Source organism: Variovorax sp. 22077, from assembly GCF_052044195.1.
Taxonomy (GTDB): Bacteria; Pseudomonadota; Gammaproteobacteria; order Burkholderiales; family Burkholderiaceae_C; genus Variovorax; species Variovorax atrisoli.
This window is the reverse complement of the sequence record NZ_JBQEQC010000012.1, coordinates 164,880-219,484: the sequence shown is the minus strand read 5'-3', so window position 1 is coordinate 219,484 and position 54,605 is coordinate 164,880. Positions and strand designations below refer to the sequence as shown.

Sequence of the window (54,605 nt, the reverse complement as noted above, 5' to 3'; positions counted from 1 at the left end):
CCGCGCCCGCCATCCAGAAACTGCTGGACGCGGTCAGGGCCGACCACGACCGCTCGGTCGAAGACCTGAAGATGCTCACCGAGATCGAAGCCCCGCCGTTCAAGGAGCAGAAGCGCGCCGAAGCCTTCCTCGCGCGCATGAAGGCGCTGGGCCTCTCCGACGCGAAGATCGACGCCGAAGGCAACGTGGTCGGTTTGCGCAAGGGCACGGGCAACGGACCCAAGCTGCTGATCTCGGCCCACCTCGACACCGTGTTCCCCGCCGGCACCGACGTGAAGGTCAAGGAGCGCGACGGCAAGCTCTACGCGCCCGGCATCTCCGACGACACGCGCGGCCTCGCGGTGCTGCTGTCGTGGCTCAAGGTGCTCAACGACAACAAGATCCAGACGGTGGGCGACCTGCTCTTCGTGGGCAACGTGGGCGAGGAAGAGCTCGGCAACCTGCGCGGCATCAAGGCGATCTTCCGCGACCACCTCGACATCGACGGCATGGTCGGCCTGGAGCCCGCACCCGACGGCACGGTGCTGATGCTGGGCACCGGCAGCCATCGCTACGAGGTGAGCTTCAAGGGCCCGGGCGGCCACAGCTACGGCGCCTTCGGCCAGGTGCCCAGCGCGATCCACGGCATGGGCCGCGCCATCGCGAAGATCGCCGACATCCGCACGCCGAGCTTTCCGAAGACGACTTTCACGGTGGGCACAGTCGGCGGCGGCACCTCGGTGAACACCATCGCGCCGGATGCGCGCATGGCGGTCGACATCCGCTCGGACGACATGGCGCCGCTGCTCGAGACCGAGAAGAAGATCCTCGCGGCCATCGACGAAGCCGTGACCGAGGAGAACAAGCGCTGGAACGTCAACACGCTGAGCGTGAGCACCAAGCTCATCGGCGACCGTCCGGGCGGCCGCACGCAGTCGGACACGGTGATCGTCGAGGCCGCCACGCGCTCGAACGCCGCCTTCGGCCACAAGACGCTGCTGACCGGCGCAAGCACCGACGCCAACGTGCCGATGTCGCTGGGCATCCCGGCCATCATCATCGGCGGCGGCGGCAAGACCGGCGGCTTCCACGCGCTGTCGGAGTGGATCGACGTGACCGACGGCTGGAAGGGCGCGCAGAACTCGCTGGTGACGGTGCTCGGTCTGGTCGGCGTACAGGGCACCAGCGCGCCGCTGCTCGAAAAGCGCCCGCCCCGCAAGAACTAGGCTCGCCCCCAGGCTTCGGCACTCCCTGTCGCTGCGCCACCCCCTGCCCGGGGGCAACACCTGCAGCCGGGCAAAGCCGGTTCTGCGGTGTTTCACGAAGGGGACAGGTGCGAGCGCCTCCAGGGCTGCCCCCATGGACTCTCCGTTATGCTGGTGCCCGCTTTCCACCACGCGTACCGACAGGAGGACGACATGCATGCCCGTTCAACCCTCATCGCCCTGGCGCTGCTCGCCGCAGGCGCCTCGGCGCAGGCCAACAACCTGCTCGACCAATTGAAGGAAAAGGCCGGCGAAGCCGCCAGCGCCAACGCGCAGGGCGGCACCGGCAGCGCGGGTGGATCTGCGCTCGGCAACCTGGGCAGCAGCCTCGGCTTCAAGATGCCCGCCGTCGGCTCCAGCACCATCGGCAACGCGGCCGGCGTGCTGCAGTACTGCGTGAAGAACAACTACCTGGGCGGCGACGCGGCCTCGGTGAAGGACAAGCTGCTCGCCAAGATCACCGGCCAGAAGAAGCAGGAGACCGGCTTCGCCAGCGGCGCCAAGGGCCTGCTGCAGGGCGGCGACGGCAAGTCGCTGAACCTCAAGGGCCTGTCGTCGAAGGTCAAGGAAAAGGCCTGCGACTACGTGCTCAAGAACGCGACATCGTTGATCTAGGCTCTTCTTCCCCCATGCTTCGCGCACTGCGTGTCGCTTCGCACGCCCCTTCGCCGGCGGCAATGCCGGCGGCCCGGCGAGGCCGGTTCCACGGCCCTGCCCGAGCGGCGGCGTAAGCTCTCTGCGCCCGCGGAAAATTCCAGCGTCGTTGCGGGCGCCATCCGTCATCCATGAATCCGGCTACCACCTCTACTTCCTTGCGCCAGCGCCTGTCCCGCTGGGTTCCGTGCCTCGCCTGGCCCCGCCCTTCCGCCGCGCTGCTGCGCAACGAGGCGATGGCCGGCATCACCGTGGCGCTGATGGTGATTCCGCAGGGCGTGGCCTATGCGGCGCTGGCGGGCATGCCGCTGGTCACCGGCGTGTATGCGGCGCTGTTCCCGGCGCTGATCGCGGTGATGTTCAGTTCCTCGCAGCGGCTGTCGGTGGGGCCGACGGCACTCACCAGCCTGCTGGTCGGCGCATCGCTCGCGCCGCTGGCGGTGGCGGGCAGTGCAGAGTGGGTGGCGATGGCGGTGTGGCTCACGCTGATGTCGGGCACGATCCAGATCGTGCTGGGCGCGGGGCGCTTCGGCTGGCTGCTGCGGCTGGTGAACTCGCCGGTGCTCATCGGCTTCACGCAGGGCGCGGCGGTGCTGATCGCCATCTCGCAGCTGCCGGCGCTGCTGGGCTTCACCGGGCGAACGATTCCGCAGGTGCTCCAGGGCGGGCCGCTGCCCGACCTCGTGGCCATCGCTTTCGGGCTGGGCAGCATCGCGGTGCTGTGGCTGGGCAAGCGGCTACTGCCGCGTTTTCCGACCACGATGGCACTGGTGGCCGGCGCGGCCGCCATCAGCTGGCTGGCCGACTACGCGCTGCGCGGCGGCGCGGTGGTGGGCACGCTGCCCTCGGGCCTGCCTTCGTTCTACTGGCCGGGGCTGCTGCCGCTGAGCACCTTCAGCGCACTGGTGCTGCCGGCGCTGATGATCACGCTGGTGAGCTTTCTCGAAACAGCTTCGAGTGCCAAGGTCGACAACGCACGCGCCGGCACGCTCTGGAACGAAAACCAGGACCTGATCGGCCAGGGACTGGCCAAGCTGGCTTCGGGCTTCACGGGCGCGTTCCCTACCAGCTCGTCGTTCTCGCGCTCGGCCATCACGCTGTATGCAGGCGCGCAGACCGGCTGGGCGACGCTCTTCAGCGTGGTCGTGGTGGCCGGCGCGCTGCTGTGGCTGATGCCGCTGCTCTATCACGTGCCGCAGGCGGTGCTGGCGGCGGTGGTTGTCACGGCCATCCTCGGGCTTGTGAAGCCGGCGAGCTTCACCGCGCTGTGGCGCATCTCGCGCATCGAGGCGGGCATCGCCTTCGGTACCTTCGTGCTGACTATCGCGACCGCGCCGAGCATCTACTGGGGCGTGCTCGGCGGCCTGCTGGCCGCGCTGGCGCACTACATGTACCGGCACCTGCATCCGCGCATCATCGAGGTGGGCCTGCATCCCGACGGCAGCCTGCGCGACCGCAACCTCTGGAAGCTGCCGCCGCTGGCGCCGAACCTCTACGCGCTGCGCATGGACGCCGAGCTCGACTTCGCATCCGCCTCCACGCTCGAACGTGCGCTCACAGTGGCACTGGCCGAGCGCCCCCACCTCACCGACGTGTGCCTGTTCGCGCAGCCGATCAACCGCATCGACATCACCGGCGCCGAGGTGTTCGGCTCGATCCGCCGGATGATGGAATCGAAGGGCATCCGCCTGCATCTGAGCGGCATGAAGCTGCCCGCGATGCAGGTGCTCGAAAGCGCCGGCCTGCTGGCACCGGGGCCGATGCTCTTCAGCTACCGCACCGACGGTGAGGCGCTGGCGGCACTGATGCCGCGCGTCGAAGTGCCTGCGCAGCAGGAAGCCACCGCCTGAGGAGGCGCCAGCGCCCATGAAGACCACCATCGAAGAACTCGTCGCGTTCCGCACGGTGGTGGACACGGGCTCGATCACCGCAGCGTCTGAACAGCTCTCCCAGACCGTCTCGGGCATCAGCCGCGCGCTGAGCCGGCTCGAGCAGAAGCTCGACACCACGCTGCTTCGCCGCACCACGCGCAGACTCGAACTCACGGAGGAAGGCGCTGCCTTCCTGCAGCGCACGCGCGCGATCCTCGATGCCATCGACGACGCCGAGGAACACATGGCCGCGCGCCGCGAGCAGCCCGCCGGCCGCCTGCGCGTGAATGCGGCCTCGCCGTTCATGCTGCACGCCATCGTGCCGCTGGTACCGGAGTTCCGCCGGCTCTATCCGCAGATCAGCCTGGAGCTCGACACCGACGACCTGCCCATCGACCTGCTGGAGCGCCGCACCGACGTGGCGATCCGCATCGGCCCGCTGCGCGACTCCACCCTGCATGCGCGACCGCTCGGCACGCACCGGCTGCGCGTGCTCGCGAGCCCCGCGTACCTCGAGGCGCACGGCAAGCCGCGCAAGGTCGCCGACCTGGCCGATCACACGCTGCTGGGCTTCACCCAGCCAGAGTCGCTGAACCGCTGGCCGCTGCGCGGCGTGCACGGCGACGAATGGAACATCGCGCCCTCGCTGGTGGCGTCCAGCGGCGAAACGCTGCGCCAGCTCGCGCTGGCGGGCGTGGGCATCGTCTGCCTGTCGGACTTCATGACGGGCACCGACCGCGCCAATGGCGCGCTGGTGCAGGTGCTGACGAAGGAGACGGCCGACGTGCGCCAGCCGGTGAACGCCGTGTACTACCGCAACACGCAGCTTTCGGCGCGCATCACCTCGTTCCTGGATTTCCTGTCGCAGCGAATGGGCAGCTGAGCGTGGCCGCTCATCGCGGCTGCTTCGGCACGAAGCGCTCGACCGCGGCCGACTTGATCTCGTAGCCGCTCACGCCCATGTCCGCCGACGAATAGCGCGCGGCCTTCACCGTGCCGCTGACGTACACGGTGTCCATCGCATGCAGCCCCTTCACGACCGAGGCCGCGACCACGTGCACGATCTGGTTGGCCGGCGGCGGCGGCGTGTGGATGCAGGCGCCGAAGTACGGCACCAGCAGGAACTCGCGGATGCCCTCCTGTGTGTTGTCCAGCGGCACGACGAAGCCGGCGAGCTTGCCCGGCTTGCCGTCGAGGTCCACGTTGACGGGCGCGTTGTCCCAGACGGCGCGCATCTCGTCGAGCATCTGGATGGCGCGGGGATCGTTGTCGCGCAGGGCTTCGAGGCTGATGTTGCGGTAGCGCTTGGTCGGGTCCCAGCTCTTGGGGATCAGTTCTTCCCACTTGAGTTCGGGGGCTGCGGCGGTGCCGGCGTCCGGTTGCGCTGCCGCTCCCGGGCCGCATCCGCCCAGCAGCGCCGCGGCCGGAGCCAGCAGGAACGCGGCCAGCACGGCGCGCGATAAGGGCCTTCTCATGAGTGCGATTGTGATCGGCATGCGTTTCAAGCCGTAGAGCAGGGCCTTTGCACTCGATTCGTCCCAGATTGCACAAATTTGTTGCAAAGCGCCAGAATGCCGCACCACGACACGAGGAGGTCCGCATGGCACCGACAGGATGGCTGGGACTGACGTCCCTGGGCACCGTTCACACCGCGATCAGCCTGATCGCCGTCGTCGCAGGGCTGCTGGCCCTGTTCCGCTACAAGGAGATCACCATGCGCGCCGGCCTCGGCCGGCTCTTCGTGTGGACCACTGTGCTGACCTGCCTCACGGGCTTCGGCATCTTCCAGCACGGCGGCTTCGGCAAGCCGCATGCGCTGGGCATCATCACGCTCGCCGCCCTGGCGGTGGGGGCGCTCGCGGGCCGGGGTGTGCTGTTCGGCAAATGGGCACGCTACGTCGAGGCGATCGCCTTCTCGGCGAGCTTCCTGTTCCACTGGATCCCAGCCTTCACCGAAACGCTCACGCGCCTGCCGCTGGGCGCACCGCTGCTGCCGAATGCCGATGCGCCGCAACTCAAGGCGATCACCGGCGTGCTGCTCCTGCTGTACCTGGTCGGCGTCGGCCTGCAGATCCGCCGGCTGCGCGGCAGCGGGGGAACGCTCAGTCCCGAACCGGCCCGCGCAGGCTCTTGATCTGCGAGCGCTGGCTCTTGCCTTCGAGCCGGCGCTGCTTCGAACCGTAGGTGGGCTTGGTCGCCCGCCGCACGCGCGGCGCGACGGCCACGCCGTCGACCACCGCCTGCAGCCGCGCGAGCGCGTCGGCACGGTTCATCTCCTGCGTACGGTGCTGCTGCGCCTTGAGCACGAAAACGCCCTCCTGCGTGATGCGGCTGTCGCGCAGCGCGAGCAGCCGCTCCTTCACGTCGGCGGGCAGCGAGCTCGCATGGATGTCGTAGCGCAGGTGCACCGCGCTCGACACCTTGTTGACGTTCTGCCCGCCCGCGCCCTGCGCCCTGATGGCGCTGAAGTCGACCTCGTCGGGGTCGATCAGGACGGCCGGGCGCAGCATTCCGCTCAGACCCGCTCGAAGACGGCCGCGATGCCCTGCCCGCCGCCGATGCACATCGTGACCAGCGCATAGCGCCCCTGCACGCGCTGCAGCTCGGCGATCGCCTTCGTCGTGATGATCGCGCCCGTCGCGCCCACCGGGTGGCCCAGCGAGATGCCCGAACCGTTCGGATTCACCTTGGCCGGGTCGAAGCCCAGCTCCTTGATGACCGCGCAGGCCTGCGCCGCGAAGGCTTCGTTCGACTCGATCACATCGAGGTCGCCCACCTTCAGGCCGGTGCGCTCCAGCACCTTGCGCGTGGCAGGCACCGGGCCGATGCCCATGTACGCGGGCTCGACGCCGGCGTGCGCATAGCCCACGAGGCGCGCCAGCGGCTTCAGGCCCAGCGCCTTCACGCGGCCGCCCTCGGCCAGCACCACGGCAGCCGCGCCGTCGTTGATGCCCGAGGCATTGCCGGCGGTGACGAGACCGTCCTTCTTGAACGCAGGCTTCATCTTGGAAAGCGTCTCGCCCGTGGTGTCGGCGCGCACATGCTCGTCGGTGTCGAACAGCACCACGCCCTTGCGCGTCTTCACCTCGACAGGAACGATCTGCTCCTTGAAGCGGCCCGCCGCGATGGCGGCCGCCGCGCGCTGCTGGCTGCTCACCGCCAGCTCGTCCATCTGATCGCGCGAGATACCGTAGCGCGCGGCCACGTTCTCCGCGGTGATGCCCATGTGGATCTTCTCCCACGGGTCGTGGAGGATGCCGAGCATGTAGTCGACCAGCACCGCATCGCCCATGCGCGCGCCGTAGCGTGCCGAGGTGTCGAAATACGGGCCGCGGCTCATCGACTCCGAGCCGCCGCCGATGGCGATGTCGCAGTCGCCCAGCGCGATGGCCTGCGCGGCCGACACGATGGCCTGCAGGCCCGAGCCGCAGAGGCGGTTGACGTTGAAGGCCGGCGTCTCGATGGGACAGCCCGCGTCGATGGCCGCCACGCGGCTCAGGTAGGCGTCCTTGACGTCGGTGGGGATCACGTTGCCCATGACCACGTGGCCGATCGCATCGGCCGCGACGCCGCTGCGCTCGATGGCGGCCTTGACGGCGGTGGTGGCAAGCTGGGTGTTGGGCACGTCCTTCAGCGAGCCGCCGAAGGTGCCGATGGCGGTGCGGGCGGTGCCGACCACGAAGATGTCGCGCGAAGTCATGGAATGTCTCTCCTGGATGAAAGCAGAAAGCCGCGGCTGGCGAGCCGCGGCTCCAGGAGGACGATTCTGACGGCGAACGGCGCGGGAGGCTGTCGCGCCGGGAATAGCCGGCGAGCAGCCGGTCAGCCGCGCGGCGAGACCGACTTGGGCGAAACGTCGGTCACGTCGCTGGCGCTGCCGCGGATGCGCACCGGGCGCTCCACCGATTCACCGCGGGCACGGGCGTTGGCCACATCTGCAGCCGAGGGGCCGGACTGCTGTGCCGCATTGCGAAATCTATCGAAGCCCGAGCGGGGATTGAAGCGCCCGCCCATGGAAGCCATCCAGGGCGTCACGGGCTTGCCCGTGAGGCGCCCCCAGGCGTAGCGAACGCCCCAGACGGCCGCCAGCAGCATGACCGCGACGGCCAGGCTGGCCGCGAAGACCAGCCCCAGGAGCAGAAGAATGACGCGTATTACGAAGTTCATCATCCGACTTTAGGCCGAAGCAGCCGCCGTTGGTTCCCCCGCCTTGCGGAAGGAGAACTGCCCCGGCGACAGGATCGGGTCGGTCGTGACCTCGATCGTGTCCTTCGGCCCGAAGCTGCCGTCCAGCAGCAGCTTCGACAGCGGGTTCTCGATGCGCTGCTGGATCGCGCGCTTCAGCGGCCGTGCGCCGAACACCGGATCGAAACCGACCTTGGCGATCTCCGCCAGCGCCGCCGGCGAAACCTCCAGGCCCAGGTCCATCTTCGCGAGACGCGCCTGCAGCACCTTCAGCTGGATCGCGGCGATCGACTCGATGTTCTTCGCGTCGAGCGCGTGGAACACGACCGTCTCGTCGATTCGGTTCAGGAACTCCGGGCGGAAGTAGTTCTTCAGCTCGTCCCACACCGCTTCCTTGATCTCTTCAGAGGGCTTGCCCACCATCGACTGGATGATGGGCGAGCCGATGTTGCTCGTCATCACGATCACGGTGTTCTTGAAGTCCACGGTGCGGCCCTGGCCGTCGGTGAGGCGGCCATCGTCGAGCACCTGCAGCAGCACGTTGAACACGTCGGGGTGGGCCTTCTCGACCTCGTCGAGCAGCACCACGCTGTAGGGCTTGCGGCGCACGGCTTCCGTGAGGTAGCCGCCCTCCTCGTAGCCCACGTAGCCCGGCGGCGCGCCGATCAGGCGGGCGACCGAGTGCTTCTCCATGAACTCGCTCATGTCGATGCGGATCAGGTGGTCTTCGCTGTCGAACAGGAAGCCCGCAAGCGCCTTGCACAGCTCGGTCTTGCCCACGCCCGTGGGGCCGAGGAACAGGAATGAGCCGGTCGGGCGGTTCGGATCGGACAGGCCCGAGCGCGAGCGGCGGATCGCATTCGCGACCGCGCCGATGGCCTCGTCCTGGCCCACCACGCGCTCGTGCAGCTTGTCTTCCATCAGCAGCAGCTTGTCGCGCTCGCCCTGCATCAGCTTGGCGACCGGAATGCCCGTGGCGCGCGCCACCACTTCGGCGATCTCTTCGGCGCCGACCTGGGTGCGCAGCAGCGTGGGCGCGCTGGACTTGCCCTTGTTCGCCTCGCTGGCCTCGGCCTCCTTCAGGCGCTTCTCGAGCGCAGGCAGCTGGCCGTACTGGAGCTCGGCGACCTTGTTGAAGTCGCCCTTGCGCTTCCATTCCTCGATCTGGAACTTGATCTTGTCCACGTCCTCGCGCACCTGCGCGCTGCCCTGGGCCTGGGCCTTCTCGGCCTGCCAGATCTCGTCGTAGTCGGCGATCTCCTTCTGCAGCTTCTCGATCTCGCCCTCGATCAGGCCCAGGCGCTTCTGCGAGGCCTCGTCCTTCTCGCGGCGCACGGCCTCGCGTTCGATCTGCAGCTGGATCAGGCGGCGGTCGAGCCGGTCCATGACCTCGGGCTTGGAGTCCATCTCGATCTTGATCTTGGCCGCGGCCTCGTCGATCAGGTCGATGGCCTTGTCGGGCAGGAAGCGGTCGGTGATGTAGCGGTCACTCAATTCGGCCGCGGCCACGATGGCCGGGTCGGTGATCTGCACGCCGTGGTGCACCTCGTACTTCTCCTGCAGGCCGCGCAGGATGGCGATGGTCGCCTCCACGCTGGGCTCGCCCACGATGATCTTCTGGAAGCGGCGCTCGAGCGCGGCGTCCTTCTCGATGTACTTGCGGTACTCGTCGAGCGTGGTGGCGCCCACGCAGTGCAGCTCGCCGCGCGCGAGCGCCGGCTTGAGCATGTTGCCCGCGTCCATGGCGCCCTCGGCCTTGCCGGCGCCGACCATGGTGTGGAGCTCGTCGATGAAGACGATGGTCTGGCCCTCGTCCTTGGCGAGCTCGTTCAGGACGCTCTTCAGGCGCTCCTCGAATTCGCCGCGGAACTTGGCGCCCGCCAGCAGCGCCGCCATGTCGAGCGACAGCACGCGCTTGCCCTTGAGCGAGTCGGGCACTTCGCCCGAGACGATGCGCTGCGCCAGGCCTTCGACGATGGCGGTCTTGCCCACGCCGGGTTCGCCGATGAGCACGGGGTTGTTCTTGGTGCGGCGCTGCAGCACCTGGATGGCGCGGCGGATTTCCTCGTCGCGGCCGATGACGGGGTCGAGCTTGCCCAGCCGGGCGCGCTCGGTGAGGTCGAGGGTGTATTTCTTGAGGGCTTCACGCTGGCCTTCGGCATCGGCGCTGTTCACGCCCTGCCCGCCGCGCACGGCGTCGATGGCCGCCTCGAGGGACTTGCGGCCCAGGCCGTTCTCCCTGGCGATCTTGCCGATGTCGGCCTTGCTGTCGGCCAGCGCCAGCAGGAAGAGTTCGCCGGCAATGAACTGGTCATTGCGCTTGATGGCTTCCTTCTCGGTGGCCTGCAGCAGCTTGCCGAGCTCGGGGCCGACTTGCACGATGTCGTGGCCCTGCACCTGAGGCAGCTTCTTGATGGCGGCCTCGGCCGCCTGCGTCAGGCCCGGGACGTTGACACCCGCCCGCTCCAGCAGGGCGCGCGGGCCGTCGTCCTGGCGCAGCATCGCGAGCAGCAGGTGGGCCGGCTCGATGTAGGCGTTGTCATTGCCCAGCGCCAGCGACTGTGCGTCGCCCAGCGCTTCCTGAAATTTGGTGGTGAGTTTGTCTTGTCGCATGGTGGTATTCCTGCATCCAAAATAGGGCTGTTCGGGCACGATTCAAGGTTGCCGATCCATCCAGTGCCCTGGGCACGGGTATTGCACAGGATCCGTCCTCTTCCGCCCGTAGGCATTTCTCTCTCTCGAATGGAGTCGATCATGGTTTTTTCAACGCGGCGCGTTCAACCGGTGCGCCGGGCGATCAGCGTGAGTCTCTTTATGGCCGCAGCGGGGCTTTGCAGCCTTGCGCAGGCGCAAAGCGGTACGCCCGTGCGCCTGCTCGTGGGCTTCCCCGCCGGCGCCGGCACCGACGCGATCGCACGCACGCTGGGTGAAAAGCTCAAGGACGTGCTGGGCGTGCCGGTGGTGGTCGAGAACCGCGCCGGCGCGGGCGGCCAGATCGCCGCGACGGTGCTGAAGTCCTCCCCGGCCGACGGCCACACGCTGTTCCTGTCGCACGACCACACCATCTCGATCCTGCCCCAGGTGGTGAAGAACCCGGGCTTCAACCCCGCCACCGACTTCGTGCCCGTGGCCGGCTTCGCGACCTTCGCCAACGTGCTGGCCGTCTCGGGCGGCACGCCGGCCAAGAGCCTCGACGAATACGTGAAATGGGTCCGCACCCAGAAGGGCGGCAAGGAAACCATCGGCATCCCGGCGCCAGCCTCGATCCCCGAGTTCCTGGTCAAGATGATTTCCGACAAGTACAAGATCGACGTGCAGCCCGCCCCCTACCGCGGCAGCGCGCCCATGACGGCAGACATGCTGGGCAACCAGATCACCGCGGGCATCGCCTCGGTGCCGGACTTCATCGAGAACCACAAGGCCGGCAAGCTGCGCATCGTGGCCTCCATTGGCTCCAAGCGGCAGGCGGTGATCCCGAACGTGCCGACGTTCAGCGAACTGGGCTTCTCGAACCTGGACGACCTGCCCTACTACGGCATCTTCGCGCCGGTGGGCACGCCGCAGCCGATCATCGACAAGTACGGCGATGCGCTGCAGAAGGTGCTGGCCATGCCCGACGTGAAGCAGAAGCTCACGACGATGGGCCTGACCGTGGGCTACGAGCCGCAGGGCCAGTTCGCGGGCCGCGTTCGCACGTACACGCAGGCCTGGGAAAAGATCATCCAGTCGAGCGGCTTCAAGCCGCTGTAAGGCTTCGCTCCCTCTCACTCGGGAGAGGGAACAAGAGGCGAATCAGGCGTTCGGGGCGCTGATACCCCAGCGCGCCAGCGCCGCGTCGTCGGACACGCGCGCATCGACCCAGCGGGCGCCTCCGGGCGTCTGCTCCTTCTTCCAGAAGGGAGCCTGGGTCTTGAGGTAGTCCATCAGGAACTCGCAGGCCTGGAAGCTCTGGCCGCGGTGGGCCGAGACCACCGCCACCATCATGATCTGGTCTTCGGGCTGCAGCAGACCGACGCGGTGGATCACGCGTGCCCCCAGGATGTCGAAGCGGCGGTGGGCCTCGTCGATCATGGCTTCGATGGCCTTCTCGGTCATGCCAGGATAGTGCTCCAGCTCCATCGACGTGATGGTGTTGCCGTCGTCTTTCGCCGCCGGGCCGCCCCGAGGCGAAAGAGCCCCCTCGGGGAGCAGCGAGGACACGCCAGTGCCGAGCGTGGGAGCACTGTTCCTGTCTCGAACGGTGCCGATGAAGCTACAGACGGCGCCCACGCGTTTGTCGCCGGCACGCAACGCGGCGACTTCCCGCGAGAGGTCGAAATCGTTCGTCTGGATCGAAACACGGGCAACGCTCATGTCCGAATTGTGGCATCGCGATAGACTGTGGCGATGCCCTGCCTTGCCACGCCCACGCTCTTCCCGGTGCCTTCGCACCCCGAAGGCCGCCGCGTGGGCCAATGCAGCAGCAACGACAAAGCCAAAAAACCAAAGCTCGTCTGACCGGAGCCGAGGTTCCGTCGTCGGATGAGCGACGGAATCCGCCAAAGGCTTTGGCCCCTACCGGGTTGCGCGCGCATCGGGCGATGGTTCTTTCCATCGGTCGATTCCTGAAAGGAAGCCCGCGTGCCTCAACAACAACCAAGCCCCACCACCCCTGACTTTTCCGGCTTCTGGGTGGCCCTCGTCACCCCGTTCCGCGACGGCGCGGTCGACCACACCGCCCTCGCCGCGCTGGTCCGGCGCCTCGCCGACGAAGGCGTGACGGGTTTCGTGCCCTGCGGCTCCACCGGCGAAGCGGCCGCGCTGGACGAAACCGAGCAGCTGGCCGTGCTCGACACCGTGCTGGCATCGGCCGGCGGCCTGCCGGTCGTCATGGGTATTTCGGGCTATCACCTCGGCAAGGCCACGGCCTGGGCGCGCAGGCTCTCGGAGCGCCCGATCGCAGGCCTGCTGGTGGCCGCGCCGCACTACGTCCGCCCCTCGCAGGCCGGCCTGCTCGAATGGTTCCGCGCCATCGCCGACGCCAGCTCGGTGCCCGTGCTGGTCTATGACATTCCCTACCGCACCGGCGTCACCATCACGCGCGAGACGCTGCTGGCGCTGGCCGCACACCCCCGCATCCGCGGCATCAAGGACTGCGGCGGCGACATGGCCAAGACGCGCGCGGTGATCGCCGACGGCCGGCTGCAGGTGCTGACGGGCGAGGACCACCAGATCTTCGGCACCATGGCCGAGGGCGGCGCCGGCGCCATCGCGGCCAGCGGCAACGTGCAGACCGCCCGTTTCGTGCGCCTGGTGCGCCTGCTCGCGGAAAACCGCCTGGCAGAGGCTCGCGCCGAGTGGCAGCCGCTGCAACCGCTGGTGGAAATGCTGTTCGCCGAACCCAACCCGGGCCCATTGAAGGCGCTGCTGGCGCACAAGGGCGAGATGGCCGACGAACTGCGCTCGCCGATGACCCGGGCCTCCGGCGGCCTGCGCGAACGCCTGGTCGAGCTGGACGCCCGCCTCAGCCGCCCGTGACGGGCGGGAAGAAGGCGACCTCGCAGCCTTCTCGAAGGGCGGCGGCTTCGTCGCTCATGACATGGTCGAGCGCCATGCGGACAGCCTTGCCGCGCGCCAGCGCGGTGGCGTAGGCGCCGCCCCTGCCGATGAGTTCGTCGCGCAGGGCGGAAAGCGTCTCGGCTCGGGTCTCGACGGCTTCGCCGCTGCTGGAAAGCGCCTCGCGCACCGAGGCGAAATAACGGACCTGGACTTTCATGCGGCTCAACCCAGCAGCGATTCGAAGGGAATGAAGTCGACGACGTCGCCCGACTTGATCGTTCTGCCGGCCGGGTTGTCGACCACGCCGTCGCCCCAGACCATCGAGGTGAGCACGCCCGAGCTCTGGTTGCCGAACAGGTCGAGGCCGCCGGCCGCGTTGCGCCGTGCGCGCAGGAACTCGCGGCGCTTGTCGGCGCGCGGCCAGTCGAAATCGGCGCGCATCTTCACCGACTCGGGCGCAACGCGGGTGGCGCCCTGCAGCGTCAGCAGGAAGGGTCGCACCAGCATCAGGAAGGTCAGGAAGCTCGACACCGGATTGCCCGGCAGCCCCGTCACGTGGCAGGCGCCCTGCCCGCTGCTGCGTGCGATGGAGCCGTAGGCGAAGGGCTTGCCCGGCTTCATCGACAGCGACCACAGCTGCAGTTCGCCCAGCGACTGCAGCGCGGCGCGGATGTGGTCTTCCTCGCCGACGGAGACGCCGCCGGTCGTGATGATCAGGTCGCTCGCCTCGGCCGCGTCGCGCAGCGCGACGACGGTGGCTTCGCGGTTGTCAGGCACGATGCCCAGGTCGTTCACCTCGCAGCCCAGCCGATGCAGCAGAGCCCGCATGAAGAAGCGGTTGGAGTTGTAGATGGCGCCTGGCTTCATCGCGTCGGGCGCGACCTCGCCGGGCATCACCAGTTCATCGCCGGTGGAGAGCATCGCCACGCGTGGCTTGCGCGCGACCTGCAGGCGGTCGAAGCCGACGCTCGCGGCAAGGCCGAGCGCCGCAGGCCCGAGGCGCTCGCCCTTCCTGAGCACCACGTCGCCGGAGGCCACGTCCTCGCCCGCGCGGCGGATCCACTGGCCGGCCGCAGGCACGATGGCGATGCGCACCGAGCCGAGGCTGCCTTCCTGCGGCGTGGCCGTCGTGTCTTCTTGCATCACGACGGCGTCGGCGCCCTCGGGAATCTGCGCGCCGGTGAAGATGCGCGCCGCGGTGCCGGGCACGAGCGGCGTGCCGACGGTGCCGGCGGGAATGCGCTGCGCCACCTTCAGCTCGGCGCCGGGCGCGGCGCAGTCGGCCACGCGCACGGCGTAGCCGTCCATCGCACTGTTGTCGCGCGGCGGCACGGTGAGGCCGGAGACGAGGTCCTGCGCCAGCACGCGGCCGTCGGCGTCGAAGGTACCGACGCTCTCGGAGGGCAGCACCGGCAACGCTCTCGCGAGTAGCGTCGCGATCGCCTCGTCGAGAGGCATCAGCGGCGGACGCGAAGACGAAGCGGCGAAGGGAACGGGTGAATCAGCCATGGTGATCGGGGTTGTATTCGAAGCGCTCACCGCTGTCGACCAGCCACTTCGCAATGGCCTCGGCGTCGTTGAGGTCGAAGAGCGGCCGCTCGGTGGGCGACGGCAGGCCGGCCGGGGCATCGGTGGCCACGGCGACGACGAAGGGGTCGTTGGGGTACAGCACGGGCCGCACCGCTTCACCCGCCGCAGGCTCGCGCCAGATCTCGATCTTCAGCACGTCGCTGTGCCGGAAGCCCTCGACCAGCACCCAGTCGGCCACCGGGTGCACCTCGGCCAGCAGCTGGTGCACGCTGAGCTCCACGGGCGCCTCGAACTCGCGCATCACGGCAAGCCGCCTGTCGGAGGCGACGACCACCTCGAAGGCGCCCGCCTCGCGGTGGCGGTAGGTGTCCTTGCCCGGATGGTCGATGTCGAACTTGTGGTGCGCGTGCTTGACCACCGAGACCCGCTGGCCGAGCCGCTTGAGCGCGGGAATGAGGCGCTCGAGCAGCGTGGTCTTGCCCGCGCCCGAGTAGCCGGCGAAACCGACGACCTTCATGCCCAGCCTCGCCCTTGGCTAATCACAGTGCTCGGCGATGTACGCCTTCACGGCTTCCGCGTCGGCCGGCAGCTTGACGACGCGCTTGGGCAGCGCCTCGATGCCCTCGAACTTCTTCGGACGCGCAGGCTCCTCGCCCAGCGCCTCGACCAGCGTGGCCGCGAACTTGATGGGCAGCGCGGTCTCGAGCACCACCATCGGCACGCCGGGGGTGAGCTGCTCGCGCGCGGCCTTGAGGCCGTCGGCGGTGTGCGGATCGACCAGCGTCGCGAAGCGCTTGTCGGTGTCGCGGATGGTGGCCAGGCGATCGGCGTGCGTGCTGCGGCCACTGCGGAAGCCGAAGCGCCCGGCGGCCTGCGCGAATGCAGGATCGGCGCTCAGGTCGAAGCTGCCGTTCAGGCCCAGGTCGTCCACGAAGAGCTTGCGCAGCCTGGCCGGATCGCGCCCGACCAGGTCGAACACGAAGCGCTCGAAGTTGCTGGCCTTGCTGATGTCCATCGACGGGCTGGAGGTCTCGTGCGTGTCGACCGCGCCGCGCACGCGGTACACGCCGGTGCGGAAGAACTCGTCGAGCACGTCGTTCTCGTTGGTGGCGACCACCAGCGTGTGGATCGGCAGGCCCATCATGCGCGCCACGTGGCCCGCGCAGACGTTGCCGAAGTTGCCCGAGGGCACGGTGAAGCTCACCGGCTTGTCGTTGCTTGCCGTGGCCTGGAAGTAGCCCGCGAAGTAGTAGACGACCTGCGCCAGCAGCCGCGCCCAGTTGATCGAGTTGACCGTGCCGATGCGGTACTTGCGCTTGAAGGCCAGGTCGTTCGACACGGCCTTGACGATGTCCTGGCAGTCGTCGAACACGCCGGTGATGGCGATGTTGTGAATGTTCGCGTCCTGCAGGCTGAACATCTGCGCCTGCTGGAACGGGCTCATGCGGCCGTCGGGCGAGGTCATGAAGACGCGCACGCCCTTCTTGCCGCGCATGGCGTACTCGGCCGCGCTACCGGTGTCGCCGCTGGTGGCGCCAAGGATGTTGAGCTCGGCGCCGCGGCGGGCCAGCTCGTACTCGAACAGGTTGCCCAGCAGCTGCATCGCCATGTCCTTGAAGGCCAGCGTGGGGCCGTTGGACAGGGCCTCGAGGTACACGCCGTCTTCCAGCTCGCGCAACGGCACGATCTCGTCGGTGCCGAACACTTCGGCCGTGTAGGTCTTCGCGCAGATCGCCTTCAGGTCGGCCGGCGGAACGTCGTCGATGTAGAGCGAGAGGATCTCGAAGGCCAGCTCGGCATACGGCAGCTTGCGCCACTTCGCGAGCGTGGCGGTGTCGATCTGCGGGTATTGCTCGGGCAGGTAGAGGCCGCCGTCGGGCGCGAGGCCTTCGAGCAGGATTTCGCAGAAGCGCTTGCGGTCGGGGTGGCCGCGGGTGCTCAGGTAGTTCACGGGATGTTCCTAGAGGCCAATTCCATAGTGGCGCAGATCAAGCCAGAAGCGCGAGCCGATCAGCGCCAGCATGCCGAAGAAAAGAATGAAGTAGTGCGGGACGCGGTATTCGACGTTGTCGGTCGCCTCGAGCGCCGAGAAATACGCCCATGCCGCGAGAAAGCTGCCCGCGCCGTTGAGCACGAGCTGCCGCCAGCCGAGGCTGGCGAACAAGGCCAGCACGACCAGCACCGCGAACCAGAACGCCAGGTGCCAGCGCGGCATTTCCACGTGCGCGAAGCGGAGCAACCCGACCAGCGCGAAGGTGGCAATCAGCGTGGGCACGGCGGCGTTCCATGGCGGCGATCAGATGCTCAGGACAGCTCTTCCTTGCGGATGCGCACGATCGGCTCCAGCACGGTCGGCAGCGCCTGCAGCTCGGCCAGCACGTCGTTGACGGTGCCTTCGCGCGCGTCGTGCGTGAGGATGATCAGGTCGGTCTGCGTGGAGCCCTCGCCGCCGACTTCGTCGGCTTCGCGCTGCAGCACGGCGTCGATGCTGATGCCGGCAGTGGCGAGCAGGCCCGTCACCTTGGCGAGCACGCCGGCCTGGTCGGCCACGCGCAGGCGCAGGTAGTAGCTGGTGACGACCTCCGACATCGGCAGCACCTGCAGGTCGCTCAGCGCGTCGGGGTGGAAGGCCAGGTGCGGCACACGGTGTGCGGCATCGGCCGTGTGCAGGCGGGTGATGTCGACCAGGTCGGCGATCACCGCGCTGGCGGTCGGCTCGCTGCCGGCGCCCTTGCCGTAGTAGAGAGTGGTGCCGACCGCGTCTCCATGCACCACCACCGCGTTCATCGCGCCTTCGACATTCGCCAGCAGGCGCTTCGACGGCACCAGCGAGGGGTGCACGCGCAGCTCGATGCCCTTGGCCGTGCGCTTGGTCACGCCCAGCAGCTTGATGCGGTAGCCGAGCTGCTCGGCGTACTTGATGTCCTGCGCGGCCAGCTTGGTGATGCCCTCGATGTGGGCCTTGTCGAACTGCACGGGGATGCCGAAGGCCAGCGCGCTCATCAGCGTGACCTTGTGGCCGGCGTCCACGCCTTCGATGTCGAAGGTCGGATCGGCTTCGGCGTAGCCCAGGCGCTGCGCTTCCTTGAGCACGGTCGCGAAGTCCAGGCCCTTGTCGCGCATTTCCGAGAGGATGAAGTTGGTGGTGCCGTTGATGATGCCGGCCAGCCATTGGATGCTGTTGGCCGTGAGACCTTCGCGCAGCGCCTTGATGATCGGGATGCCCCCGGCCACCGCGGCCTCGAAGGCCACCATCACGCCCCTGGCGTGCGCGGCGGCGAAGATCTCGGTGCCGTGCACGGCCAGCAGCGCCTTGTTGGCCGTGACCACGTGCTTGCCGGCCGCGATGGCCTCGAGCACGAGCTGCTTCGCGATGCCGTAGCCGCCGATGAGCTCGATGACGATGTCGATCTCGGGATTGGCGATGACTTCGCGCGCATCGCTGACCACCTTCACGCCCTCGCCTGCCACTTCGCGCGCGCGGGCGGTGTCGAGGTCGGCCACCATGGCGATCTCGATGCCGCGGCCGGCGCGGCGCTTGATTTCTTCCTGGTTGCGCTTGAGCACCTTGAAGGTGCCGCTGCCGACCGTGCCTGCGCCGAGCAGGCCTACTTGGATGGGTTTCATTGGGAGAGTCGCACTCATGGCGTTCAGGGTTTGGATGGGGTGGCGGACGGCTCGGAGAGTTTCACCTGCGAGACATAGCGCTGCAGGCTCCAGGCGCCGCCGGGGAAGCCGCGGCACATGCCGTCGTAGGTGTGGCCGGTGAGAACGAAGCCCTTGCCGTCGAAATGCCAGGTCTGGCTCGACCAGCAGTCGCCGATGCCGCGGCCCTTCATCGAGGAAGTGACGCTGGCGTTTTTCTCGTCGAAGTCGCCGTTGGCCTCGATGGCTACGGGTGCATAGGGCGGCTTGTCGTTCGCGATCCAGAGCACGCTGGTGTAGTTGTAGGCGCCCATGCCGCAGCCAAAGGACAGCAGCACCTTGCGCTCGGTCAGGCGCGAGACGGTCAGCGACTTGGCGTTGAACTCATCGTAGTTGTTGCAGTCGTCGGCAGACGGATCCGACTTCAGCGACGGGAAGATGCGCGCGGCCAGGGCGTCGTCGCCCGGGCGGGCCTTCGTCGGCAACACCGCGTTCACGACGGGTGCCTGCACCGGCGGCAGCACCGAGGATTCGGGCTTGTTGCCGCGGCGCACGAGCGCACCCGGCGTGCCGACGCGGCCCTGGACCTCGTCCATCTTCAGCAGCACGGCGTTGAGGCCGGCCAACGAGAGAACCCACTTGTGCCCGCCGTTGTCCGTGAGCGAGGCGTCGTCGCCCTTGAGCAGTTCGGGCAGCACGGTGCGGATCTGGGCCTCGTCGAGGCTGAAGGCGCTGTCCTTGAGGCCCGACAGGGTGGCCTTGCCGACCTTGAAGCGCACCGAGCCCTTGGGCTCCTCCTGCCCGCCGGTCTGCAGGTCGATCTCGAGGGGGGTGCCGGGACCCGCACGGCGGGTGATGAGCATCGACACCGGCTCCAATGCGCTCCCGCTCTCCACCTGGTAGCCGGCGGCGCGGCAGGTGCGGGTGTTGTCGCAGGCCAGTTCCCAGTCATTGTGCGAGAACGAGACGCCCTCCTTGGCGGCAGCTCCGGCAGCGGCCGCGGAAAGCGCGGCAAACGACAGCGCCGCGGCGGCAGCGATGCGGGCGGAGTTCATTGGCGCGACTTGCGGCGCAAGCGGTACTGCTCCAGGAACTTCGCGATGCGGTTGATGGCCTCGCGCAGGTCGTCCTCATGGGGCAGGAACACGATGCGGAAGTGGTCGGGCGTGGCCCAGTTGAAGCCGGTGCCCTGCACCAGCATCACGCGGGTTTCCTTCAGCAGCTCGAGGAAGAACTGGCGGTCGTCCTCGATCGGATAGACCTCCGGATCGAGCTTGGGGAACATGTACAGCGCAGCGGTCGGCTTGACGCAGCTCACGCCCGGGATGGCGGTGATCAGCTCGTAGGCCAGGTCGCGCTGGCGGCGCAGGCGGCCGCCCTCGCACACGAGGTCGTTGATGCTCTGGTAGCCGCCCAATGCCGTCTGGATGGCCCACTGGCCCGGCACGTTGGCGCACAGGCGCATGTTCGAAAGCATGTTCAGGCCCTCGATGTAGTCCTGCGCGCTGCGCTTGTCGCCCGATACCACGAGCCAGCCTGCGCGGTAGCCGCACGAGCGGTAGCTCTTGGAGAGCGAATTGAAAGTGAGCGTGAGCACGTCGGTCGACAGGCTGGCGATGGCCGTGTGCTTCGCGCCGTCGTAGAGCACCTTGTCGTAGACCTCGTCGGCGAAGATCACGAGGCCGTGCTCGCGCGCGATGTCGACGATGCTCTTCAGCAGCTCGTCGGAGTACAGCGCGCCGGTCGGGTTGTTGGGGTTGATGACCACGATGCCCTTGGTGCGGGGCGTGATCTTGGCGCGGATGTCGTCGAGGTCGGGCATCCAGCCGTTGGCCTCGTCGCACAGGTAGTGCACCGGCGTGCCGCCCGAGAGGCTGGTGGACGCGGTCCACAGCGGGTAGTCGGGCGCCGGCAGCAGCAGTTCGTCACCGTCGTTGAGCAGCGCGTTGGTGGACATGGCGATCAGCTCGCTGGCGCCGTTGCCGAGGTAGATGTCGTCGAGGGTAACGCCGGCGATGCCCTGCTTCTGGGTCTCGTGCATCACCGCCTTGCGTGCCGCGAAGACGCCCTTGCTGTCCGAATAGCCCGCCGAGGTCGGCAGGTTGCGGATCATGTCCTGCTGGATTTCCTCGGGAGCATCGAAACCGAACACGGCCAGATTGCCGATGTTGAGCTTGATGATCTTCTGGCCGTCCTCTTCCATCTGCTTGGCGGCGTCCATGATGGGGCCGCGGATGTCGTAGAGGACGTTGGCCAGCTTGGCCGATTTCTTGAGCTGCTTCAAAGGGCCCTCCCGGGCGCGGGGTTGGAATGCTTACGCGGAATCAAAGGCCCTTGCGGGCCCCTTGGCACTAGGGAAAACCTATAATTTGACCACAGTTCCCAGTGCCCAGATGAAGCTCCAGCCCGACAAATCCGACGCTCAGTCTCTCACCGCACACGGTCCCGGCTGGGTGGCGATCAACAACGAAAAAGTCGAGGGCAGCGTGGTGGTCGGCTCGCGCGGCGAGCGCTTCGAATGGAATTGTTCGAGCTTCGACCAGATCGGCCCCGAACATTTCGCGCAACTGGCCTCGCTGGGCGCCGAATTGATCATCTTCGGCAGCGGCAACCGGATCCGCTTCCCTCAGCCCGTCTGGCTGAAGCCGCTGATGGCCCAGCGCACCGGCGTGGAGACCATGGACACCGCGGCAGCCTGCCGAACCTACAACATCCTGGCCGGAGAAGGCCGGCACGTGATCGCCGCCCTCCTCGTGGAGAGCCCCGCGGGTGCCTGATGGGGGTGTTTTCGGGGTAAAATACCGGGTTGCGAACAGGCCGGCTACCCCAAAGTTAGCAACGACCAATCCTCCATTCCTTGAGCAAGCCCGGTATGAAACGGGGCGAGAGGGCTCAGGAACGGAATCTAACGGAGAAAACAAGTTTCATGGCGATCGTTGTCAACAAACCCATTCCTGAATTCGACGCCAACGCCACGGGCGGCATCAAGGTCTCGAATACCTCGCATCTCGGCCACGTGCTGGTCATGTATTTTTACCCGAAAGATAACACCCCGGGCTGCACCACCGAAGCGATGCAGTTCCGCGACCGCTACAAGGATTTCGAGAAAGCCGGCGCCACCGTCTTCGGCGTGTCCCGCGACAACATGAAGTCGCACGACGAGTTCAAGGCCAAGCTCGAGCTGCCCTTCGAACTCATCGCCGACACCGAAGAAAAGATGTGCCACATGTTCGGCGTGGTCAAGAACAAGATCATGTACGGCAAGAAGGTCAAGGGCATCGAGCGCAGCACCTTCCTGATCGGGGCCGACGGCATCCTGAAGGCTGAATGGCGCGGCCTCAAGGTTCCTGGCCATGTCGACGACGTGCTCAAGGCCGTCAAGGCCCTGAAGAAGGCCGCCTGAGCGCCCGCCTTCTGGCGGACCGGCAGCAATCAAGCCTTGCCGCCCCGGCGTGGGAAATGCCCAACGGTGCGTAAAGAGCTGCCGGCGCGTCTTCCGCGGTGTGCATAATGGCCTCATGCCGTTGAGCTCCACGACCGCATCCTCCGAACAAAGCCGCCTTGGTCTTCAGGCGGCTTTTTCGTTTTCTGGTTCCCACTTCCTGCGAGCGATCTGACACATGCCATTGCCCCCCGCCCCCACGAAACGCGCTGCATTGCTCTCGCCGGACGCGCTCGATGCGCCCGCCCGGTCATCGCACCGGGGTTCCCGCCGTTCCGGCGATTCGCGCGCTGACGAAGCTGCGGCGCGCGGCCCTCAGCCGCTCGAGCTGTTCGACAGCATCGGCGCCGAAGGCGCCGGCGGCGGCGCCGCAGTGCGCCCAGCTCGCCGCACCAGGTCGAAGGCCGCTCCCACGCCAGCCCCGGTGAGCGCGCCCGCGCCCCAGGCGCTCATCCAGGTCGAGACCAGGGTCCCGGCCGTCGAGCCTGCAGCGGCTGCGGTGGAGCCTGCGCCCCAGCCGCCGGCCCGCGCCAAGCGCAGCAAGTCCAACGGCCCCGCCAAGCTGTTCGTGCTCGACACCAACGTGCTGCTGCACGACCCGATGTGCCTCTTCCGCTTCGAGGAGCACGACATCTTCCTGCCGATGATCGTGCTGGAGGAGCTCGACGGCCACAAGAAGGGCACGACCGAAGTCGCCCGCAACGGCCGCCAGACCAGCCGCACGCTCGACGCGCTGGCAGCTGCCCAGGGGGCGGACATCGACAAGGGCCTGAAGCTCGACACCACGGGCCATCGCGAGGCCGGCGGCCGCCTGTTCTTCCAGACCGCCCCGCTCGACTACTCGCTGCCCATCAGCCTGCCCCAGGGCAAGGCCGACAACCAGATCCTCGGCGTAGTGCACGCGCTGCGCGACGAATACGCCCAGGACCGCCCCGGCCGCCCGAAGCAGGAGGTCGTGCTGGTGTCGAAGGACATCAACATGCGCGTCAAGGCGCGCGCACTGGGCCTGGCCGCCGACGACTACCAGAACGACAAGACGCTGGAAGACGGCGATCTGCTCTACGCAGGCTCGCTCGCACTGCCCGCAGATTTCTGGACGCGCCAGAGCAAGACCGTCGAGAGCTGGCAAAGCGGCAGCAGCACTTTCTACCGGATCAGCGGCCCGCTGGTGCCCAACCTGTACATCAACCAGTTCGTCTACTTCGAGGCACCCGGAGAGCCGAGCATGTACGCCCGCGTCACCGAGATCCGCGACAAGACCGCGGTGCTCAAGACGCTGAAGGACTACAGCTCCGGCAAGAACGCCGTTTGGGGCGTGAACACGCGCAACCGCGAGCAGAACTTCGCGATGAACCTGCTGATGGACCCGGAGATCGACTTCGTCACGCTGACCGGCACTGCCGGCACCGGCAAGACGCTGATGGCGCTGGCCTCGGGCCTGACCCAGGTGCTGGACGACCGCCGCTACACCGAGATCATCATGACCCGCGCCACCGTGAGCGTGGGCGAGGACATCGGCTTCCTGCCCGGCACCGAGGAGGAGAAGATGGGCCCCTGGATGGGCGCGCTCGACGACAACCTCGAGTTCCTGGCCAAGGGCGACGGCGGCGGTGCCGGCGAATGGGGCCGCGCGGCCACCAACGAGCTGATCCGCAGCCGCATCAAGGTCAAGAGCATGAACTTCATGCGCGGGCGCACCTTCCTGAACAAGTACGTGATCATCGACGAGGCGCAGAACCTCACGCCCAAGCAGATGAAGACCCTGATCACCCGCGCCGGCCCCGGCACGAAGATCATCTGCATGGGCAACCTCGCGCAGATCGACACGCCGTACCTCACGGAAGGCTCCTCGGGCCTGACCTTCGCGGTCGACAAGTTCAAGGGCTGGCCGCACGGCGGACACATCACGCTGGCGCGCGGCGAGCGCTCGCGCCTGGCCGACTTCGCGAGCGACGTGCTCTAGCAGCGGCCCTGCCCGCGGCCGGACCAGGCCCGCGCATGCTTCACTGAAGCGGCGCGGGCCTTTTTTCATTCCCCCGACAGCCTACTGACAAGACGCTGTCAGTAGGCCGGCAGCACCATCCGGGCTCCTTCCAACGCAACGAAAGAAAGAGAGTTCCGAATGCAGAACGCCATCACCTGGTTCGAGATCCCGGTCACCGACATCGACCGCGCCCAAGCCTTCTACGAGAGCGTGCTCGCCCGCAAGCTGCGCCGCGAGGACTTCGGCGGCGAGACGCTGGCCATCTTCCCGCACGACAAGCCCGCCACCGGCGGCGCGCTGCAGGCAGGCGCCAATGCCAGCGCACGCGCCGGCACGGGCATCCGCATCTACCTCGACTGCAACCCCAGCATCGACGCCGTGCTCGCGCGCGTCGAGGCGGCCGGCGGGCAGATCGTGGCGCCCAAGTCGGCACTGCCCCCGGGCATGGGCTTCATCGCCCACCTGCGCGACACCGAGGGCAACGAAGTCGGCCTGCATTCGCTGGAGTGACTCGCGATGGCGCAACGCAACTGGATCGCAGTGGCCAGCGCCGAGCATGCGCGGCGCGGGCGCGACCACCGGCCGATCGGCTTCATGCAGGTCGGCCACGGCAAGCATGCGCCGCTCAAGCGGCTTTCGGCGGGCGACCGCGTCGCCTACTATTCACCGGCCACGGTGTTCGGGGGCACGGACAAGCTGCAGAGCTTCGTGTCGATCGGCATCGTGCAGCCGGGCGAGCCCTACGAGTTCGACATGGGCAACGGCTTCGTGCCATGGCGGCGCGACGTGGCCTACGCCGCCGGGCACGAGGCGCCGATCGCCCCGCTGATCGAGCGGCTGGCCTTCATCGAGAACCCCCGGCAGTGGGGCTACAAGTTCCGCTTCGGCATGTTCGACGTCAGCGACGACGACATCAAATTGATCGCACAGGCCATGAAGGCCGACCTGAAGACACTATCGCTTTGAGGAGAAGCAAACACATGGAACCAGTTCGCCGGCACCAGGACGCGTTCCGCGTCTCGGGCCTCACCATCCGCACCACCAACCGCGAGGAGCGCGACCCCGCTACCGCCCGCCTCGGCCAGTTGTGGGGCCGATTCTTCGGCGAGGAAACCTATGCGTCGACGCCACGGCGCACCGCCGACACTCGCATCTTCAGCCTCTATTCGGCCTACGAATCGGACAAGGATGGCGCGTTCGACGTCACGGCGGGCGTCGCGGTCTCGGGCGGCGAGAACAGCCTCGCCGTGGAAGCCGGCGACTACCTGGTCTTCAACGGCGAGGGGCAGATGCCGCAGATGGTGATCGCCACGTGGGAACGCATCTGGCAGTATTTCGAGGCGCACCCGGAGGTCGCACGCCGCTATCGCAGCGACTTCGAGGCCTACGAAGGGCCGGACAAGGTAGCGATCCACATCGGAGTTTCATGAGCATCTTCAGCAAGAGCCGGCGCAACCCGCCGGCGCCTCACTCTCTCCCGCTCGCCAGGCCCTGCTGATGCGCCGCGCCGATCGCCTCTTCCAGCTCGTGCAGCTCATCCGTGGGCGCCGGCTCACCACGGCAGCTTTCCTGGCGCAGCGGCTGGAGGTGTCGGAGCGCACGGTCTACCGCGACATCGCGGACCTGCAGCACCAGGGCGTGCCGATCGAGGGCGAAGCCGGCGTGGGCTACCGGCTCGGCGCGGGCTTCGAGCTGCCACCGCTGATGTTCACGCAGGACGAGGCCGCGGCGCTGGTCGCTGCAGCCCGGCTCGCGCAGAGCTGGGTCGATCCGGCACTGGCGCGGGACATCGAGACGGGTCTGGGGAAGATCCTGTCGGTGCTGCCCTCAGCAGCGCGTGTCTCGGCCGAGGCGCTGGCGCTGTACGCGCCCGGGCTGGGCCTGGACGACACCCTGCGTGCGCGACTGCAGACGCTGCGCGAGGCGACCCAGTCGCACAACAAGCTGCGGCTGCACTACCGCGACGTCTCGGGCGACGCCAGCGAGCGCACGGTGCGGCCGCTGGGCTGCTTCTACTGGGGCAAGGTCTGGACGCTGTCGACCTGGTGCGAGCTGCGCGACGACTTCCGGGGCTTCCGCCTCGACCGCATGGATGCGATCGAGGTGCTGCCCGAGCGCTTCCGCGACGAGCCGGGCAAGACGCTGGCGGACCTGCTGCGGCAGGTCAATGCGGAGGCGGCCCACGGAAAGGTGATGCCCCAGAAGCCGGATGGCCGCCCGCCCTGGGCAGGCAGCAGTTCCGACGTCGGTTCCGGAAGCAGCAGCACCAGCTGACTGCCGCCGGGCAGCCGCCTGCCTCAGTAGTCGTCGTTGTTGCTGTAGCCGACCAGGTTTTCGAACTTGGTCAGCGGCTTCAGGAAGGCCAGCTTGACGGTGCCGGTCGGCCCGTTACGGTGCTTGCTGATGATCACCTCGGCCACGCCCGGCTCCTTCGACTCCTTGTTGTAGTAGTCGTCGCGGTAGATGAACATGATGATGTCCGCATCCTGCTCGATGGCGCCGGATTCGCGCAGGTCGCTCATCATGGGACGCTTGTCGGTGCGGCTTTCGACGCCGCGGCTGAGCTGCGACAGCGCGATCACCGGGCACTTCAGCTCCTTGGCGAGCATCTTCAGGCCGCGCGAGATCTCGCCCACGGCGGTGGCGCGGTTCTCGTCGCCGGAGCCGCTGGTCGACATCAGCTGCAGGTAGTCGACCACGATCAGTCCCAGGCGCCCGTACTGGCGCGCGAGCCGGCGCGCGTTGGCCCGCAGCTCGCTGGTGGAAAGGCCTGGCGTCTCGTCGATGTGCAGCGACACGGTGCGCAGCTTCTCGATGGCCTCGGTCAGGCGCGGCCACTCCTCGTCGGTGAGCTTGCCGGTGCGCAGGTGGCCCTGGTCGATGCGGCCGATGGAGCCCACGATACGCACCGCCAGCTGGGCAGCGCCCATTTCCATGGAGAACACGGCCACCGGCAGGCCTTCGTCGAGCGCCACGTGCTCGGCGATATTGATCGCGAGCGAGGTCTTGCCCATGGAGGGACGCGCGGCCAGCACGATCATGTCGCCCGGCTGCAGGCCCGAGGTCATCTTGTCGAAGTCGTTGAAGCCGGTGCGAACGCCCGTGATGTCGTTCGGGTTCTCGGCCATCTCCGTCACGCGGTCGAGCAGGTCGACGACCAGGGCATCCATGCTCTGGAAGCCCTGCTTCATCCGCGTGCCTTCCTCGCCGATGTTGAAGATCTTCTGCTCGGCCTCGTCGAGGATCTTGTCGACCGCCTTGCCCTGCGGATTGAAGGCGTTGGTCGCGATCTCGTCGCTGGCAGAGACCAGCTTGCGCAGGATCGAACGCTCGCGAACGATCTCGGCGTAGCGGCGGATGTTGCTCGCGCTGGGCACGTACTGCGCGAGCGAGTTCAGGTAAACCAGCCCGCCGATCTCGTCTGCCTTGCCGAGGTTCTGCAGCTGCTCGTAGACGGTGATCACGTCGGCCGGCTTGCTGGCGTTGATCAGCCCGCCGATGGCCGCGTAGATCAGCTTGTGCTCATGGCGGTAGAAGTCGCCGTCGACCAGCAGGTCGCCCATGCGGTCCCAGGCTCCGTTGTCGAGCAGCAGGCCGCCGAGCACGCTGGATTCGGCCTCGATGGAATGAGGCGGAATGCGCAGTTGGGCAACTTGGCGGTCGGCCGACGGATCGTTGTCGGCATAGGAAAAAACGGCGGACATGGACTTCCCTTGCAACCCTGCATGCTAAGCCGCGCAGGGCGATGCGCGTGTGGACAAGGTTGTGAATAAACGGTGATCTTCCAGTGCAATCGGCTGGAAAAGACGGGACAACATCGGCGCGGAAAAAGAAAAGCCGCCCGAAGGCGGCTTTTGCTCAGCGCTCGAGGCGCCATGGACGATCAGGCGGTTTCGCCGTAGACCGTCACGTTGATGTCGACCACCACGTCGGTGTGCAGAGCCACGCTGACGCTGCTGTCGCCGACGACCTTGATCGGGCCGTTGGGCAGGCGCACTTGCGCCTTGGCAACCTTGTAGCCTTGCTTGCCCAGCTCTTCAGCGATGTCGCTGTTGGTGACCGAGCCGAACAGGCGGCCGTCCACGCCGGCCTTTTGGGTCAGCTTGATGGTCGTGCCGGCGAGCTTCTCGCCTTGGGCTTGCGATTCAGCCAGCTTGGCGGCCGCAGCCTTTTCGAGTTCGGCGCGCTTGGCTTCGAATTCGGCCTTGTTGGCAGCGGTGGCACGGCGGGCGCGGCCCGACGGGATCAGGAAGTTGCGTGCGTAGCCGTCCTTGACCTTGACGATGTCGCCCAGGGCGCCGACGTTGACAACCTTGTCCAGAAGAATGATTTGCATGGTCTCGACTCCTTAGACGCGGTGCTGGTCGCTGTACGGCACCAGGGCCAGGAAGCGCGCGCGCTTGATGGCAGTGTTCAGCTGGCGCTGGTAGATGGCGCGCGTGCCGGTCAGGCGTGCGGGGATGATCTTGCCGTTTTCGCTGATGAAATCACGCAGCGTGTCGACATCCTTGTAGTCGATTTCCTCGACGCCGGCGACGGTGAAGCGGCAGAAACGCTTGCGCTTGAACAGCAGCGACTGGGTGTTGCGCTTCGGGCGCTTGTCTTTGTTGAATTTCTTGAACGTGGCCATTTCGGGACCTCTTGTCGAAAATTAATCTTGCTGAAAATCCTGGATGTGCAGGACCGGATGCTTGCCGTTGCCCGGTGTCGCGAGAAAGCCCTGGAAACGCCAGAGACTCCCCATCGACTGCCTTGCGAGCCGCTCGGCGATGGCGCCGAAGGCAACGGCCTTGAGGGCCGTCTTCACCTGCCTGGGCTTTCCTGCCTCCTGGAGCGTCGACTCGTGTTCGAGCTTCAGGTCGATGGCTGGCAAGCCGGCTGGCGTGAATCGCAAGTTACCGAGTTCGGCAACGGAGGCGGTCAGCAGAAGCTGGTTGACCCCGGTTGCCGCAGCGGCGGCAGTCACGCCATCAGTTGTTGTTGGCGGCGTACTCGGCCTGCTGGGCCTTGCGGGCCTCTTCGCGCTCGACCGTCTTCATCATCGACGAAGGACCGGTTTCGGCCTTCTTCTTCTGGACGGTCAGGTGACGCAGCACGGCGTCGTTGAACTTGAACGCGTGTTCCAGTTCGCCCATCACGGTCTGCTCAGCTTCGATGTTGACGCACAGGTAGTGGGCCTTGTTGAGCTTGTTGATCTGGTAGGCCAGCTGACGGCGGCCCCAGTCTTCGACGCGGTGGACCTTGCCGCCGCCGGCCGTGATCAGGCCCTTGTAGCGCTCCAGCATGGCCGGAACTTGTTCGCTCTGATCCGGGTGGATCAGCAAAATGATTTCGTAGTGACGCATGGCACTCCTTGTGGATTCTTCCGAGGAAGAGGAAAAGCCACCTGCAGCGTCGGGCGCAGTGTGGCAAGGCAAAGCCGGCGATTATAGCCCTGCAAAGGCCGCTTCGGCAAGCTGGCTCAGTCGTTGAGGGCCTTGTCCAGGGCCGCGGCCTTCTCGGGACCGACGGCGGCTCGGATTTTCGGGGCCAGCGCAAGCAGGTCTTCGTAGCTGGTCGTGCCCTCCACCTGCAGGTTGAGCCGGAAGCCCTTGAGTCCGAGGCTGCCGGTGAGCTGCGTCGCGATGGGATAGGCATCCTTGTAGCGCTGCTGCCTGCTGCGGCCGGACGAACCCTGGGCGGGCGCCGCCTCGACAGGCGCCGCCGCACTCCCCGCCACGGGTGCCAGCACACCCAGCCCGACCATCTGGTCGATGTCCTCGCGCACGATGCCCATGCCGGCGGCCAGCACATCGTCGACCGAGCGCTTGCCATCGAAAAGGATGAAAGCAGAGCGCTGGCGCGGCGACAGCGGGATCGAACGGTCTTTCAGCGCCTGGTGGCCTGCTTCTGTCTTGACGAGGATCATGGTGGTCTTCCCTTCCGGGATACGCCCGTGAGTCCCGCCAGTCTGGCATCAAATACGCAATTTGTTTCAATATCACTCCCAAGTCGCGGGAATCCCCCGATGGGGATTTCCGCAATCCAGGAGAGTTGCGCGTATCAGCGCTTGGCGAGCTGCTGCCAGGTATCGATCACGCTGTCAGGGTTCAGCGAGATCGATTCGATGCCCTGCTCCGCCAGCCACAGCGCGAAGTCGGGATGGTCGCTGGGGCCCTGGCCGCAGATGCCGACGTACTTGCCCTGCGCCTTGCAGGCCTTGATGGCGCGGCTCAGCATGGCCTTCACGGCCGGGTCGCGCTCGTCGAAGTCGGCGGCCAGCAGCTCCAGGCCCGAATCGCGGTCCAGGCCCAGGGTGAGCTGGGTCAGGTCGTTCGAGCCGATGGAGAAGCCGTCGAAGAACTGCAGGAACTCGTCGGCCAGGATGGCGTTGCTCGGCACTTCGCACATCATGATCAGCTTGAGCTCGTTCTCGCCGCGCTTCAAGCCGTATTCGGCCAGCAGGCCGGTCACGCGCTCCGCCTGGCCCAGGGTGCGCACGAAGGGCACCATGATCTGCACGTTGGTCAGGCCCATGTCGTTGCGCACGCGCCTGAGGGCCTCGCATTCCATTGCGAAGGCTTCGCCGAAGTCGGCGCTCAGGTAGCGCGCGGCGCCACGGAAGCCCAGCATCGGGTTCTCTTCCTCGGGCTCGTAGCGGCTGCCGCCGATCAGCTTGCGGTACTCGTTCGACTTGAAGTCCGACAGGCGCACGATCACCTTCTTCGGCCAGAAGGCCGCTGCGATGGTCGCGATGCCCTCTGCAACCTTGTCGACGTAGAAGGCGCGCGGCGAAGCATGGCCGCGGGCCACCGACTCGACGGCCTTCTTCAGGTCGTTGTCGACGTTCGGGTAGTCGAGGATCGCCTTCGGGTGCACGCCGATGTTGTTGTTGATGATGAACTCCAGGCGCGCGAGGCCCACGCCGTGGTTCGGCAGCTGCGCGAAGTCGAACGCGAGCTGGGGGTTGCCCACGTTCATCATCAGCTGGATGTCGATCTCGGGCATCACGCCGCGCTGCACCTCGGTCACCTCGGTCTCGAGCAGGCCGTCATAGATGAAGCCGGTGTCGCCCTCGGCGCAGCTCACCGTGACCAGCGTGCCGTCCTTCAGCAGGTCGGTGGCGTCGCCGCAGCCGACCACGGCCGGAATGCCCAGTTCGCGCGCGATGATGGCCGCGTGGCAAGTGCGCCCGCCGCGGTTGGTGACGATCGCGGAAGCGCGCTTCATCACCGGTTCCCAGTTGGGGTCGGTCATGTCGGTGACGAGCACGTCGCCGGCCTGCACCTGGTCCATCTCGCTGATGCTGTGCACCAGCCGCACGGGGCCGGTGCCGATCTTCTGGCCGATGGCGCGGCCTTCGGCCAGCACCGTGCCCTTGCCCAGCAGCTTGTAGCGCTGCTCGGCCTTGCCCTGCTGCTGGCTCTTCACCGTCTCGGGACGCGCCTGCAGGATGTAGAGCTGGCCGTCGGTGCCGTCCTTGCCCCACTCGATGTCCATCGGACGGCCGTAGTGCTCCTCGATCACGAGGGCGTACTTGGCGAGCTGCTCGACCTCTGCATCGGTCAGCGAGTAGCGGTTGCGCTGCTCGGCCTTGACGTCGGTGGTCTTCACCAGCTTGCCGGTGGCCCTCTTCTCCTCGGGCGTGGCGAACTCCATCTGGATCAGCTTGGAGCCGAGGTTGCGGCGGATCACGGCCTTCTTGCCGGCCTTCAGGGTCGGCTTGTGCACGTAGAACTCGTCGGGGTTCACGGCACCCTGCACCACCGTCTCGCCCAAGCCGTAGCTGGAGGTGATGAAGACCACGTCCTCGAAGCCCGATTCGGTGTCGATGGTGAACATCACGCCGGCGGCGCCGAGGTCGGAGCGCACCATGCGCTGCACGCCGGCCGACAGCGCGACCACGTCGTGCTCGAAGCCCTTGTGCACGCGGTAGCTGATGGCGCGGTCGTTGTAGAGGGAGGCGAACACCTCCTTCATCTTGTGCAGCACGTCGTCGATGCCGACCACGTTCAGGAAGGTTTCCTGCTGGCCTGCGAACGAAGCGTCGGGCAGGTCTTCGGCCGTGGCAGAGGAGCGTACGGCGAACGAAGCGGACGGATTGCCGGCGCTCAGCGTGGCGAAGGCTTCGGTGATCGCCTTCTGCAGGTCGGCGGGGAAAGGCTGGGCCTCGACCATGCCGCGGATCTCGGCGCCTGCGGCGGCCAGGGCGCGCACGTCGTCGACATTCAGGGCGGCCAGGCGCTTGCTGATCTTGTCGGCCAGGCCATCGTGGGCCAGGAACTGGCGGAATGCGTGCGCCGTGGTCGCAAAACCGGTGGGCACCCGCACGCCCTGCGGCAGCTGCGAGATCATTTCGCCGAGGCTGGCGTTCTTGCCGCCAACCGCCTCGACGTCGGTCATTCTCAGGTTTTCAAACGGTACGACCAGGGCGGTCGCGTCGAAAAGTGCAGACATGGGAAAGCTCCAGAAGTTGAAACCGGTGCTGCATGCAGACGGCGCAGCACGATCGTTCTCGTTGCTTTGGGTGCGGGCGCGGCGTGCATGGAGAGAATTGGGCTGGGAAGGCGGATTCCCGATAATGGCCCTCATTGTAGGCGGGGCAACGTGGTCCGCGCCGCAGGACAAGGCCGCATGACTATTCCTTCACGCACCGTTTTCTTCATTTCCGACGGCACCGGCATCACCGCCGAAACCTTCGGCAACGCCGTCCTGGCCCAGTTCGAGATGAAGCCGCGCCACGTCCGGCTGCCCTTCACGGACACGGTCGACAAGGCCCACCAGGCAGTGCGGCAGATAAACCACACTGCCGAAATTGAGGGTGCCAGGCCCATCGTCTTCACGACGCTGGCCAACATGGAGGTGCTGGAGGTGATCGAGACCGGCTGCAAGGGCATGCTGCTGGACATGTTCGGCACCTTCGTGCGCCCCCTGGAAATCGAACTGGCCGCGAAGTCGAACCACCGCATCGGCCGCTTCAGTGACGTCAGCAAGAGCAAGGAGTACAACGACCGCATCGCCGCGATCGACTTCAGCCTGCAGCACGACGACGGCCAGAGCAACCGCGACCTGGAAGGCGCCGACGTGATCCTGGTGGGGGTGAGCCGCAGCGGCAAGACGCCCACATCGCTTTACCTCGCGATGCAGCACGGCCTCAAGGCGGCCAACTACCCGCTGATTCCGGAAGATTTCGACCGCCGGCAACTGCCGCCGGCGCTCATCCCGCATCGCAAGAAGATCTTCGGCCTGACCATCCAGCCCGAGCGGCTCAGCGAGATCCGCAACGAGCGCCGGCCGAATTCGCGGTACGCGAGCATCGAGAACTGCCGCCACGAGGTGGCCGAGGCCGAGGCCATGATGCGGCGCGCAGGCATCCGCTGGCTCTCGACAACCACCAAGTCGATCGAGGAGATCGCCACCACGATCCTGCAGGAGTTGCGGCCGGAGCGGCTGATCTATTGATACCGCTTCCCTTGAATAGAAAAAGCGCCCCGCCGGGGCGCTTTTTCGCTTCACGTCGCCAATGGTGGCTTACGCAGGAGCCGACGTCCGGATCAGGTGGTCGAACGCACCCAGCGCCGCCTTTGCGCCGTCGCCGGCCGCGATGATGATCTGCTTGAACGGCACCGTGGTCGCATCGCCCGCCGCGAACACGCCAGGCACGGAGGTCTGGCCGCGCGCGTCGACGATGATCTCGCCGTGCTTCGACAGCTCGACCGTGCCCTTGAGCCAGTCGGTGTTGGGCACGAGGCCGATCTGGATGAACACGCCCTCGAGCTCGACCTTCTTCGATTCGCCCGTCGCGCGGTCCTTGTAGATCAGGCCGTTGACCTTCTGGTCGCCGGTGATCTCGGTGGTCTGCGCGTTGGTGAACACGTCGACGTTCTTCAGGCTCCTGAGCTTGCGCTGCAGCACTGCATCGGCTCGCAGCTGCGTGTCGAACTCGATCAGCGTGACGTGGCCCACGATGCCGGCCAAGTCGATGGCAGCCTCGACGCCCGAGTTGCCGCCGCCGATCACAGCCACGCGCTTGCCCTTGAACAGCGGGCCGTCGCAGTGCGGGCAGTAGGCCACGCCCTTGTTCTTGAACTCGTGCTCGCCGGGCACGTTGATGTTGCGCCAGCGCGCACCCGTCGAGATGATGACCGACTTGCTCTTGAGCGAGGCGCCGCTCTCGAGCTGCACTTCGATCAGGCCGTTGCCCGGCACGAGCGCCTTGGCGCGCTGCAGGTTCATGATGTCGACGTCGTAGTCGCGCACATGCTCTTCGAGGGCATGGGCGAACTTCGGCCCTTCGGTTTCCTTGATCGAGATGAAGTTCTCGATGCCCATGGTGTCGAGCACCTGGCCGCCGAAACGCTCGGAGGCGACGCCGGTGCGGATGCCCTTGCGCGCCGCGTACACGGCCGCTGCAGCGCCGGCGGGGCCGCCGCCGACGATCAGCACGTCGAACGGGTCCTTGCCGTCGATCTTCTTGGCTTCGCGCTCGACGCCGCTCGTGTCGATCTTGGCGAGGATCTCCTCGAGGCTCATGCGGCCCTGGCCGAACTCCGTGCCATTGAGGAACACGGTCGGCACGGCCATGATCTGGCGCTCCTTCACCTCCTCCTGGAAGGTGCCGCCCTCGATCATCGTGGTGCGGATGCGCGGGTTCTGCACCGCCATCAGGTTCAGCGCCTGGACCACGTCGGGGCAGTTGTGGCAGGTGAGCGAGACATAGACCTCGAACTCGAAGTCGCCGTCGAGCGCCTTGATCTGGTCGAGCACGGCCTGCTCGACCTTGGGGGGATAGCCGCCGATCTGCAGCAGGGCAAGGATCAGCGACGTGAATTCATGGCCCATCGGCAGGCCGGCAAAACGCGGGCCGTGGTTTTCGCTCGGGCGGTTGACCGAGAACGAGGGCTTGCGGTGGTTGTCGTCGCGGCTTTCGGTCAGCTTGATCAGCGGGGACGATTCGGCAACGTCCTTCAGCAGCGACAGCATCTCGCCCGAGGCCTTGCTGTCGTCGAGCGAGGCGACGATCTCGATCGGCTGCGTGGCGCGTTCGAGGTAACTCTTCAATTGGGCTTTGGTGTTTGCGTCGAGCATGAGGGACTCTCTTTCGATAACGTAAAACTATCAACGGGGGCCAAAAAAGCCCGGGGCCTCGCGGGCGCCGGGCCTTCGCAGGGCGCTTAGATCTTGCCGACGAGGTCCAGCGACGGGGCGATCGTCTTGTCGCCTTCATTCCACTTGGCCGGGCACACTTCGTTCGGGTGAGCGGCGGTGTAGACGGCTGCCTTCAGCTTGCGCAGCGTTTCCTTCACGTCGCGGGCGATCTCGTTGGAGTGCACTTCGGCGGTCTTGATGATGCCTTCGGGATTGATCACGAAGGTGCCGCGCAGTGCCAGACCTTCTTCGGGGATGTGCACGCCAAAAGCGTTGGTCAGCGTGTGGGTCGGGTCGCCGACCAGCGGGAACTTGGCCTTGCCGACGGCCGGCGAGGTGTCGTGCCAGACCTTGTGCGAGAAGTGCGTGTCGGTGGTCACGATGTAGACCTCGGCACCCAGTTTCTGGAACTCGGGGTAGTGTTCGGCCGCGTCTTCGACTTCGGTCGGGCAGTTGAAGGTGAATGCCGCCGGCATGAAGATCAGCACGGACCACTTGCCCTTGAGCGTCTCGTCGGACACATCGATGAACTTGCCGTTGAGGTAGGCCTGGGTCTTGAAGGGCTGGACTTGGGTGTTGATCAGGGACATGTTGATTCCTTGGATGCTGCGGTTGGACAAAAAGTGCGAGACATGAGTATAACTACCAATTCATCTCGATTGATAGCAATCAACTATTGAAAGCATTGGAAGTCGCTATGTTTTCGATGGCTGCGACACATGGGCGAGAAGCATCAATACGAACGTGTATCACCATCACACGCATGCAGACCGACATTGCATGGGATTGCTTGCAAGCGCGCGTTTGCACCTCTGACAATCACCGCTTTCAGAACAAGGAAAAAACCATGAAGGGCGACCCGAAAGTCATCGAACATCTGCAGGCCCAGCTCAAGAACGAGCTGACCGCAATCAACCAGTACTTCCTGCACTACCGCATGCTCAAGCACTGGGGCCTGGACAAGCTCGCGAAGAAGGAATACGAGGAATCGATCGGCGAGATGAAGCACGCCGACAAGCTCATGGACCGCATCTTCATGCTCGACGGCCTGCCGAACCTGCAGGACCTCGGCAAGCTGAACATCGGCGAAGACGTGCCCGAGCTGCTGCGCTGCGACCTCGGCGCCGAAACCGGTGCACAGGCCACCATCAAGGACGGCATCGCGCATTGCGAATCGGTGCGCGACTACGTCTCCCGCGACCTGCTCCAGGAGATCCTGGACGATACGGAAGAGCACATCGACTTCCTCGAGACACAGATCGACCTGATCGACAAGGTCGGCCTGCAGAACTACCTGCAGTCGCAGATGGGCGAACTCGAATAAGGCAGGGCCCTGCTCCTTATCGACAAACGGGACTTCGGTCCCGTTTTTTTATTGCTTTACGTAACTTAACCGGCCACGAATAACAGTCATTCTCATTCGCACGGATAGAATCCGCGCCTTCCGATGACTGCCGCCGCCCGCCCCGACAACCGCCGACGCGCCTATTGGCTCAAGACCCTGCACGAATGGCATTGGGTCAGTTCGGCCATCTGTCTCATCGGGATGATCCTGTTCAGCGTGACGGGATTCACCCTCAACCACGCCAGCCAGATCGAGGCCAAGCCGGTCGTCACCAGGCTGAACGGCTCCATCGACGAGGCGCTGCGCGCCCGCCTCGAAAAGCAGCTGCCCGCAGCCAAGGCCCTCAAGGGCAAAGCCCCCCTGCCTGCCGAACTCCAAGCCTGGGTGCAGAAGCACTGGGACATCTCCACCGCCGGCCGGGAAGCCGAGTGGTCCGACGACGAAATCTATCTCTCGCTGCCCCGCCCCGGTGGCGACGCCTGGCTGCGCCTGAGCCTGGCCGACGGCGAAATCGAATACGAGCGCACCGACCGCGGCTGGCTCTCCTACTTCAACGATCTCCACAAGGGCCGCAACACCGGCGCCGCATGGAGCTGGTTCATCGACATCTTCGCGGGCGCCGCCCTGGTCTTCTCGATCACCGGGCTCTTCATTCTCAAGATGCATGCGGGCAACCGGCCTTTCACCTGGCCGATGGTCGGCATGGGGCTGGTCGTGCCGGTGCTGCTCGCGCTGCTGTTCATCCACTGATTTCGTCATCAACCAATCAATCGATCCGTACGGATCCAGGAAAGAGGTTCCAAGTGCACGTTCGCTACTCACTCGCGCCGCTGGCCATGTCGGCGCTGTTCGCGGCTCCGGCCTTCGCGTCGGGGCTGGCCGTCAACATCGAGATTCCGCGGCTGAACGTCTCCGAGTACCACCGCCCCTACGTGGCGACCTGGATCGAGCGTGCCGACAACACCAACGCCGGCACGCTGGCGGTCTGGTACGACGTGCGTACCAAGACCAACAACCCCGAGGGCGAAGGCACCAAGTGGCTGAAGGACATGCGCCAGTGGTGGCGCCGCGGCGGCCGCGAGCTCTCGGTGCCGGTCGACGGCGTGACGGGCGCGACCCGGCCCGCCGGCAAGCACCAGCTGAGCTTCACGGAAGGCACGGCCCCGATGCCCAAGCTCGCCCCTGGCGCCTACAAGCTGGTGGTGGAGGCCGCACGCGAAGTCGGCGGCCGCGAAGTCGTGAGCATTCCCTTCCAGTGGCCGCCGACCGCAGCGACGCAGCCGACCGCGACGGGCAAGGAAGAACTTGGCGAGATCCGGCTCGAGCTCAAGCCCTGATCTCCCTGCCTTGAAGACCCGCCCGCCACATCACACAGGAACCGTCATGACACGCTTCAACCTTCGCCTCGCCTCCCTCTCCATCGCCCTGTCGGCGGCCGCAACGCTCGCGCAGGCACACAACGCCTGGCTTCTGCCCTCGTCCACCGTGTTCTCGAAGGCGGACACTGTGACGGTCGATGCCGCCGTGTCCAACGACCTGTTCGTCGCCAACCACGCGCCGCTGCGCCTGGACGGCCTGCAGATCACCGCTCCCGACGGCAGCACCGTCAAGCCGGAGACCGAGGCCAAGCTCAAGCTGCGCAACGTGTTCGACGTGAACGTGGCGCAGGCGGGCACCTATCGCATCGCCGTCATCAACGCCGGCGCCTTCGCGAGCTGGAAGGACAAGGCCACGGGCCAGACAAAGCGCGCGCGCGGCACGGCCGAGACCATCGGCAAGGAGATTCCTGCCGATGCGCAGGACGTGACCATCACCCAGTCGTCGGGTCGCATCGAGACCTTCGTGACCGTCGGCAAGCCTTCCGCACTCAAGCCGGTCGGTCAGGGCCTTGAGCTGATCGCCGCCGGCAGCCCGACCGACCTGGTAAAGGGCGAGAAGGCCACCTTCACGCTGAACCTCGACGGCCAACCCGCCAAGGGGCTCGAAGTGACGGTGACGGCCGGCAACACGCAGTACCGCGACAAGCTCGAGGAGATCAAGCTCAAGACCGACGACAAGGGCCAGTTCAGCGTGACCTGGCCGAACGCCGGCATGTACTGGCTCGATGCCAGCACCAAGGACAACAAGACCACGGTGCCGCAGGCCAAGGAACGCCGCCTGAGCTACGCGGCGACGCTCGAAGTGATGCCCTGAGGCGGCCACATCCACGCTGGTAGAGCGGACTTTCTCTTGGGCCTTTCGTTCAGCACCTGGCGCGCTGGCGGCTATGCCAACGCGGCAGTACCCCGCCCCGCCGATCCCGCGACGCTGCAGCAGCTGGGCGGCCAGACCATGGGCACCACCTGGTCGCTGCGTTTCGACAACCCGCGGATGCTGCCGCTCGCGCAAGTCCGAGCGGCCCTCGAATCGGCGCTCGATCGCGTGATCGCGCAGATGAGCCACTGGGAGCCGGGCTCGGACATCAGCGGGTTCAACCAGGCTCAGGCCGGGGCGCGCCATGTGCTGCCGGCGGAATTCGCCACGGTGATGCGATGCGCTTTCCGGTGGGCAGCGGCAAGCGGCGGCGCGATCGACCCGAGCGTGGGTCCGCTGGTCGCGTGCTGGGGCTTCGGGCCGGAAGCGGAGCAGGCCGGTCTGCCCGGCGAGGCCGCGCTGGCCGAGGCGCGCGGGCGCGTCGGCTGGTCCCGGCTTGCGTTCGATGAGGCGGAAGGCTCGCTCCTGCAGCCTGGAGGCGCAACGCTCGATCTCTCGGGCATCGCGAAGGGATTCGCGGTGGACCACGGCATCGACGCCCTGCGTGCACTGGGCATCGCCGATGCGCTTCTCGAAGTCGGCGGAGAACTGCGAGGCATCGGGAAACGCCCTGGAGGACAGCCCTGGCAAGTGCTCGTCGACGGCGATCCTTCCGGTGCGCGCCGGGTGGCGCTCGCGGACATGGCCATCGCGACCTCGGGCGACCGATGGCATCGGCGCTCGCACGAGGGACGCCACTGGTCGCACACCATCGATCCGCGAACGGGAGAGCCGGTTGCGCACCCGCTGGCCAGCGTCACCGTGCTTCACGCGGAGTGCATGCAGGCCGACGCGCTGGCCACGGTGCTGACGGTGCTCGGGCCGGAAGAAGGATTCGACTTCGCGCAGCAGCACAACGTCGCCGCGCTGTTCGTGAGCCATGGCGATCCCGCGCCAGAGGCGAAGACCACACGCGCCTGGCCCGCAGCGGCTGGAACATGAACGACTTCGCCTGGCGCGCACTGGGCGCGGGTTCCACCGTCGCGGCGTATGCAGCGCTCTGTGCATCGATCTATCTGCGCGAGCGCAGACGCAAGGCCGAGGCCGCGCGCGACTCGGCGGCGCTATCGGCGGGCGGCGACGAAGCCCCGGTTCTCGTGCTGTTCGCCAGCCAGACGGGCCAGGCCGAGTCCATCGCATGGCAGACCGCTCGGCAGCTGAGTGCGGCGAGTACGCCGGCGCGCGTGATGGAACTGAACGCGCTCGATGGGGCGGCTCTGGCAATCGCCTCCCGCGCGCTCTTCATCGCGAGCACCTATGGCGAAGGCGATGCCCCGGACGGCGCCAGCGTGTTCGTCGAACGGATGATGGACTCATCGCCGAGCTTGCCTTCGCTGAGCTACGCCGTCTTGGCACTGGGCGACCGCCAGTACGCCAACTTCTGCGGCTTCGGTCGTGCGCTCGACGAATGGCTGCAGGCCACGGGCGCCAGGCGCGAATTCGATCGCATCGAGGTCGACAACAACGACCCGGCGGCGCTGGCCGCATGGCACGCGCATTGGGGCGACGCGCCCGGATCCGCAGGCGATGCCGAAGGCGCGGTCTTCACTCCATGGCGGCTCGTCTCGCGCGAGCATCTCAACCCGGGCAGCGCAGGCTGGCCCGTCTTCCATCTCGGGCTGGTGCCTCAGGCCGGCGGAGCGCTGCCGTATTGGGCGTCGGGCGATCTTGCGCAGGTGATCGTCGCCAGCGATCCGAAACGCCCGCGCGACTACTCCATCGCCTCGGTGCATGCCGACGGCGAACTGCAGTTGCTCGTGCGGCAGGAGCGGCATCCGGACGGCACACTGGGCGCGGCCTCGGGACTGCTCACGTCCACCCTGGGCGTGGGCGACACGGTGGCGCTGCGCGTGCGGGAGCACCGGGGCTTCCGCCTCGACGGCAATGAATCACGGCCGCTGGTTCTCATCGGCAACGGCACAGGCATCGCCGGGCTGCGCGCGCACCTTCGCACGCGTGCAGCCATGGGCAGGCACGACAACTGGCTGGTGTTCGGCGAGCGCCAGGCCGCGCACGACTTCCTCTATCGCAAGGAGATCGAGGCATGGCAGGCCGGTGGAGTACTCAAGCGTCTGGACATGGTGTTCTCGCGCGACCAGGCCGATCGCTTCTACGTGCAGCACCGGCTGCTGCAATCGGCTGACACGCTGCTGCAGTGGCTGCACGACGGCGCAGCCATCTACGTCTGCGGCAGCCTTCAAGGAATGGCTTCGGGCGTGGACGCGGCGTTGCGCCAGATCGCGGGCGAGGCGCAGATCACCGAGCTGGCGGCCAGCGGCCGCTATCGGCGAGACGTCTACTAGATAAAGCTGCTGCGTCGATCGCGTTGCTGGGCCGCAACGAAACTGACACAACTTTCGACTTAGTTTCGCTTGGGTGTCAGTTTTAGTATTGAGAACCAATATCATTTGCAGCGATCCGCGCACAACCCGCAGATCGACTCACCCAGCCAGTCCCCCCTCGTGTTTCTCCAAGGAATCCAGGTCGTCCGGACATCGCCAGTCGAGTCCTGACGCCCGCCCTTTTCGGAGAAAACTTCATGGCCTACATCAAAAGCCGCAAACACCCCGTTTCGCGTGCAGTTCCACATCTTTCAGGCGCCGCCGCCGCAACCCTGATGGCCATGGCGGCCCCCGGTGCCCTTGCCCAATCCGGCGCCGCCCTGCCCGAAGTCCGCGTGCAGGACTCCGCCGTCAACGACTACAAGGCCGACAACTCGGCCAATCCCAAGTTCACCGCTCCGCTGGTGAACACGCCTCAGACCATCCAGGTCATCAAGGAACAGATCATTCGCGACCAGGGGGCGACCACGCTGACCGAGGCGCTGCGCAACACCCCCGGCGTGGGCACCTTCTTCCTCGGCGAGAACGGCAACACCAACACGGGCGACGCCGTGTTCATGCGCGGCTTCGACAGCTCCAGCGCCATCTTCGTCGACGGCATCCGCGATCTCGGCTCTGTCTCGCGCGACATCTTCAACATCGACCAGGTCGAAGTCGTGAAGGGCCCCTCGGGCACCGACGTGGGCCGTACCTCGCCGACCGGCTACATCAACCTCGTCACCAAGAAACCCAAGCTCGAAGACAGCTTCCTGGGTTCGCTGAGCTTCGGCAGCGCCGACTTCAAGCGCGGCAGCGTCGACTGGAACAAGTCGCTGAGCGGCGCCAACGGCATCGGCGCCGCCTTCCGCCTGAACGCGGTGAGCGAGGACGGCGGCGTGGCCGGCCGCGACTTCGTCAAGAACAAGCGCTGGGCGATCGCGCCTTCTCTCGCCCTTGGCCTGAACAGCCCGACGCGCATATTCCTCGACTACCTGCACGTCAAGCAGAACAACGTTCCGGACGGCGGCGTGCCCACCATCGGCCTGCCGGGCTACACCACGCCCGACGCCACCGCGATCAACCGCGGCCTGGCCCGCCGCACCTACCTGAACTACGCGCCGCGCGTGGATTCGAGCAACTTCTACGGCACCAGCTCGGACTTCGACAACGTGACGGCCGACATGTTCACCGCGCGCATCGAGCACGATCTCACGCCCGACATCACCATCCGCAACACCACGCGCTACGGCAAGACCTCGCAGGACTACATGCTGACGTCGTTCATGGGCGGCGGCCTGACGGCAACGCAGGTCGGCAAAACGCCGATCTACAACGGCACCCTGCCCGCCGTGAACTCGGGCTTCCTGAACACGGTGATCCCGACCATTCCCGCAAGCTGGACGATCACTCGCAACCTGCCCACCAACAAGGACCAGGAAAACACGATCTTCACCAATCAGACGAGCGTGTCGGCCAAGTTCAACACGGGCAGCATCAGCCACACGTTCAACGGCGGCCTCGAATTCATCCGCGAGAAGCAGACCGCCAACAACTACTACGCCGCGGGCTACCCGAGCGTAGGCACCACGCTGGCCGCGGCCGGCTCGTGGCCTGCCGCCAACCTGTACAACCCGAACCCGTACGTGAGCGGCTACAACCGCATCGCCAACGGCACCGGCTCCGACGGCAGCACCGACACCATCGGCCTGTACGCCTTCGACACGCTGAAGTTCAACGAGCAATGGCAACTGACCGCCGGCCTGCGCTACGACCACTACTCGACCACGTACAACGCCACCGCCCTGACGCTGGCGCGCAGCGGCAACGGTCCTCAGACCTCGACGATCACGCCGACCAACCTGAAGCTGTCTGACAACCTGCTCTCCGGCAAGATCGGCCTGGTCTACAAGCCGACCGAGAACAGCAGCGTCTACGCGGCCTACGGCACCGCTGCGCAGCCGCCCGGCGGCGCCAACTTCCAGCTGGCTGCCGGCGGCACCGGCAACAGCACCGGACGCACCGACTTCCTCCCGCAGAAGGCCAAGACCTACGAACTCGGCACGAAGTGGGACGTCATGAACAAGCGAGTCGCCCTGACGGCCGCGCTCTATCGCACGGACGTGAGCAACGAGGTGGTGCAGGACTCGGTCACGCAGCAGTACTTCCAGACCGGCAAGAAGCGCGTGCAGGGCGTGGAACTCGGCGTGTCGGGCGCACTGACCGACAACTGGGGCGTGAGCTCGGGCTTCACCACCATGAACACCCGCGTGCTGAGCGGCCCCTCGGTGCTGGCGGACGGCTCGACCGCCCTCGCCTACACGCCGAAGAAGGCCTTCACGCTCTGGACCACCTACCAGTTCCCGTTCGGCCTGACGCTCGGCGGCGGCGCACGCTACAACGGCAAGCTGCAGCGCGGCAGCGATGGTGCGGTGGGTACGCCGGCTTACGTCGATTCATACTGGGTGTTCGATGCGATGGCGTCCTACCGCATCAACAAGAACATCGACATCCAGCTCAACGTGTACAACCTGTTCAACAAGGACTACGTGGCTGCCATCAACAAGAGCGGCTACCGCTACACGCCGGGCATTCCGCGATCGGCCAAGATCACCGCGAATTTCGCGTTCTGACGGCCTCCTTGCATGTGCACCGGCCTCGCCCGATGCAGTGCGAAACTCGAGCCCCGGCCCGCGCCGGGGCTTTCTCATTGCGGAGTTCCCGAAAAATGATGCTTCATGTGCCCGAAGTGCTGAGCCCCGAGCAGGTGCGCGAGATGCGCGCTGCGCTCGATGCAACGCAATGGACCGACGGACGCGAGACGGTGGGCGCCCAGGGAGCGCAGGTCAAGCGCAACCGCCAGCTGCCGGAGCATTCGCCTGTCGGCAAGGAACTGGGCGCCATCGTGCTGGCGGCGCTGGCGCGCAACGCGCTCTTCTTCTCGGCCGCTCTTCCGTCGCGCTTCGTGCCGCCGCTTTTCAATCGCTACGAGGGAGGCGAGCACTACGGCGTCCATGTCGACGGCGCCGTGCGCGCGGTGCCTGGCAGCAGCCAGCAGTTGCGAACCGACTTGTCGTGCACCCTTTTTCTTTGCGATCCGGAAGACTACGAAGGCGGCGAGCTGGAAGTGATCGACACCTATGGCTCACATGAAGTGAAGCTGCCTGCCGGCGACCTCATTCTTTATCCGGCGAGCAGCCTGCACCGGGTCCATCCTGTTACGCAGGGTGCGCGGGTCTGCTCCTTCTTCTGGCTGCAGAGCATGGTCCGCAGCGATCAGCAGCGCGGGATGCTTTTCGAGCTCGACCAGAACATCCAGAAGCTGCGCGCCCGCCTGGGCGAATGCGAGGAAACCGTGGCGCTGACGGGGCATTACCACAACCTTCTGCGGCTCTGGTCGGAAGTCTGATTCCACGTCCCAGGCCGTTGCATGAATCAGTAACACATAGTTATTGTGAATGCGATGGATTCTTATTTATAATCGCTCCATCCAACAGCCAGCCAACTGCCGCTTTCACCGCCATGATCGTTTGTGTCTGCCGCCGAGTCTCCGACCGCGAAATCGCACGTCATGTGCGCGCGGGCATGACTTTCGACGAAGTCCAGTTCGAACTCGGCGTCGCCACCCAGTGTGGCCAATGTGAAGGTTGTGCGCGCGATATCGTCGCGCAGTGCAGCGCTTCGCACCCGGTTGCCGCATTGAGCTGCGAATCGGGTCCGAGGGCGATCCAGCTTGCCAACTCCATCAAGGAAAGCAAAGCATGGAACTCGTCTCGGCAATCGGCGGCAGCCTGATCCTGGTCGCTGGTTCGGCCTGGTGGATCTTTCGCAAGTAACGCCTGTGGCGTCTTCGTAGCGGTTTTGCTGCAATCGGGGCACTTTTGGCGGTGCCCGCATTCGAATGGTTGATCGTGTCTGACCGCTTCGCCCCCCCTACTTCCGTCTTCGGCCTTTCGCGCAATGTCGTCATTGCTGGAGGGGTCGTCCTATTTCACGCCGCTGCGCTCTGGGCGCTTCAGAGCGGGCTGCTTCGGCGTGCGGCCGAAGTGGTGATCCCGGTGGAGATCATCAGCCAGCTCGTGGAGCCCCCCAAGCCGGCTCCTCCCCCACCGCCTCCGCCCCCTCCGCCTGAAAAGAAAGTGGTCAAGTCGCCGCCTCCCCCGCGGCCGCAGGCGATCCGGGAACCGAAGCCGACCCCGGCGCCCAACGCGCCGACGGGCAGCGTCGAGCCACCGCCTCCTCCGGCACCCATTCCGCCACCCGCTCCGGAACCGCCGCCGGCTCCGCCCCCCGCCCCGCCGGCGCCGAAGCTGGTCGAGATCAGCGAAGGCCAGACGCAGTACGTGCGCGAGCCGCGCGTCGTCTTCCCTGCGATGAGCAGGCGCCTGGGCGAATCCGGTGTCGTGGTCGTTGCCGTGTATTTCAACAGCGCGGGCATCCCCAAACGGGCCGAAATCTTCAAGTCCAGTGGCTACGAACGGCTCGACCAGGCCGCGCGCGAAGCGCTGATGTCCTCGCAAGTGACGCCATTCAAGCAGCCTGGGGCCAACGAGGCCACGGTCTACATGCTGAAGGCGCCCATCCGGTTCAATCTTTCCCAGTAATTTTTTGGAGTAGTACGCATGGATTCTCAATTCGGCTTGATGAACGTCTGGAATCAGGGCGATTTCGTCACCAAGGCCGTGGCAGTGCTGCTGATCGGCATGTCGCTCGCGTCGTGGATCGTCATCATCGTCAAGGCGCTCGACGTCATCCGCTACAAGCGCCTGGCCAAGCACTCGCAGGACTTCTGGCACAGCGAAGACTTCGCCACCGCCCTGAACAAGCTGGGCAAGGACGACAGCAACCCCTTCCGCGCACTGGCCCTCGAAGGCCGCGAGGCAGCAGCCCATCACCGCAACACCAAGGCCCACCTGCACGATGCGTTGGATGTGAGCGACTGGATCACCCGCGCCCTGCGCAACGGCATCGACGCCTTCACCGCCCGTCTGCAAACCGGCCTGGCGATCCTGGCTTCGGTCGGCTCGACCGCCCCGTTCATCGGCCTGTTCGGCACGGTCTGGGGCATCTACCACGCGCTCATGAGCATCGGCTCGGCCGGCCAGGCGACCATCGACAAGGTGGCGGGCCCCATCGGCGAGGCGCTGATCATGACGGCGCTCGGCCTCGCGGTGGCCATTCCCGCAGTGCTGGGCTACAACGCGCTGGTTCGCGGCAACAAGTTCGTGCTGACCAAGCTCAACGCCTTTGCCCATGACCTGCACGCCTACTTCGTGACCGGCGCACGCGTGCAAAGCGGCAGCGACGCCATCGTCGTTCCGCTCAAGAAGGGCTGAGCATCATGGCCTTCGGTACACAAGACGAACCCGATGAGGTGATGAACGAGATCAACATGACGCCGCTGGTCGACGTCATGCTCGTGCTGCTCATCATCTTCATCATCACCGTGCCGGTGATGAAGCACGCGGTCAACATCGACCTGCCTCGTGCCACCAGCGAGCCGGAGCAGCCCAAGCCGCAGAACATCATGTTCAGCGTGACGGCCGACGGCAGCTACTACTGGAACGAGCAGAAGATCGACGACAGCGAACTGCCCGCCCGCCTCGCGGCGGAGGCCGCCAAGGAGCCCCAGCCCGAGCTGCACATCCGCGGCGACAAGGCGGTGCGCTACGAGCGCGTGGCCAAGGCGATGTCGGAAGCCCGTGAAGCTGGCGTGCGCAAGATCGGCTTCGTCACGGAGCCTGACACGAAGTGAAGCGAAGAAAGACCGCAAGCAAAAAAAGTTGATCGCGACGATTGACTTCTACTTGCGAATCATTATCATTCACTCATCGCTTCGATAAGGGAACTACAGATGCCAGCCACACCGAATGCCTTTTCTGTTCTGAACCATCCTTCGCTCGACCAGTCGGGTGGCGGCCATGCGTCCATCCAGGCAACGCGTCCGGTGCCGATGCTCGAAAGCACGGAGCTCCTGAAAGGAAGCAAGACCGTGGGCATCATGCACAACGGCTCCCTCTACCGGCTGCAAGCCACCAAACTCGGCAAGCTGATCCTGACCAAGTAGGTCGTCCAGCCGCCCTTCGCGCAAGTTTCATCGTGGGGCGACTCAAGGAGATTCATCTCCGAAGGGTCGTTTTTTGCTAGCCAACGGTTTTCCGACTAGCCAAGCTTTTTTTCCACGCTGAAGCAGCCCAAACAAAAACGCCGACCTCGAAGTCGGCGTTTTGCTTTTTGCGGAGACCTGAAACTCAGAGGCCCAGCGCCGCAATGCCAGCCTTGGCGATCTGCGCGTCTTCGTTCGACTTCACACCGCTCACGCCGACCGCGCCGATCACATGGCCGTCCTTGACGATCGGCACACCGCCTTCGAGCAGGCCCTGCACTTCAGGCGCCGTCAGGAACGCCGTGCGGCCGCCGTTGATGATGTCTTCGTAGACCTTGCTCTCGCGGCGGCCCATGGCAGCCGTATGCGCCTTGGCGGGAGCGATGTGCGAGGACAGCGCCGCAGCGCCGTCCAGACGCTGCAGCCACAGCAGGTTGCCGGCGTCGTCCGAGATCGCGATGGTCACCGCCCAGTTGTTCTTGAGGGCCTCGGCCTCGGCTGCCGCAGCAATGGCCTTGACGTCAGCGAGTTCGAGAAAGGATTTAGTCTTCATGATGGATGAGCTCTGCTTGCGTGAAAACCCAAGAGCATAACGGCCACGCCGCAGCCGCTCCGCGAAGGCGGCCTCTGGCTTGGGAACACCCCGCATACGGTCTTTTCGATACCCCCTCTTGCAGCCCCCTAGAATGCGCCCAACTGCATCCTTGCAGCAACCACAGGAGCTCCGGCCATGAACGACCGCGTTACCACCCTAGACACCTCCGCCTACGGCCAGCCGCTGGCCCAGGCCGAACGCCAGCGCGTGCTGCGCAACACCTACTGGCTCCTTGCGCTGAGCCTGCTGCCCACGGTGCTGGGCGCCTGGGTCGGCGTGAGCACCGGCATCACCCGTTCGCTGACCGGCGGCCTGGGCCTCATCGTCTTCCTTGGCGGCGCCTTCGGCTTCATGTTCGCGATCGAGAAGACCAAGAATTCCGCCGCCGGCGTGCCGGTCCTGCTGGGCTTCACCTTCTTCATGGGCCTGATGCTCTCGCGCCTGATCGCGATGGTGCTGGGCTTCAAGAACGGCTCCGAGCTCATCATGACGGCCTTCGGCGGCACTGCCGGCGTGTTCTTCGTGATGGCCTCGCTGGCTACCGTCATCAAGCGCGACCTGTCGGGCATGGGCAAGTTCCTGTTCGTCGGCGCGATGGTGCTGATGGTCGGCGGCATCATCAACGTGTTCGTCGGCTCGACCACCGGCATGCTGGTCATCTCGGTGGCCGCCATCGGCATCTTCTCGGCCTACATGCTCTATGACCTGAAGCAGATCATGGACGGCGGCGAGACCAACTACATCAGCGCCACGCTGGCCCTGTACCTCGACCTGTTCAACGTCTTCCAAAGCCTGCTGGCCCTGCTGGGCATCTTCGGCGGCGAGCGCGACTGAGCGACGCGCAAGACACGCGCTCCAGCAAAAAGGGCCCCTCGGGGCCCTTTTTCATTGCAGATCGAAAACCGCGATCGACTCCACGTGTGCCGTGTGCGGGAACATGTTGACCACACCTGCATGGGTGCAGCGATAGCCCGCCTGATGCACCAGTAGACCCGCATCGCGTGCGAGCGTCGACGGGTTGCAGCTCACGTAGACGATGCGTCTGGGCGGCGTCCAGCCATCCGTGCGCAATTCGGGCTGCTGATGAAGATCGGCGATGGCCTTGGCCAGCGCGAATGCGCCTTCGCGCGGCGGGTCGACCAGCCACCTGTCGGCGCTGCCATCGGCCACCAGCATCGCTGGCGTCATCTCGAACAGGTTTCGCGCCACGAAGGTCGCAGGCGAAAGTGCTCGGCGAGCCGGCGTGGCAGGCTGGTTTCTGCTGAAGTTGTCGGTCGCGCGCGCAACAAGCGTATCGCTGCCTTCGATGCCCAGCACCTCGCGCGCCCTGCTGGCCAGCGGCAAGGTGAAGTTGCCGAGGCCGCAGAACCAGTCGATCACACGCTCGTCAGGCTGCACGTCAAGCAGGCGCAGCGCCTTGCCAACCAGCGCCCGGTTGATGTGTGGATTGACCTGCGTGAAATCGGTGGGCTTGAACGGCATGGTGACGCCGAACTCCGGCAGGCGGTAGGCCAGCGGCGTTCCGCCCTCTTCGAGCAGTTTCACCGTATCGGGACCCTTGGGCTGAAGCCACCACTGGACGCCTTCGTTCTTTTCGGCAAAGGCCTTCAAACGGTCGATGTCGGCGCGCGAGAGCGGCTCGAGGTGGCGCAGCACCAGCGCGATGGTGCCCAGGCGCGTGGAGTCGGGCGCGTCGCCGCAGGCTAGTTCGATCTGCGGGCAGGTGTCGCGCGCGTCCATGGAGCCGATCAGCTCGCGCAGCGGCATCAACATCTCGCTGACCTGCTTCGGCAGTACCGGACAGACCTGCATGTCGGCCAGGTAACGGCTCTTGCGCTCGTGGAAGCCGATCAGCACCGTGCCCTTCTTGGCCACATGACGCACCGAGAGGCGCGCGCGATAGCGGTAGTGCCAGGCCGGCCCTTCCAGCGGCCGCAGCAGGTTCTCGGGCTTGACCTTGCCGAGGTGCCAGAGGTTGTCCTCGAGCGCACGCTGCTTCACGGCCACCTGGGCAGCCGGGTCCAGGTGCTGCATCTTGCAGCCGCCGCAGGCGCCCGTGTGCAGCCCGAAGTGCGGGCAACCCGGACGCACGCGCTGCGACGATTCGCGGCGGATGGCCGTGACCGTGCCCTGCTCCCAGTTGTTCTTTCGACGATGCACGTTGAATCGCACTTCCTCGAAAGGCAGCGCGCCTTCGATGAACACGACCATGCCGTCGGCCTTGTGCGCCACGCCCTGCGCGTCGAGGTCGAGCGACTCGACCTTCAGCCATTCTTCGCCTGGATTCGCGGGGACTTTCTTTTCTTCGATGGATTCCGTCATCCCCCGATTGTCTCAGCGTGGCCGGAAGGCCCTAGAACAGCGCGTCGCGTCCCACGCCCGAGCGAGCCAACTGCCGCCGCATCTTGGCCAGCGCCTCGTTCTGGATCTGCCGCACACGCTCTCGCGTGAGCCCCAGCCGCACGCTCAGCACCTCCAGCGTCTCGGGCTCGCGGTCGTGCAGGCCGTAGCGCCCCTCCAGCACCTCGCGCTCGCGTGCGTCGAGGGCGTGCACCCACTGGTCGAGCAGGCGCTCGACCTCCCGCGTGTGCGCCACGTCGGTCGGACTGCCCTGCTCGTCCTCGGACGCGACGGTATCGGCCAATGTGAAGCCTTCATCCCCCCGGGAGTCGCCCGCATCCAGCGAGCGCGGGGCTTCCGACAGGGCAAGGAGTTCTGCCACGGATTGCACATCGCGCCCGAGCAGCGCGGCGATGTCCTCCACCCGCACGCCGTCCGGCCGGTGCGCCAGAAATTCGGCATCGCCCTCGAGCGTGCGGCGAGCCTTCAGCACCTGCTGCAGCTCGCGCACCACGTGCACCGGCAACCGGATCGCGCGCGCCTGCGTCATGACCGCGCGCTCCACCGACTGGCGGATCCACCAGGTCGCATACGTCGAAAAGCGGAAACCGCGCTCGGGCTCGAACTTGGTGATGGCGTGCATCAGACCCAGATTGCCCTCCTCGATGAGATCGGACAGCGGCACGCCCCGTCCCAGATAGCCCTTGGCGATGTTGACCACCAGCCGCAGGTTGTGCTCGATCATCGACTGCCGTGCGGCGAAGTCGCCCGCGCGCGCGGCGCATGCGGTCTCGTACTCCTGGGCGGGCGTGAAGAGCTCGGTGCGCCTGACCTGGCGCAGGTAGATGGTCAGGGCATCCGCACCTTCGCCGCCGACCAGTTCGCCGACAGCGCCGTTGGCAGGCGCAACGATGTCCGCCGATGGGTCTACGGGGTCTGGGTCTTCTTCGGGAGTGTTCCCGCGCTGCTCTCCGGCGAACTTCCGATTTCCGTTGCCGGGAGACAAGCGGCTGCCGCTACCCGCCGACCCGCGCACAGGCAACTGCGTGCGGCGGGGGCGGGAAGCGGCCATGGCATCACCTGCTGGGCAGGTAGCGAGAGGGATCGACGGGCTTGCCCTGGCGGCGGATCTCGAAATGCAGCTTCACGCGATCGGCATCGCTGTTGCCCATCTCGGCGATCTTCTGGCCCTTCTGGACCGACTGGTCTTCCTTCACGAGCAGCGTCTGGTTGTGCGCGTATGCCGTGAGGTAGGTGTTGTTGTGCTTCAGGATGATCAGGTTGCCGTAGCCGCGCAGGCCCGCGCCCGCATAGACAACACGCCCGTCGGCAGCGGCCAGCACCGGGTCGCCAGCCTTGCCGGCGATGTCGTAGCCCTTGTTCTTCGCTTCGTCGAAGCCGGCGATCAGCGTGCCGCTCGCAGGCCAGATCCAGCCCACGTCCTCGTCACCCGAACCGCCGCTGGAAGGGCTTGCCGGCGAAGCAGTGACTGGCGCCGGCGACTTGGCCGCGCCGCTGGACGGCGTCGAGGGCACCACCGCCGGTTGCGGCGGCACCGCCTTCGTGACCGCGCCATCGGAAGAAGGTGCCGGCGCTGCTGCGACCGCGGTGCCGGTGGGCGGAATCACGCGCAGCACCTGGCCGACTTCGATCAGGTCGGGGTTCTCGATGTTGTTCCAGCGGACGATGTCCTGCCAGCGCTGGCCGGTATCGGCGCCGATGCGGCGGATCGTGTCGCCCGGACGGACTGCGTAGTAGCCGGGCTTGCCGTAGTTTTCGATGCCGGGAAGCGGCTTGCCGTTGGCGTCGGTGGTGATGGGAGGCCCGCCGGGCACCGTGGCGGCCGGTGCGCGCGTCATCGTGCCGCGGTCTTCGACTGGTGCCGGCCCGCGAGGTGTGGAACAGCCCGCGATCACCAGCACAAAGGCCAACGTGACGCCAGCGAACCAACTCCGATTGCCAAAACCCTGCATTTGTTATTCCTTCAAGCGATTCCGGATTTTAGGGGGACAAAGTGAACGGCCTCAAGAATGAGCCGCTCCAGTCCGCGGGGGGTCTTGTCGATGACGACGAGGGTCTGTCCGCCCTTCGCGGAATGCGTCGGCGCCACGATGCGGCCGCCCACGGCAAGCTGTTCGATCCATGCCTCGGGCACCGCCTCGCCGCCCGCCGCCGCGATGATGCCGGCATAAGGCGCGCCTTTGGCGTAGCCGATCATCCCATCGCCCAATATCAGGTGCACGGTCGCGAGCCGGAAGTGCCGCAGATTGGCACGCGCCCGCTCGTGCAGACCGCGCAGGCGCTCGATGCTGTAGACCTCGGTCGCCACGTGGTTCAGCACCGCGGCCTGGTAGCCGCAGCCCGTGCCGATCTCGAGCACCCTGCCGAGCTTGCCATCGGGCTTTCCGGCAAGCGCGGGAGCGCCCATCAGCAGCTCGATCATGCGGGCCACCACGTTGGGCTTGGAGATGGTCTGTCCCAGGCCGATCGGCAGGCTGGTGTCTTCGTAGGCCTGGTTGACCAGCGCGCTGTCGACGAAGCGATGGCGCTCCACGGCGCCCATCGCGCGCAGCACGCGCGCATCGGAAATGCCCTGCGCCGCGAGCTTCTGCACCATGCGCGCGCGCACGGCGTCGGACGCCATCGAGGGCGTGGACGGTACCACGGGCCTGACCGGCGCGGCGGGCATGCGCCCTCGCGTGGCGGCCGAAGCGGTGGGTGTCAGGCGGACGGGGAAACTGGGCCGCTGCGTGGCCATGTCAGTTGCCGAGACGGGCCACCGTCTCGCGCCATTGACCAAGGTTGGCGTGGTCGGTCAGGTCGATCTGCAGCGGCGTCAGCGCGATGTGGCCGGCCGCGGTGGCATGGAAGTCGGTGCCTTCGCCGCTGTCCTTGGCACCGCCGGCACCGGCGATCCAGTACATGGTCTCGCCGCGCGGGCTGTCCTGCGTGATCACCTTCTCAGCCGCATGGCGCCGGCCGAGGCGGCAGACCTTGACGGGCTTCAGCTCGTCGAAAGGCAGGTTCGGCACGTTCACGTTGAGCAGGAACGCGCCGCCTTCGTGCATGCGCTCGCGCTCGATCTGCTGGACCAGACGCCGCGCGACCTGGGCCGCCGCATCCACATGGGCCCAGCCCTTTTCGATCTGCGAGAACGCGATGGCCGGAATGCCGAAGAGGTAGGCCTCCATCGCGGCGCCCACGGTGCCTGAATAGATGGTGTCGTCGCCCATGTTGGCGCCGTTGTTGATGCCTGAAACCACAAGGTCGGGCCGATAGTCGAGCAGGCCCTTGAGCGCGATGTGCACGCAATCGGCCGGAGTACCGGTCACGTAGCGAAAGCCGTTGTGCGCCTCGCGCACGTACAGCGGCGCTGCCAGCGTCAGCGCGTTCGACTTGGCGCTGTTGTTGTGTTCGGGTGCGACCACCTCGACTTCGGCAATGTCCTTGAGCGCATCGTGCAGAGCGACGATGCCCGGCGCCTGGAAGCCGTCGTCATTGGAAATAAGTATCTTCATGGTGCTTCTGGATGCACCGGATTGTAGGCTTCGGGTGCGTCGCAGCAGGGACAAGCCCGCCCCGCCTCGGCCCCTATCATGCCCGCAGTCATTGCCCCAACATTACTTGTCTGAAGGAGACCCCTGGCATGCACGCATGGCTTTGCGAAAACCCCGTCGGCGTCGACGCGCTGACCTGGAAGGAACTGCCCACCCCCACTCCGGGCCCGGGCCAGGTGCTCATCGAGATCAAGGCGGCGAGCCTGAACTTCCCAGATCTGCTGATCGTGCAGAACAAGTACCAGATGAAGCCGCAGCTGCCCTTCGTTCCGGGCTCAGAGTACGCGGGCGTCATCCAGGCAGTGGGCGAAGGCGTCACGCACCTGAAGGTCGGGCAGAACGTGGCGTGCCTTTCCGGCACGGGCGGCTTCGCCACCCACACGCTGGCGCCCGCGGCGCTGTGCATGCCGCTGCCCGAAGGCTTCAGCCATGTCGACGCGGCCGCGTTCATCATGATCTACGCCACCTCCTGGCACGCCCTGATGGACCGGGCTCAACTGAAGGCCGGCGAAACCGTGCTGGTGCTCGGCGCTGCAGGCGGCGTGGGCACCGCGGCCATCCAGATCGCGAAAGCGGCCGGCGCCAAGGTGATCGCAGCCGCTTCCACCGACGAGAAATGCGAACTCTGCCGCTCCATCGGCGCCGACGCGACGATCAACTACACGACGCACGCGCTGCCCAACGGTTTTCGCGACGCCATCAAGGCCGCGACCGACGGCAAAGGACCGGATGTCATTTACGACCCGGTCGGCGGCGATTTCGCGGAGCCGGCCTTTCGCTCCATCGGATGGCGCGGCCGTTATTTGGTCGTCGGTTTTGCATCGGGTCCGAT

59 protein-coding genes (2 of these 59 cut by a window edge) are annotated in these 54,605 nt (G+C 66.3%); 30 read left to right on the top strand and 29 right to left on the bottom strand.

Annotated features, from left to right (window positions below; all coding sequences use genetic code 11):
- From ACTJLF_RS19185 to ACTJLF_RS19170, 4 genes are all read left to right on the top strand, one after another.
- A protein-coding gene (locus ACTJLF_RS19185) for a M20/M25/M40 family metallo-hydrolase (protein ID WP_440883701.1) crosses the window boundary here: on the top strand, window positions 1–1,205 show its 3' portion. It extends 166 nt beyond the left edge of the window; only the last 1,205 of its 1,371 coding nucleotides appear in the window; its start codon lies beyond the left edge, outside the window; its stop codon occupies window positions 1,203–1,205.
- Between the two features lie 192 nt (window positions 1,206–1,397).
- Entirely contained in the window at window positions 1,398–1,859 is a 462-nt protein-coding gene (locus ACTJLF_RS19180; protein ID WP_184607244.1) for a DUF2501 domain-containing protein, read from the top strand.
- 170 nt (window positions 1,860–2,029) lie between these two features.
- Window positions 2,030–3,748 (top strand): SulP family inorganic anion transporter, encoded by a 1,719-nt coding sequence (locus tag ACTJLF_RS19175; RefSeq protein WP_440883700.1) that lies wholly within the window; start codon window positions 2,030–2,032, stop codon window positions 3,746–3,748.
- 16 nt (window positions 3,749–3,764) lie between these two features.
- Window positions 3,765–4,652, top strand: coding sequence for a LysR substrate-binding domain-containing protein (locus tag ACTJLF_RS19170; protein ID WP_132751579.1), 888 nt, complete (start codon window positions 3,765–3,767; stop codon window positions 4,650–4,652).
- A 10-nt stretch (window positions 4,653–4,662) separates the two neighbouring features.
- Here the strand turns inward: ACTJLF_RS19170 and ACTJLF_RS19165 are convergent, their stop codons facing one another.
- Window positions 4,663–5,244 (bottom strand): DUF3299 domain-containing protein, encoded by a 582-nt coding sequence (locus tag ACTJLF_RS19165; RefSeq protein WP_440883699.1) that lies wholly within the window; start codon window positions 5,242–5,244, stop codon window positions 4,663–4,665.
- 125 nt (window positions 5,245–5,369) lie between these two features.
- Between ACTJLF_RS19165 and ACTJLF_RS19160 the strand changes: the two genes are divergently transcribed.
- Entirely contained in the window at window positions 5,370–5,903 is a 534-nt protein-coding gene (locus tag ACTJLF_RS19160; protein ID WP_440883698.1) for a hypothetical protein, read from the top strand.
- Here the strand turns inward: ACTJLF_RS19160 and arfB are convergent.
- The 4 genes from arfB to clpB form a co-directional block, all read right to left on the bottom strand.
- On the bottom strand, window positions 5,872–6,279 hold the full coding sequence (arfB, locus tag ACTJLF_RS19155; protein ID WP_019655943.1) for an alternative ribosome rescue aminoacyl-tRNA hydrolase ArfB: 408 nt from the start codon (window positions 6,277–6,279) through the stop codon (window positions 5,872–5,874). The two genes, ACTJLF_RS19160 and arfB, sit on opposite strands and share 32 nt — an antisense overlap.
- A 5-nt stretch (window positions 6,280–6,284) precedes the next feature.
- Window positions 6,285–7,469, bottom strand: a complete 1,185-nt coding sequence (locus tag ACTJLF_RS19150; RefSeq protein ID WP_440883697.1) for an acetyl-CoA C-acyltransferase family protein — start codon at window positions 7,467–7,469, stop codon at window positions 6,285–6,287.
- Between the two features lie 122 nt (window positions 7,470–7,591).
- On the bottom strand, window positions 7,592–7,936 hold the full coding sequence (locus tag ACTJLF_RS19145) for a hypothetical protein (protein ID WP_240650075.1): 345 nt from the start codon (window positions 7,934–7,936) through the stop codon (window positions 7,592–7,594).
- 9 nt (window positions 7,937–7,945) lie between these two features.
- Window positions 7,946–10,567: an ATP-dependent chaperone ClpB gene (gene clpB / locus ACTJLF_RS19140; protein WP_132751583.1), complete on the bottom strand. Its 2,622-nt coding sequence runs from the start codon at window positions 10,565–10,567 to the stop codon at window positions 7,946–7,948.
- A 141-nt stretch (window positions 10,568–10,708) separates the two neighbouring features.
- Here clpB and ACTJLF_RS19135 point away from each other — a divergent pair, with 141 nt between their 5' ends.
- Complete coding sequence (locus ACTJLF_RS19135; RefSeq protein ID WP_440883696.1) at window positions 10,709–11,704, top strand: Bug family tripartite tricarboxylate transporter substrate binding protein; 996 nt, start codon at window positions 10,709–10,711, stop codon at window positions 11,702–11,704.
- 42 nt (window positions 11,705–11,746) lie between these two features.
- Here ACTJLF_RS19135 and ACTJLF_RS19130 read toward each other — a convergent pair whose 3' ends face one another.
- The gene (locus ACTJLF_RS19130; protein WP_440883695.1) at window positions 11,747–12,307 is read right to left on the bottom strand and encodes a molybdenum cofactor biosynthesis protein MoaE; all 561 of its coding nucleotides are present in this window, start codon (window positions 12,305–12,307) and stop codon (window positions 11,747–11,749) included.
- 267 nt (window positions 12,308–12,574) lie between these two features.
- On the opposite strand from ACTJLF_RS19130, the gene dapA reads away from it, so the two are divergent.
- The gene (gene dapA, locus ACTJLF_RS19125) at window positions 12,575–13,471 is read left to right on the top strand and encodes a 4-hydroxy-tetrahydrodipicolinate synthase (protein ID WP_126184948.1); all 897 of its coding nucleotides are present in this window, start codon (window positions 12,575–12,577) and stop codon (window positions 13,469–13,471) included.
- Here dapA and ACTJLF_RS19120 read toward each other — a convergent pair.
- From ACTJLF_RS19120 to ACTJLF_RS19085, 8 genes are read right to left on the bottom strand one after another with little or no spacing between them, the layout of a single operon-like run.
- The gene (locus ACTJLF_RS19120) at window positions 13,458–13,709 is read right to left on the bottom strand and encodes a MoaD/ThiS family protein (RefSeq protein WP_132751587.1); all 252 of its coding nucleotides are present in this window, start codon (window positions 13,707–13,709) and stop codon (window positions 13,458–13,460) included. The two genes, dapA and ACTJLF_RS19120, sit on opposite strands and share 14 nt — an antisense overlap.
- A 5-nt stretch (window positions 13,710–13,714) precedes the next feature.
- Window positions 13,715–15,001, bottom strand: coding sequence for a molybdopterin molybdotransferase MoeA (locus ACTJLF_RS19115; RefSeq protein WP_184607240.1), 1,287 nt, complete (start codon window positions 14,999–15,001; stop codon window positions 13,715–13,717).
- Window positions 14,994–15,539 carry a molybdopterin-guanine dinucleotide biosynthesis protein B gene (gene mobB, locus ACTJLF_RS19110; RefSeq protein ID WP_019655934.1) on the bottom strand — a complete coding sequence of 182 codons (546 nt, stop codon included), beginning with the start codon at window positions 15,537–15,539 and terminating at the stop codon, window positions 14,994–14,996. The genes ACTJLF_RS19115 and mobB overlap by 8 nt, the downstream gene beginning before the upstream one ends.
- A gap of 18 nt (window positions 15,540–15,557) precedes the next feature.
- Window positions 15,558–16,973 (bottom strand): threonine synthase, encoded by a 1,416-nt coding sequence (thrC, locus tag ACTJLF_RS19105; protein WP_440883694.1) that lies wholly within the window; start codon window positions 16,971–16,973, stop codon window positions 15,558–15,560.
- Between the two features lie 9 nt (window positions 16,974–16,982).
- Window positions 16,983–17,297, bottom strand: a complete 315-nt coding sequence (locus ACTJLF_RS19100) for a response regulator (RefSeq protein ID WP_126184953.1) — start codon at window positions 17,295–17,297, stop codon at window positions 16,983–16,985.
- 29 nt (window positions 17,298–17,326) lie between these two features.
- Window positions 17,327–18,649: a homoserine dehydrogenase gene (locus ACTJLF_RS19095; protein ID WP_019655931.1), complete on the bottom strand. Its 1,323-nt coding sequence runs from the start codon at window positions 18,647–18,649 to the stop codon at window positions 17,327–17,329.
- Between the two features lie 23 nt (window positions 18,650–18,672).
- Window positions 18,673–19,722, bottom strand: a complete 1,050-nt coding sequence (locus ACTJLF_RS19090) for a DUF1176 domain-containing protein (RefSeq protein WP_440883693.1) — start codon at window positions 19,720–19,722, stop codon at window positions 18,673–18,675.
- Window positions 19,719–20,951, bottom strand: a complete 1,233-nt coding sequence (locus ACTJLF_RS19085) for a pyridoxal phosphate-dependent aminotransferase (RefSeq protein ID WP_019655929.1) — start codon at window positions 20,949–20,951, stop codon at window positions 19,719–19,721. Before ACTJLF_RS19085 ends, ACTJLF_RS19090 begins: the two co-directional genes overlap by 4 nt.
- A gap of 109 nt (window positions 20,952–21,060) precedes the next feature.
- Between ACTJLF_RS19085 and ACTJLF_RS19080 the strand changes: the two genes are divergently transcribed.
- The 7 genes from ACTJLF_RS19080 to ACTJLF_RS19050 all read left to right on the top strand — a co-directional run bounded on the left by ACTJLF_RS19080 (window position 21,061) and on the right by ACTJLF_RS19050 (window position 26,367).
- On the top strand, window positions 21,061–21,444 hold the full coding sequence (locus tag ACTJLF_RS19080; RefSeq protein ID WP_019655928.1) for an Mth938-like domain-containing protein: 384 nt from the start codon (window positions 21,061–21,063) through the stop codon (window positions 21,442–21,444).
- Between the two features lie 149 nt (window positions 21,445–21,593).
- Complete coding sequence (locus ACTJLF_RS19075) at window positions 21,594–22,070, top strand: peroxiredoxin (protein WP_019655927.1); 477 nt, start codon at window positions 21,594–21,596, stop codon at window positions 22,068–22,070.
- Between the two features lie 217 nt (window positions 22,071–22,287).
- On the top strand, window positions 22,288–24,072 hold the full coding sequence (locus ACTJLF_RS19070) for a PhoH family protein (RefSeq protein WP_132751591.1): 1,785 nt from the start codon (window positions 22,288–22,290) through the stop codon (window positions 24,070–24,072).
- Between the two features lie 159 nt (window positions 24,073–24,231).
- A complete protein-coding gene (locus ACTJLF_RS19065; protein ID WP_354324208.1) occupies window positions 24,232–24,603 on the top strand; it encodes a VOC family protein in 372 nt (123 codons plus the stop codon).
- 6 nt (window positions 24,604–24,609) lie between these two features.
- Window positions 24,610–25,059, top strand: a complete 450-nt coding sequence (locus ACTJLF_RS19060; RefSeq protein ID WP_019655924.1) for an EVE domain-containing protein — start codon at window positions 24,610–24,612, stop codon at window positions 25,057–25,059.
- 14 nt (window positions 25,060–25,073) lie between these two features.
- Window positions 25,074–25,523, top strand: coding sequence for a GyrI-like domain-containing protein (locus ACTJLF_RS19055; protein ID WP_184607234.1), 450 nt, complete (start codon window positions 25,074–25,076; stop codon window positions 25,521–25,523).
- A gap of 67 nt (window positions 25,524–25,590) precedes the next feature.
- Window positions 25,591–26,367, top strand: coding sequence for a helix-turn-helix transcriptional regulator (locus ACTJLF_RS19050; protein ID WP_132751595.1), 777 nt, complete (start codon window positions 25,591–25,593; stop codon window positions 26,365–26,367).
- Window positions 26,368–26,390: 23 nt separating this feature from the next.
- Here ACTJLF_RS19050 and dnaB read toward each other — a convergent pair whose 3' ends face one another.
- The 7 genes from dnaB to ppsA all read right to left on the bottom strand — a co-directional run bounded on the left by dnaB (window position 26,391) and on the right by ppsA (window position 32,529).
- Entirely contained in the window at window positions 26,391–27,797 is a 1,407-nt protein-coding gene (dnaB, locus tag ACTJLF_RS19045) for a replicative DNA helicase (RefSeq protein WP_019655921.1), read from the bottom strand.
- 179 nt (window positions 27,798–27,976) lie between these two features.
- Window positions 27,977–28,429 carry a 50S ribosomal protein L9 gene (rplI, locus tag ACTJLF_RS19040; protein ID WP_019655920.1) on the bottom strand — a complete coding sequence of 151 codons (453 nt, stop codon included), beginning with the start codon at window positions 28,427–28,429 and terminating at the stop codon, window positions 27,977–27,979.
- A 12-nt stretch (window positions 28,430–28,441) separates the two neighbouring features.
- Entirely contained in the window at window positions 28,442–28,723 is a 282-nt protein-coding gene (gene rpsR / locus ACTJLF_RS19035) for a 30S ribosomal protein S18 (RefSeq protein ID WP_019655919.1), read from the bottom strand.
- Window positions 28,724–28,744: 21 nt separating this feature from the next.
- Complete coding sequence (priB, locus tag ACTJLF_RS19030) at window positions 28,745–29,059, bottom strand: primosomal replication protein N (protein ID WP_132751596.1); 315 nt, start codon at window positions 29,057–29,059, stop codon at window positions 28,745–28,747.
- Between the two features lie 4 nt (window positions 29,060–29,063).
- Window positions 29,064–29,438: a 30S ribosomal protein S6 gene (rpsF, locus tag ACTJLF_RS19025; RefSeq protein WP_019655917.1), complete on the bottom strand. Its 375-nt coding sequence runs from the start codon at window positions 29,436–29,438 to the stop codon at window positions 29,064–29,066.
- Between the two features lie 116 nt (window positions 29,439–29,554).
- Window positions 29,555–30,001 (bottom strand): hypothetical protein, encoded by a 447-nt coding sequence (locus tag ACTJLF_RS19020; protein ID WP_019655916.1) that lies wholly within the window; start codon window positions 29,999–30,001, stop codon window positions 29,555–29,557.
- A 134-nt stretch (window positions 30,002–30,135) separates the two neighbouring features.
- A complete protein-coding gene (gene ppsA, locus ACTJLF_RS19015) occupies window positions 30,136–32,529 on the bottom strand; it encodes a phosphoenolpyruvate synthase (protein ID WP_440883692.1) in 2,394 nt (797 codons plus the stop codon).
- Between the two features lie 183 nt (window positions 32,530–32,712).
- Here ppsA and ppsR point away from each other — a divergent pair, with 183 nt between their 5' ends.
- On the top strand, window positions 32,713–33,534 hold the full coding sequence (gene ppsR, locus ACTJLF_RS19010; protein ID WP_126185093.1) for a posphoenolpyruvate synthetase regulatory kinase/phosphorylase PpsR: 822 nt from the start codon (window positions 32,713–32,715) through the stop codon (window positions 33,532–33,534).
- Window positions 33,535–33,603: 69 nt separating this feature from the next.
- Here ppsR and ahpF read toward each other — a convergent pair whose 3' ends face one another.
- Both ahpF and ahpC read right to left on the bottom strand, forming a co-directional pair.
- Window positions 33,604–35,160 (bottom strand): alkyl hydroperoxide reductase subunit F, encoded by a 1,557-nt coding sequence (ahpF, locus tag ACTJLF_RS19005; protein ID WP_440883691.1) that lies wholly within the window; start codon window positions 35,158–35,160, stop codon window positions 33,604–33,606.
- Window positions 35,161–35,246: 86 nt separating this feature from the next.
- The gene (ahpC, locus tag ACTJLF_RS19000; RefSeq protein WP_020723187.1) at window positions 35,247–35,810 is read right to left on the bottom strand and encodes an alkyl hydroperoxide reductase subunit C; all 564 of its coding nucleotides are present in this window, start codon (window positions 35,808–35,810) and stop codon (window positions 35,247–35,249) included.
- 257 nt (window positions 35,811–36,067) lie between these two features.
- Between ahpC and bfr the strand changes: the two genes are divergently transcribed.
- From bfr to hemP, 13 genes are all read left to right on the top strand, one after another.
- Window positions 36,068–36,544, top strand: coding sequence for a bacterioferritin (gene bfr / locus ACTJLF_RS18995; protein WP_081270476.1), 477 nt, complete (start codon window positions 36,068–36,070; stop codon window positions 36,542–36,544).
- Between the two features lie 123 nt (window positions 36,545–36,667).
- Window positions 36,668–37,315 carry a PepSY-associated TM helix domain-containing protein gene (locus ACTJLF_RS18990; RefSeq protein ID WP_440883690.1) on the top strand — a complete coding sequence of 216 codons (648 nt, stop codon included), beginning with the start codon at window positions 36,668–36,670 and terminating at the stop codon, window positions 37,313–37,315.
- 86 nt (window positions 37,316–37,401) lie between these two features.
- A complete protein-coding gene (locus tag ACTJLF_RS18985; RefSeq protein WP_184607276.1) occupies window positions 37,402–37,902 on the top strand; it encodes a DUF2271 domain-containing protein in 501 nt (166 codons plus the stop codon).
- A gap of 46 nt (window positions 37,903–37,948) precedes the next feature.
- Window positions 37,949–38,758, top strand: coding sequence for a DUF4198 domain-containing protein (locus tag ACTJLF_RS18980; protein WP_132800541.1), 810 nt, complete (start codon window positions 37,949–37,951; stop codon window positions 38,756–38,758).
- Between the two features lie 36 nt (window positions 38,759–38,794).
- The gene (locus ACTJLF_RS18975) at window positions 38,795–39,799 is read left to right on the top strand and encodes an FAD:protein FMN transferase (protein ID WP_440883689.1); all 1,005 of its coding nucleotides are present in this window, start codon (window positions 38,795–38,797) and stop codon (window positions 39,797–39,799) included.
- Window positions 39,796–41,160: a sulfite reductase subunit alpha gene (locus ACTJLF_RS18970; protein ID WP_132751603.1), complete on the top strand. Its 1,365-nt coding sequence runs from the start codon at window positions 39,796–39,798 to the stop codon at window positions 41,158–41,160. The genes ACTJLF_RS18975 and ACTJLF_RS18970 overlap by 4 nt, the downstream gene beginning before the upstream one ends.
- Window positions 41,161–41,396: 236 nt before the next feature.
- On the top strand, window positions 41,397–43,808 hold the full coding sequence (locus ACTJLF_RS18965; protein WP_126184965.1) for a catecholate siderophore receptor Fiu: 2,412 nt from the start codon (window positions 41,397–41,399) through the stop codon (window positions 43,806–43,808).
- A 95-nt stretch (window positions 43,809–43,903) separates the two neighbouring features.
- On the top strand, window positions 43,904–44,584 hold the full coding sequence (locus tag ACTJLF_RS18960; RefSeq protein WP_416490524.1) for a Fe2+-dependent dioxygenase: 681 nt from the start codon (window positions 43,904–43,906) through the stop codon (window positions 44,582–44,584).
- Window positions 44,585–44,697: 113 nt separating this feature from the next.
- Window positions 44,698–44,970, top strand: coding sequence for a (2Fe-2S)-binding protein (locus ACTJLF_RS18955; protein ID WP_019655903.1), 273 nt, complete (start codon window positions 44,698–44,700; stop codon window positions 44,968–44,970).
- Between the two features lie 86 nt (window positions 44,971–45,056).
- Window positions 45,057–45,779: an energy transducer TonB gene (locus tag ACTJLF_RS18950; RefSeq protein ID WP_019655902.1), complete on the top strand. Its 723-nt coding sequence runs from the start codon at window positions 45,057–45,059 to the stop codon at window positions 45,777–45,779.
- 18 nt (window positions 45,780–45,797) lie between these two features.
- The gene (locus ACTJLF_RS18945; protein WP_019655901.1) at window positions 45,798–46,511 is read left to right on the top strand and encodes a MotA/TolQ/ExbB proton channel family protein; all 714 of its coding nucleotides are present in this window, start codon (window positions 45,798–45,800) and stop codon (window positions 46,509–46,511) included.
- 5 nt (window positions 46,512–46,516) lie between these two features.
- A complete protein-coding gene (locus ACTJLF_RS18940; protein WP_145758899.1) occupies window positions 46,517–46,930 on the top strand; it encodes an ExbD/TolR family protein in 414 nt (137 codons plus the stop codon).
- A 99-nt stretch (window positions 46,931–47,029) separates the two neighbouring features.
- Window positions 47,030–47,242: a hemin uptake protein HemP gene (hemP, locus tag ACTJLF_RS18935; protein WP_019655899.1), complete on the top strand. Its 213-nt coding sequence runs from the start codon at window positions 47,030–47,032 to the stop codon at window positions 47,240–47,242.
- A 184-nt stretch (window positions 47,243–47,426) separates the two neighbouring features.
- Here hemP and ACTJLF_RS18930 read toward each other — a convergent pair whose 3' ends face one another.
- A complete protein-coding gene (locus ACTJLF_RS18930) occupies window positions 47,427–47,834 on the bottom strand; it encodes a GlcG/HbpS family heme-binding protein (protein WP_019655898.1) in 408 nt (135 codons plus the stop codon).
- Window positions 47,835–48,011: 177 nt separating this feature from the next.
- On the opposite strand from ACTJLF_RS18930, the gene ACTJLF_RS18925 reads away from it, so the two are divergent.
- The gene (locus tag ACTJLF_RS18925; RefSeq protein ID WP_019655897.1) at window positions 48,012–48,710 is read left to right on the top strand and encodes a Bax inhibitor-1/YccA family protein; all 699 of its coding nucleotides are present in this window, start codon (window positions 48,012–48,014) and stop codon (window positions 48,708–48,710) included.
- A gap of 51 nt (window positions 48,711–48,761) precedes the next feature.
- Here ACTJLF_RS18925 and rlmD read toward each other — a convergent pair whose 3' ends face one another.
- From rlmD to surE, 5 genes are read right to left on the bottom strand one after another with little or no spacing between them, the layout of a single operon-like run.
- The gene (gene rlmD, locus ACTJLF_RS18920) at window positions 48,762–50,198 is read right to left on the bottom strand and encodes a 23S rRNA (uracil(1939)-C(5))-methyltransferase RlmD (protein ID WP_126184968.1); all 1,437 of its coding nucleotides are present in this window, start codon (window positions 50,196–50,198) and stop codon (window positions 48,762–48,764) included.
- Window positions 50,199–50,229: 31 nt separating this feature from the next.
- The gene (locus ACTJLF_RS18915) at window positions 50,230–51,288 is read right to left on the bottom strand and encodes a sigma-70 family RNA polymerase sigma factor (protein ID WP_354324226.1); all 1,059 of its coding nucleotides are present in this window, start codon (window positions 51,286–51,288) and stop codon (window positions 50,230–50,232) included.
- 4 nt (window positions 51,289–51,292) lie between these two features.
- The gene (locus ACTJLF_RS18910; RefSeq protein ID WP_145758901.1) at window positions 51,293–52,189 is read right to left on the bottom strand and encodes a peptidoglycan DD-metalloendopeptidase family protein; all 897 of its coding nucleotides are present in this window, start codon (window positions 52,187–52,189) and stop codon (window positions 51,293–51,295) included.
- An 11-nt stretch (window positions 52,190–52,200) separates the two neighbouring features.
- Window positions 52,201–52,974: a protein-L-isoaspartate(D-aspartate) O-methyltransferase gene (locus ACTJLF_RS18905; RefSeq protein WP_019655893.1), complete on the bottom strand. Its 774-nt coding sequence runs from the start codon at window positions 52,972–52,974 to the stop codon at window positions 52,201–52,203.
- A gap of 1 nt (window position 52,975) precedes the next feature.
- Window positions 52,976–53,734, bottom strand: a complete 759-nt coding sequence (gene surE, locus ACTJLF_RS18900) for a 5'/3'-nucleotidase SurE (RefSeq protein WP_019655892.1) — start codon at window positions 53,732–53,734, stop codon at window positions 52,976–52,978.
- A gap of 128 nt (window positions 53,735–53,862) precedes the next feature.
- Here surE and ACTJLF_RS18895 point away from each other — a divergent pair, with 128 nt between their 5' ends.
- On the top strand, window positions 53,863–54,605 hold the 5' portion of the coding sequence (locus ACTJLF_RS18895; protein WP_440883703.1) for an NADPH:quinone oxidoreductase family protein. The gene runs 244 nt beyond the window's last position; only the first 743 of its 987 coding nucleotides appear in the window; the start codon lies at window positions 53,863–53,865; the stop codon falls past the right edge of the window.

Bases quoted from the DNA above. Each gene is read 5' to 3' on its own strand.
- ACTJLF_RS18980 (WP_132800541.1), top strand. From the start codon at position 37,949: ATGACACGCTTCAACCTTCGCCTCGCCTCCCTCTCCATCGCCCTGTCG.
- ACTJLF_RS18940 (WP_145758899.1), top strand. From the start codon at position 46,517: ATGGCCTTCGGTACACAAGACGAACCCGATGAGGTGATGAACGAGATC.
- clpB (WP_132751583.1), bottom strand. From the start codon at position 10,567: ATGCGACAAGACAAACTCACCACCAAATTTCAGGAAGCGCTGGGCGAC.
- ACTJLF_RS19080 (WP_019655928.1), top strand. From the start codon at position 21,061: ATGAAGCTCCAGCCCGACAAATCCGACGCTCAGTCTCTCACCGCACAC.
- ACTJLF_RS19165 (WP_440883699.1), bottom strand. From the start codon at position 5,244: ATGAGAAGGCCCTTATCGCGCGCCGTGCTGGCCGCGTTCCTGCTGGCT.
- ahpF (WP_440883691.1), bottom strand. From the start codon at position 35,160: ATGCTCGACGCAAACACCAAAGCCCAATTGAAGAGTTACCTCGAACGC.
- ACTJLF_RS18990 (WP_440883690.1), top strand. From the start codon at position 36,668: ATGACTGCCGCCGCCCGCCCCGACAACCGCCGACGCGCCTATTGGCTC.
- ACTJLF_RS19160 (WP_440883698.1), top strand. From the start codon at position 5,370: ATGGCACCGACAGGATGGCTGGGACTGACGTCCCTGGGCACCGTTCAC.
- ACTJLF_RS19020 (WP_019655916.1), bottom strand. From the start codon at position 30,001: ATGATCCTCGTCAAGACAGAAGCAGGCCACCAGGCGCTGAAAGACCGT.
- ACTJLF_RS18930 (WP_019655898.1), bottom strand. From the start codon at position 47,834: ATGAAGACTAAATCCTTTCTCGAACTCGCTGACGTCAAGGCCATTGCT.
- ACTJLF_RS18905 (WP_019655893.1), bottom strand. From the start codon at position 52,974: ATGGCCACGCAGCGGCCCAGTTTCCCCGTCCGCCTGACACCCACCGCT.
- ACTJLF_RS19050 (WP_132751595.1), top strand. From the start codon at position 25,591: ATGCGCCGCGCCGATCGCCTCTTCCAGCTCGTGCAGCTCATCCGTGGG.
- rlmD (WP_126184968.1), bottom strand. From the start codon at position 50,198: ATGACGGAATCCATCGAAGAAAAGAAAGTCCCCGCGAATCCAGGCGAA.
- ahpC (WP_020723187.1), bottom strand. From the start codon at position 35,810: ATGTCCCTGATCAACACCCAAGTCCAGCCCTTCAAGACCCAGGCCTAC.
- ACTJLF_RS18965 (WP_126184965.1), top strand. From the start codon at position 41,397: ATGGCCTACATCAAAAGCCGCAAACACCCCGTTTCGCGTGCAGTTCCA.
- ACTJLF_RS19180 (WP_184607244.1), top strand. From the start codon at position 1,398: ATGCATGCCCGTTCAACCCTCATCGCCCTGGCGCTGCTCGCCGCAGGC.
- ACTJLF_RS19120 (WP_132751587.1), bottom strand. From the start codon at position 13,709: ATGAAAGTCCAGGTCCGTTATTTCGCCTCGGTGCGCGAGGCGCTTTCC.
- ACTJLF_RS18945 (WP_019655901.1), top strand. From the start codon at position 45,798: ATGGATTCTCAATTCGGCTTGATGAACGTCTGGAATCAGGGCGATTTC.
- ACTJLF_RS18960 (WP_416490524.1), top strand. From the start codon at position 43,904: ATGATGCTTCATGTGCCCGAAGTGCTGAGCCCCGAGCAGGTGCGCGAG.
- surE (WP_019655892.1), bottom strand. From the start codon at position 53,734: ATGAAGATACTTATTTCCAATGACGACGGCTTCCAGGCGCCGGGCATC.
- ACTJLF_RS19115 (WP_184607240.1), bottom strand. From the start codon at position 15,001: ATGGCTGATTCACCCGTTCCCTTCGCCGCTTCGTCTTCGCGTCCGCCG.
- arfB (WP_019655943.1), bottom strand. From the start codon at position 6,279: ATGCTGCGCCCGGCCGTCCTGATCGACCCCGACGAGGTCGACTTCAGC.
- ACTJLF_RS19075 (WP_019655927.1), top strand. From the start codon at position 21,594: ATGGCGATCGTTGTCAACAAACCCATTCCTGAATTCGACGCCAACGCC.
- dnaB (WP_019655921.1), bottom strand. From the start codon at position 27,797: ATGTCCGCCGTTTTTTCCTATGCCGACAACGATCCGTCGGCCGACCGC.
- rpsF (WP_019655917.1), bottom strand. From the start codon at position 29,438: ATGCGTCACTACGAAATCATTTTGCTGATCCACCCGGATCAGAGCGAA.
- hemP (WP_019655899.1), top strand. From the start codon at position 47,030: ATGCCAGCCACACCGAATGCCTTTTCTGTTCTGAACCATCCTTCGCTC.
- ACTJLF_RS19135 (WP_440883696.1), top strand. From the start codon at position 10,709: ATGGTTTTTTCAACGCGGCGCGTTCAACCGGTGCGCCGGGCGATCAGC.
- mobB (WP_019655934.1), bottom strand. From the start codon at position 15,539: ATGAAGGTCGTCGGTTTCGCCGGCTACTCGGGCGCGGGCAAGACCACG.
- ACTJLF_RS18985 (WP_184607276.1), top strand. From the start codon at position 37,402: ATGTCGGCGCTGTTCGCGGCTCCGGCCTTCGCGTCGGGGCTGGCCGTC.
- ACTJLF_RS19170 (WP_132751579.1), top strand. From the start codon at position 3,765: ATGAAGACCACCATCGAAGAACTCGTCGCGTTCCGCACGGTGGTGGAC.
- ACTJLF_RS18955 (WP_019655903.1), top strand. From the start codon at position 44,698: ATGATCGTTTGTGTCTGCCGCCGAGTCTCCGACCGCGAAATCGCACGT.
- bfr (WP_081270476.1), top strand. From the start codon at position 36,068: ATGAAGGGCGACCCGAAAGTCATCGAACATCTGCAGGCCCAGCTCAAG.
- ACTJLF_RS19145 (WP_240650075.1), bottom strand. From the start codon at position 7,936: ATGAACTTCGTAATACGCGTCATTCTTCTGCTCCTGGGGCTGGTCTTC.
- ACTJLF_RS19055 (WP_184607234.1), top strand. From the start codon at position 25,074: ATGGAACCAGTTCGCCGGCACCAGGACGCGTTCCGCGTCTCGGGCCTC.
- ACTJLF_RS18910 (WP_145758901.1), bottom strand. From the start codon at position 52,189: ATGCAGGGTTTTGGCAATCGGAGTTGGTTCGCTGGCGTCACGTTGGCC.
- ACTJLF_RS19090 (WP_440883693.1), bottom strand. From the start codon at position 19,722: ATGAACTCCGCCCGCATCGCTGCCGCCGCGGCGCTGTCGTTTGCCGCG.
- ACTJLF_RS18970 (WP_132751603.1), top strand. From the start codon at position 39,796: ATGAACGACTTCGCCTGGCGCGCACTGGGCGCGGGTTCCACCGTCGCG.
- ACTJLF_RS19175 (WP_440883700.1), top strand. From the start codon at position 2,030: ATGAATCCGGCTACCACCTCTACTTCCTTGCGCCAGCGCCTGTCCCGC.
- ACTJLF_RS19070 (WP_132751591.1), top strand. From the start codon at position 22,288: ATGCCATTGCCCCCCGCCCCCACGAAACGCGCTGCATTGCTCTCGCCG.
- ACTJLF_RS19130 (WP_440883695.1), bottom strand. From the start codon at position 12,307: ATGAGCGTTGCCCGTGTTTCGATCCAGACGAACGATTTCGACCTCTCG.
- ppsA (WP_440883692.1), bottom strand. From the start codon at position 32,529: ATGTCTGCACTTTTCGACGCGACCGCCCTGGTCGTACCGTTTGAAAAC.
- ACTJLF_RS19060 (WP_019655924.1), top strand. From the start codon at position 24,610: ATGGCGCAACGCAACTGGATCGCAGTGGCCAGCGCCGAGCATGCGCGG.
- ACTJLF_RS18925 (WP_019655897.1), top strand. From the start codon at position 48,012: ATGAACGACCGCGTTACCACCCTAGACACCTCCGCCTACGGCCAGCCG.
- ACTJLF_RS18915 (WP_354324226.1), bottom strand. From the start codon at position 51,288: ATGGCCGCTTCCCGCCCCCGCCGCACGCAGTTGCCTGTGCGCGGGTCG.
- ACTJLF_RS19095 (WP_019655931.1), bottom strand. From the start codon at position 18,649: ATGAAACCCATCCAAGTAGGCCTGCTCGGCGCAGGCACGGTCGGCAGC.
- rplI (WP_019655920.1), bottom strand. From the start codon at position 28,429: ATGCAAATCATTCTTCTGGACAAGGTTGTCAACGTCGGCGCCCTGGGC.
- ACTJLF_RS19150 (WP_440883697.1), bottom strand. From the start codon at position 7,469: ATGACTTCGCGCGACATCTTCGTGGTCGGCACCGCCCGCACCGCCATC.
- ACTJLF_RS19065 (WP_354324208.1), top strand. From the start codon at position 24,232: ATGCAGAACGCCATCACCTGGTTCGAGATCCCGGTCACCGACATCGAC.
- rpsR (WP_019655919.1), bottom strand. From the start codon at position 28,723: ATGGCCACGTTCAAGAAATTCAACAAAGACAAGCGCCCGAAGCGCAAC.